The 55,201-nt window shown below is 42.7% G+C and carries 54 protein-coding genes and 1 tRNA gene; 35 read left to right on the plus strand and 20 right to left on the minus strand.

What is annotated here, in order from left to right; translation table 11 throughout:
- Positions 1-91: 91 nt before the first annotated feature.
- The 5 genes from R7Z77_RS16175 to arcA form a co-directional block, all read right to left on the minus strand.
- On the minus strand, positions 92-481 hold the full coding sequence (locus tag R7Z77_RS16175; protein WP_005381087.1) for a RidA family protein: 390 nt from the start codon (positions 479-481) through the stop codon (positions 92-94).
- Positions 482-610: 129 nt separating this feature from the next.
- The gene (pyrI, locus tag R7Z77_RS16180; protein ID WP_005381086.1) at positions 611-1,072 is read right to left on the minus strand and encodes an aspartate carbamoyltransferase regulatory subunit; all 462 of its coding nucleotides are present in this window, start codon (positions 1,070-1,072) and stop codon (positions 611-613) included.
- A gap of 15 nt (positions 1,073-1,087) precedes the next feature.
- Positions 1,088-2,017: an aspartate carbamoyltransferase gene (pyrB, locus tag R7Z77_RS16185; protein WP_005381085.1), complete on the minus strand. Its 930-nt coding sequence runs from the start codon at positions 2,015-2,017 to the stop codon at positions 1,088-1,090.
- 281 nt (positions 2,018-2,298) lie between these two features.
- Entirely contained in the window at positions 2,299-3,303 is a 1,005-nt protein-coding gene (locus tag R7Z77_RS16190) for an ornithine carbamoyltransferase (protein WP_033906207.1), read from the minus strand.
- A 156-nt stretch (positions 3,304-3,459) separates the two neighbouring features.
- Positions 3,460-4,680 (minus strand): arginine deiminase, encoded by a 1,221-nt coding sequence (gene arcA / locus R7Z77_RS16195; RefSeq protein WP_005381082.1) that lies wholly within the window; start codon positions 4,678-4,680, stop codon positions 3,460-3,462.
- 583 nt (positions 4,681-5,263) lie between these two features.
- On the opposite strand from arcA, the gene rraB reads away from it, so the two are divergent.
- Together rraB and R7Z77_RS16205 are read left to right on the plus strand one after the other, a co-directional pair.
- Positions 5,264-5,677, plus strand: coding sequence for a ribonuclease E inhibitor RraB (gene rraB, locus R7Z77_RS16200; protein ID WP_005381081.1), 414 nt, complete (start codon positions 5,264-5,266; stop codon positions 5,675-5,677).
- A 154-nt stretch (positions 5,678-5,831) separates the two neighbouring features.
- Positions 5,832-6,632 carry a glycosyl hydrolase 2 galactose-binding domain-containing protein gene (locus R7Z77_RS16205; protein WP_033906208.1) on the plus strand — a complete coding sequence of 267 codons (801 nt, stop codon included), beginning with the start codon at positions 5,832-5,834 and terminating at the stop codon, positions 6,630-6,632.
- A 19-nt stretch (positions 6,633-6,651) separates the two neighbouring features.
- Here the strand turns inward: R7Z77_RS16205 and R7Z77_RS16210 are convergent, their stop codons facing one another.
- The 5 genes from R7Z77_RS16210 to pepA all read right to left on the minus strand — a co-directional run bounded on the left by R7Z77_RS16210 (position 6,652) and on the right by pepA (position 13,307).
- The gene (locus R7Z77_RS16210; protein WP_080996865.1) at positions 6,652-7,557 is read right to left on the minus strand and encodes a bifunctional helix-turn-helix transcriptional regulator/GNAT family N-acetyltransferase; all 906 of its coding nucleotides are present in this window, start codon (positions 7,555-7,557) and stop codon (positions 6,652-6,654) included.
- A gap of 115 nt (positions 7,558-7,672) precedes the next feature.
- Positions 7,673-8,077, minus strand: coding sequence for a DUF2061 domain-containing protein (locus tag R7Z77_RS16215; protein ID WP_005381078.1), 405 nt, complete (start codon positions 8,075-8,077; stop codon positions 7,673-7,675).
- Between the two features lie 201 nt (positions 8,078-8,278).
- Complete coding sequence (locus tag R7Z77_RS16220) at positions 8,279-11,137, minus strand: valine--tRNA ligase (RefSeq protein WP_064377290.1); 2,859 nt, start codon at positions 11,135-11,137, stop codon at positions 8,279-8,281.
- Positions 11,138-11,233: 96 nt separating this feature from the next.
- On the minus strand, positions 11,234-11,683 hold the full coding sequence (locus tag R7Z77_RS16225; RefSeq protein WP_031777270.1) for a DNA polymerase III subunit chi: 450 nt from the start codon (positions 11,681-11,683) through the stop codon (positions 11,234-11,236).
- Positions 11,684-11,798: 115 nt separating this feature from the next.
- Complete coding sequence (pepA, locus tag R7Z77_RS16230) at positions 11,799-13,307, minus strand: leucyl aminopeptidase (protein ID WP_005381073.1); 1,509 nt, start codon at positions 13,305-13,307, stop codon at positions 11,799-11,801.
- Between the two features lie 200 nt (positions 13,308-13,507).
- Between pepA and lptF the strand changes: the two genes are divergently transcribed.
- Both lptF and lptG read left to right on the plus strand, forming a co-directional pair.
- On the plus strand, positions 13,508-14,608 hold the full coding sequence (gene lptF / locus R7Z77_RS16235) for an LPS export ABC transporter permease LptF (protein WP_005381072.1): 1,101 nt from the start codon (positions 13,508-13,510) through the stop codon (positions 14,606-14,608).
- 3 nt (positions 14,609-14,611) lie between these two features.
- Complete coding sequence (gene lptG / locus R7Z77_RS16240) at positions 14,612-15,682, plus strand: LPS export ABC transporter permease LptG (RefSeq protein WP_033906211.1); 1,071 nt, start codon at positions 14,612-14,614, stop codon at positions 15,680-15,682.
- A gap of 87 nt (positions 15,683-15,769) precedes the next feature.
- Here lptG and R7Z77_RS16245 read toward each other — a convergent pair whose 3' ends face one another.
- Together R7Z77_RS16245 and R7Z77_RS16250 are read right to left on the minus strand one after the other, a co-directional pair.
- Positions 15,770-16,249, minus strand: a complete 480-nt coding sequence (locus R7Z77_RS16245) for an RDD family protein (RefSeq protein WP_033906212.1) — start codon at positions 16,247-16,249, stop codon at positions 15,770-15,772.
- 184 nt (positions 16,250-16,433) lie between these two features.
- The gene (locus R7Z77_RS16250; protein WP_017636178.1) at positions 16,434-17,702 is read right to left on the minus strand and encodes a DUF2254 domain-containing protein; all 1,269 of its coding nucleotides are present in this window, start codon (positions 17,700-17,702) and stop codon (positions 16,434-16,436) included.
- A gap of 227 nt (positions 17,703-17,929) precedes the next feature.
- On the opposite strand from R7Z77_RS16250, the gene R7Z77_RS16255 reads away from it, so the two are divergent.
- The 3 genes from R7Z77_RS16255 (at position 17,930) to R7Z77_RS16265 (ending at position 19,951) form a co-directional block, all read left to right on the plus strand.
- Entirely contained in the window at positions 17,930-18,595 is a 666-nt protein-coding gene (locus R7Z77_RS16255; RefSeq protein ID WP_033906213.1) for an SDR family NAD(P)-dependent oxidoreductase, read from the plus strand.
- Between the two features lie 190 nt (positions 18,596-18,785).
- Positions 18,786-18,870: transfer RNA gene (locus R7Z77_RS16260), tRNA-Leu, on the plus strand.
- Between the two features lie 520 nt (positions 18,871-19,390).
- The gene (locus tag R7Z77_RS16265; RefSeq protein ID WP_318136743.1) at positions 19,391-19,951 is read left to right on the plus strand and encodes a hypothetical protein; all 561 of its coding nucleotides are present in this window, start codon (positions 19,391-19,393) and stop codon (positions 19,949-19,951) included.
- 513 nt (positions 19,952-20,464) lie between these two features.
- On the opposite strand, the gene R7Z77_RS16270 is transcribed toward R7Z77_RS16265, so the two are convergent.
- Positions 20,465-22,024: a helix-turn-helix domain-containing protein gene (locus tag R7Z77_RS16270; protein WP_318136744.1), complete on the minus strand. Its 1,560-nt coding sequence runs from the start codon at positions 22,022-22,024 to the stop codon at positions 20,465-20,467.
- A gap of 422 nt (positions 22,025-22,446) precedes the next feature.
- On the opposite strand from R7Z77_RS16270, the gene R7Z77_RS16275 reads away from it, so the two are divergent.
- The 4 genes from R7Z77_RS16275 to R7Z77_RS16290 all read left to right on the plus strand — a co-directional run bounded on the left by R7Z77_RS16275 (position 22,447) and on the right by R7Z77_RS16290 (position 25,309).
- A complete protein-coding gene (locus tag R7Z77_RS16275) occupies positions 22,447-23,688 on the plus strand; it encodes an integrase family protein (protein WP_318136745.1) in 1,242 nt (413 codons plus the stop codon).
- A 160-nt stretch (positions 23,689-23,848) separates the two neighbouring features.
- Positions 23,849-24,232 (plus strand): hypothetical protein, encoded by a 384-nt coding sequence (locus R7Z77_RS16280; protein ID WP_053809382.1) that lies wholly within the window; start codon positions 23,849-23,851, stop codon positions 24,230-24,232.
- Between the two features lie 44 nt (positions 24,233-24,276).
- Entirely contained in the window at positions 24,277-24,777 is a 501-nt protein-coding gene (locus R7Z77_RS16285; protein ID WP_053300897.1) for a hypothetical protein, read from the plus strand.
- 100 nt (positions 24,778-24,877) lie between these two features.
- Positions 24,878-25,309: a DUF2787 domain-containing protein gene (locus tag R7Z77_RS16290; RefSeq protein WP_061894857.1), complete on the plus strand. Its 432-nt coding sequence runs from the start codon at positions 24,878-24,880 to the stop codon at positions 25,307-25,309.
- A 528-nt stretch (positions 25,310-25,837) separates the two neighbouring features.
- Here the strand turns inward: R7Z77_RS16290 and R7Z77_RS16295 are convergent.
- The 3 genes from R7Z77_RS16295 to R7Z77_RS16305 all read right to left on the minus strand — a co-directional run bounded on the left by R7Z77_RS16295 (position 25,838) and on the right by R7Z77_RS16305 (position 27,852).
- Positions 25,838-26,296, minus strand: coding sequence for a hypothetical protein (locus R7Z77_RS16295; RefSeq protein WP_318136746.1), 459 nt, complete (start codon positions 26,294-26,296; stop codon positions 25,838-25,840).
- Between the two features lie 229 nt (positions 26,297-26,525).
- The gene (locus tag R7Z77_RS16300) at positions 26,526-26,651 is read right to left on the minus strand and encodes a hypothetical protein (protein WP_005484867.1); all 126 of its coding nucleotides are present in this window, start codon (positions 26,649-26,651) and stop codon (positions 26,526-26,528) included.
- Positions 26,652-26,946: 295 nt separating this feature from the next.
- Positions 26,947-27,852: a helix-turn-helix transcriptional regulator gene (locus R7Z77_RS16305; protein WP_318136747.1), complete on the minus strand. Its 906-nt coding sequence runs from the start codon at positions 27,850-27,852 to the stop codon at positions 26,947-26,949.
- 177 nt (positions 27,853-28,029) lie between these two features.
- Between R7Z77_RS16305 and R7Z77_RS16310 the strand changes: the two genes are divergently transcribed.
- The 4 genes from R7Z77_RS16310 (at position 28,030) to R7Z77_RS16325 (ending at position 30,277) form a co-directional block, all read left to right on the plus strand.
- A complete protein-coding gene (locus R7Z77_RS16310) occupies positions 28,030-28,152 on the plus strand; it encodes a hypothetical protein (protein ID WP_256913817.1) in 123 nt (40 codons plus the stop codon).
- A gap of 15 nt (positions 28,153-28,167) precedes the next feature.
- Positions 28,168-28,305, plus strand: coding sequence for a hypothetical protein (locus R7Z77_RS16315; protein ID WP_023585706.1), 138 nt, complete (start codon positions 28,168-28,170; stop codon positions 28,303-28,305).
- An 87-nt stretch (positions 28,306-28,392) separates the two neighbouring features.
- Positions 28,393-28,587, plus strand: a complete 195-nt coding sequence (locus tag R7Z77_RS16320; RefSeq protein ID WP_136977353.1) for a hypothetical protein — start codon at positions 28,393-28,395, stop codon at positions 28,585-28,587.
- A 121-nt stretch (positions 28,588-28,708) separates the two neighbouring features.
- On the plus strand, positions 28,709-30,277 hold the full coding sequence (locus R7Z77_RS16325) for a sensor domain-containing diguanylate cyclase (protein WP_318136748.1): 1,569 nt from the start codon (positions 28,709-28,711) through the stop codon (positions 30,275-30,277).
- A gap of 161 nt (positions 30,278-30,438) precedes the next feature.
- On the opposite strand, the gene R7Z77_RS16330 is transcribed toward R7Z77_RS16325, so the two are convergent.
- Positions 30,439-31,746 carry a hypothetical protein gene (locus tag R7Z77_RS16330; protein WP_318136749.1) on the minus strand — a complete coding sequence of 436 codons (1,308 nt, stop codon included), beginning with the start codon at positions 31,744-31,746 and terminating at the stop codon, positions 30,439-30,441.
- A gap of 183 nt (positions 31,747-31,929) precedes the next feature.
- On the opposite strand from R7Z77_RS16330, the gene R7Z77_RS16335 reads away from it, so the two are divergent.
- The 11 genes from R7Z77_RS16335 (at position 31,930) to R7Z77_RS16385 (ending at position 41,667) form a co-directional block, all read left to right on the plus strand.
- A complete protein-coding gene (locus tag R7Z77_RS16335; RefSeq protein ID WP_318136750.1) occupies positions 31,930-33,087 on the plus strand; it encodes a tyrosine-type recombinase/integrase in 1,158 nt (385 codons plus the stop codon).
- A 10-nt stretch (positions 33,088-33,097) separates the two neighbouring features.
- The gene (locus R7Z77_RS16340) at positions 33,098-33,277 is read left to right on the plus strand and encodes a helix-turn-helix domain-containing protein (RefSeq protein ID WP_005484891.1); all 180 of its coding nucleotides are present in this window, start codon (positions 33,098-33,100) and stop codon (positions 33,275-33,277) included.
- Between the two features lie 374 nt (positions 33,278-33,651).
- The gene (locus tag R7Z77_RS16345; protein ID WP_318136751.1) at positions 33,652-34,080 is read left to right on the plus strand and encodes a hypothetical protein; all 429 of its coding nucleotides are present in this window, start codon (positions 33,652-33,654) and stop codon (positions 34,078-34,080) included.
- Between the two features lie 66 nt (positions 34,081-34,146).
- On the plus strand, positions 34,147-36,840 hold the full coding sequence (locus tag R7Z77_RS16350; RefSeq protein WP_318136752.1) for a hypothetical protein: 2,694 nt from the start codon (positions 34,147-34,149) through the stop codon (positions 36,838-36,840).
- 170 nt (positions 36,841-37,010) lie between these two features.
- Complete coding sequence (locus R7Z77_RS16355; protein WP_318136753.1) at positions 37,011-37,679, plus strand: hypothetical protein; 669 nt, start codon at positions 37,011-37,013, stop codon at positions 37,677-37,679.
- A 96-nt stretch (positions 37,680-37,775) separates the two neighbouring features.
- Entirely contained in the window at positions 37,776-38,396 is a 621-nt protein-coding gene (locus tag R7Z77_RS16360) for a hypothetical protein (RefSeq protein ID WP_318136754.1), read from the plus strand.
- 329 nt (positions 38,397-38,725) lie between these two features.
- Complete coding sequence (locus R7Z77_RS16365) at positions 38,726-40,033, plus strand: hypothetical protein (RefSeq protein WP_049884468.1); 1,308 nt, start codon at positions 38,726-38,728, stop codon at positions 40,031-40,033.
- A complete protein-coding gene (locus tag R7Z77_RS16370) occupies positions 40,030-40,428 on the plus strand; it encodes a hypothetical protein (RefSeq protein WP_029838635.1) in 399 nt (132 codons plus the stop codon). Before R7Z77_RS16365 ends, R7Z77_RS16370 begins: the two co-directional genes overlap by 4 nt.
- Before the next feature lie 482 nt (positions 40,429-40,910).
- Complete coding sequence (locus tag R7Z77_RS16375) at positions 40,911-41,123, plus strand: cold-shock protein (RefSeq protein WP_005380667.1); 213 nt, start codon at positions 40,911-40,913, stop codon at positions 41,121-41,123.
- 119 nt (positions 41,124-41,242) lie between these two features.
- The gene (locus R7Z77_RS16380) at positions 41,243-41,443 is read left to right on the plus strand and encodes a hypothetical protein (protein ID WP_020196715.1); all 201 of its coding nucleotides are present in this window, start codon (positions 41,243-41,245) and stop codon (positions 41,441-41,443) included.
- Positions 41,444-41,508: 65 nt separating this feature from the next.
- Positions 41,509-41,667: a hypothetical protein gene (locus R7Z77_RS16385; RefSeq protein ID WP_180760439.1), complete on the plus strand. Its 159-nt coding sequence runs from the start codon at positions 41,509-41,511 to the stop codon at positions 41,665-41,667.
- An 807-nt stretch (positions 41,668-42,474) separates the two neighbouring features.
- Here the strand turns inward: R7Z77_RS16385 and R7Z77_RS16390 are convergent.
- Positions 42,475-42,630 carry a hypothetical protein gene (locus R7Z77_RS16390; RefSeq protein ID WP_318136755.1) on the minus strand — a complete coding sequence of 52 codons (156 nt, stop codon included), beginning with the start codon at positions 42,628-42,630 and terminating at the stop codon, positions 42,475-42,477.
- Positions 42,631-42,832: 202 nt separating this feature from the next.
- Entirely contained in the window at positions 42,833-43,042 is a 210-nt protein-coding gene (locus R7Z77_RS16395) for a cold-shock protein (protein WP_005380677.1), read from the minus strand.
- 857 nt (positions 43,043-43,899) lie between these two features.
- Here R7Z77_RS16395 and R7Z77_RS16400 point away from each other — a divergent pair.
- Positions 43,900-44,904, plus strand: coding sequence for a retron St85 family effector protein (locus R7Z77_RS16400; RefSeq protein WP_248487034.1), 1,005 nt, complete (start codon positions 43,900-43,902; stop codon positions 44,902-44,904).
- Complete coding sequence (locus R7Z77_RS16405) at positions 44,897-45,838, plus strand: retron St85 family RNA-directed DNA polymerase (protein ID WP_248487026.1); 942 nt, start codon at positions 44,897-44,899, stop codon at positions 45,836-45,838. The genes R7Z77_RS16400 and R7Z77_RS16405 overlap by 8 nt, the downstream gene beginning before the upstream one ends.
- A gap of 573 nt (positions 45,839-46,411) precedes the next feature.
- On the opposite strand, the gene R7Z77_RS16410 is transcribed toward R7Z77_RS16405, so the two are convergent.
- Positions 46,412-47,695 carry a carbohydrate-binding protein gene (locus tag R7Z77_RS16410; protein ID WP_033906214.1) on the minus strand — a complete coding sequence of 428 codons (1,284 nt, stop codon included), beginning with the start codon at positions 47,693-47,695 and terminating at the stop codon, positions 46,412-46,414.
- Between the two features lie 247 nt (positions 47,696-47,942).
- On the opposite strand from R7Z77_RS16410, the gene R7Z77_RS16415 reads away from it, so the two are divergent.
- The 7 genes from R7Z77_RS16415 (at position 47,943) to R7Z77_RS16445 (ending at position 54,630) form a co-directional block, all read left to right on the plus strand.
- A complete protein-coding gene (locus R7Z77_RS16415; RefSeq protein WP_025767645.1) occupies positions 47,943-48,248 on the plus strand; it encodes a PTS sugar transporter subunit IIB in 306 nt (101 codons plus the stop codon).
- An 87-nt stretch (positions 48,249-48,335) separates the two neighbouring features.
- Positions 48,336-49,670: a PTS sugar transporter subunit IIC gene (locus tag R7Z77_RS16420; protein WP_005381064.1), complete on the plus strand. Its 1,335-nt coding sequence runs from the start codon at positions 48,336-48,338 to the stop codon at positions 49,668-49,670.
- Between the two features lie 51 nt (positions 49,671-49,721).
- A complete protein-coding gene (locus R7Z77_RS16425) occupies positions 49,722-50,033 on the plus strand; it encodes a PTS lactose/cellobiose transporter subunit IIA (protein ID WP_031777269.1) in 312 nt (103 codons plus the stop codon).
- A 12-nt stretch (positions 50,034-50,045) separates the two neighbouring features.
- On the plus strand, positions 50,046-51,368 hold the full coding sequence (locus R7Z77_RS16430) for a 6-phospho-beta-glucosidase (protein WP_033906216.1): 1,323 nt from the start codon (positions 50,046-50,048) through the stop codon (positions 51,366-51,368).
- A gap of 18 nt (positions 51,369-51,386) precedes the next feature.
- Complete coding sequence (gene chbG, locus R7Z77_RS16435) at positions 51,387-52,142, plus strand: chitin disaccharide deacetylase (RefSeq protein WP_033906217.1); 756 nt, start codon at positions 51,387-51,389, stop codon at positions 52,140-52,142.
- A gap of 105 nt (positions 52,143-52,247) precedes the next feature.
- Complete coding sequence (locus R7Z77_RS16440; RefSeq protein ID WP_033906218.1) at positions 52,248-53,246, plus strand: LacI family DNA-binding transcriptional regulator; 999 nt, start codon at positions 52,248-52,250, stop codon at positions 53,244-53,246.
- 130 nt (positions 53,247-53,376) lie between these two features.
- Positions 53,377-54,630 carry an HD-GYP domain-containing protein gene (locus tag R7Z77_RS16445; RefSeq protein WP_005381029.1) on the plus strand — a complete coding sequence of 418 codons (1,254 nt, stop codon included), beginning with the start codon at positions 53,377-53,379 and terminating at the stop codon, positions 54,628-54,630.
- Positions 54,631-55,201 lie beyond the last annotated feature (571 nt).

Below are 55,201 nucleotides of genomic sequence, written 5' to 3' on the forward strand. Positions count from 1 at the left end.
CTTTAAAATACAAAACGCCCGATGAAGTACATCGAGCGTTTTAGTTAAAAAGTGTCAACCCATATCAGGACGGGTCAGTCAGCAAGTGCAATTATTTGCGAACAGCGATTGCTTCAATCTCGATGCCAACATCTTTTGGTAGGCGAGCCACTTCTACACAAGAGCGTGCAGGGTAGTTTGCTACGCCGTGCTCATCAAAGAACTTGCCGTAAACTTCGTTCACTGTGCCAAAGTCATTTAGGTCTTTAACAAAAACCGTTAGCTTTACAATATCAGATACTTTAAGACCTGAAGATTCAACTACAGCCTTTACGTTTTCTAGAGACTGACGAGCTTGTTCTGCGATATCAGCAGACACTTCACCTGTCGCTGGGTTTACTGGGATTTGGCCTGAAGTAAGAACCATGTTACCTAGATCTACGCCTTGAACGTAAGGACCGATTGCTGCTGGTGCAGACTCAGTGTGAAGTACTTTCGTCATTTGATTTTTCCATCAGTTGTAGGGAATAAAGATTCTCAGTTTGCCTCTAAACCCTCGGTAGGTAAAGAGCAAAATACCCTGACATTGCAGGGTATTTTAAACGTATCACAGCCTAGTCGTGCGGCGTGTTTATCGCTCGGTTACGATCTCGCGTGAGAACACTTTCTCGCAGTATTTACACTTTAGGCGGATTTCTTGTTTCTTCTCGAACACGCTAAAGCTGCTTTCTACTGGTTCATTATGAGAAATACAGTTTGAATTCGGGCATTCAAATACATCATTGATGCGCTCAGGAAGCTCTAACGCGAGCTTTTTCACCACTTCATAATTCTCGATTTGATTCACGGTCGCGTGAGGAGCATACAACGCTAGCTTGCTCGCTTGCTCTTCATTGATAAACACATTTTCGATTTTGAGTAGATCTTTATGACCGAGTGCTGATGATGGCAAGTTCAGTCCAATCGTTACGCGTTGTGATGAATTGTGCATATCGAACAGTCTTAATACTTTGATGCCGATTTGCGCAGGGATGTGGTCGATGACCGTACCATTTTTGATTGCTTCTACCTGCAATTGAGTTTCTTTAGCCATGATTTTTCCCCTCGATTACAGTGTTTCGTTTAGAACAAGCGCCAGCAGTGCTTGGCGAGCATACACGCCATTTTGAGCTTGCTGGAAGAAGTAAGCATGAGGCGTTTTATCAACATCAGTTGTGATTTCATCCACACGTGGTAGTGGGTGCAGTACTTTCAAGTTCTCACGCGCGCCTTCTAGTAGTGCCGCCGTTAGGATGTAAGCCGACTTAATATGAGCGTATTCCGATTCGTCAAAGCGTTCTTTCTGTACGCGTGTCATGTACAGAATATCCAGTTCAGGAATCACACTTTCCATGTCTGTGTGTAGGCTATATTGAATGCCAGCTTCGTCTAGTTCTTCGCAGATGTAATCTGGCATTGCCAGCGCATCTGGTGCAACAAAGAAGAAGCGGATGTTGTTAAACTTTGCTAAGGCTTGAGTCAGTGAGTGCACTGTGCGGCCATATTTTAGGTCACCTACGAATGCGACGTTCAGGTTGTCTAGACGCCCTTGTGTTTCCGCGATGGTGTATAGGTCGAGTAGCGTTTGAGTTGGGTGTTGGTTTGCACCGTCGCCCGCGTTGATCACTGGCACGCCATTTGAAAATTCAGAGGCCAAGCGAGCGGCGCCTTCTTGTGGATGACGCATCACAAAGGCATCGACGTAAGAAGAGATGACTTGTACTGAATCTGCGAGTGTTTCGCCTTTTTTCGCCAGAGAGGTATTACCATCATTATCAAAGCCAATCACGTCACCACCAATGCGCTGAATCGCTGTTTCAAACGATAAACGTGTACGTGTTGATGGTTCAAAGAAACAACTTGCAACGACTTTGTTTTTAATCAGTTCTGGTCGAGGTGCTTTTTTAAGGCTACCTGCTGTTTCTACGATAAGTTCCAGTTCTTCGCGTGAAAGCTCTGGAATAGAGATGATGTGCTTCTGGTAAAGCGAGTTCGCCATGATCTTCTTCCCTATAACATTGATGACTACATCCAAATAACCGAAAGGAATTTTGGACATAAAAAAACCTCCCCAATGGGGAGGTTTTAAAATTCAATAGAATTAACGAAAATAACACCACGTAAGCGTAGTCGCTTAGCGAGAGCAAATCGCGTTTTTACGTCAGCAATCAGCGTGGTCATTTCTTAATCCTCAGACAAATTGCCGAGCATTATACGCTTAACTTTCGTGAGCGCAAGCGATTACATCATGGTTTTTATCGGCTGTTTTTGCGCACTGGTTTAGCTTCCTAGCGTCGCAACCATCACGGCTTTGATGGTATGCATACGGTTTTCAGCTTCGTCGAATACGATGGAGTATTCCGATTCAAATACCTCTTCTGTTACTTCAAGGCCTTTCATACCGTATTTTTCAGCGACTTCTTTGCCGACGGTGGTTTCATCATTGTGGAAAGCTGGAAGGCAGTGCATGAATTTCACATGTGGATTACCCGTTTGCTTAATCACGTCCATATTGATTTGATAAGGTGTCATTAACGCTACACGTTCATCCCATGCCTCGGCAGACTCACCCATAGACACCCAAACGTCGGTGTATAGGAAGTCACAACCTTTCACACCTTCCTCAACGCTTTCTGTTAACGTGATTTTTGCACCGGTTTGTTGCGCGATAGTTTGACTAGTTGCCACGAGCTCTTCTTCAGGCCAGAACGCTTTTGGCGCGACAAGGCGAATATCCATGCCCATTTTCGCTGCGCCCACCATAAGTGAGTTACCCATGTTGTTGCGCGCATCACCTAGGTAAGCGAAGGTTATTTCATGTAGCTGTTTACCACGGCCGTGCTCTTGCATGGTCAGGAAGTCAGCAAGGATCTGGGTTGGGTGGAACTCATCCGTTAAACCATTCCACACTGGAACACCAGCATAAGTACCAAGCTCTTCAACAATGGATTGGCCAAAGCCTCGGTATTCAATCCCGTCGTACATACGACCAAGAACACGAGCAGTGTCTTTCATCGATTCCTTATGACCGATTTGCGAGCCAGAAGGGCCGATGTAAGAGACTTGAGCACCTTGGTCAAAGGCAGCGACTTCAAACGCACATCGGGTACGAGTCGAAGATTTCTCAAAGATTAGTGCGATGTTTTTACCTTGAAGTTTCTTCTGCTCTGTTCCTGCATATTTAGCTTTTTTTAGCTCTGCAGACAGTTCGAGCAAAAACTGGATTTCTTTGGTTGAGAAGTCCAATAGCTTCAAAAAGTTGCGGTTACGTAAATTGAAAGCCATAGCTCGTCCCTTAGTACATGTGATTAGATTAATAGAACTCATTAAAACATATAAATGCTTTTATTGTGAATAATTATTTTTAATTAAAGCTAAAAAAGGTTGATGTATTCACATCAACCTTAGTTTTGATTCACCTAATGTAAAGGGACGAGTAAGTTATATATCGTCTCGTTCTATTGGACAGCTCATACAGCGAGCGCCACCGCGACCACGACCAAGCTCGTTACCAGGTACTGTCAGTACTTTGATGCCAGCTTTATCGTATTTTTCGTTGGTGTATACATTGCGTTCGTAACCAATTACTACGCCCGGTTTTACAGTTAGAACGTTATTGGCATCATTCCATTGTTCGCGTTCCGCTTCATAGCTGTCACCACCCGTGGTGATGATTTTCAGCTGATCTAAGCCAAGAGCGGACTCAATCGCGTGCAGATAGTTATGTGAGGCTTCAACATGCATTTCACCGTTGCCTTTTGGTGTTAAGCGCCATGTGTCGAGATCTTTGCGCATGATCTCTGGGTAGACAGAGAAAGTATCTACATCCATATGGGTCATCACAGTGTCTAAATGCATACATGAACGGTGTTTAGGCAGATCAATTGCAATAACTTCGGTAGCTTGGCCTGCTTTAAATAGGCTCGCTGCAAGGTTCTCTACGCCTTGCGCGGTCGTACGCTCAGACATACCGATCAGAACTGCACCTTTACCAATAACCAACACATCACCGCCTTCGACATTAGCATTATCATAATGCAGATCATCGTCACCGAAGTATTTGATAAAATCTTGGCCAGCAAAAATTGGGTGCCAACGATAAATCGCACGTAGGTGGTTTGTTTCACGTTGGCGTGCAGGCATCATCATCGGGTTAAGAGAAACGCCGCCATAAACCCAACATGAGGTATCACGAGTAAAGAGGTGATTAGGCAGTGGCTCAATAACAAAGTCGAGAGGACGCTTCATTTTTGGCAGCATAGAAGATGAGGAGATCGGTAGCTCTGAGTATGCTAAGCCACCTAAAAAGATGCAGGCAAGATGTTCATCATCCATTTCTGAAAAGTATTGGCGTAGGTCTCGCGCAAATGTTGGCCCGTAGCGAAAGTCAGAAATCTGAGTGTTCAGCAGCCATTGTTTTGCTTCTGGAACAGCGAGGGTTTCGACCAGTAAATCGTGGAGGAGAAGCACTTCAACGTCTTGCTCGCGCAGCGTACGTGCGAATGCATCGTGCTCTTCACCTGCCGCTTCTACAGCAAGAACGTCATCAAATAGCAACTCATGACAGTTTGACGGAGTTAAGTGGGTTAGGGCGCGTTCAGGGCGATTTAATAGAACTCGTCGAAGTTGACCAACTTCTGATCCAACGTACAGCTTGCTCATTTTGTATCCTTACAAATTTTCCAGCCATTAGTTATGACAAGCTTCCTAGAAAGATGCAAGTTATCAAGCTTTGTTTATATTCTGGTGTTTCTGGTTTTGTGAGTTTTTTATTTTTATTTTGATTCTTATGAAATTTATTATTAGATATAAATGCTATTTTACTAAAATTAGAGTGCGTGCGTTTTTATTCTAATTTTCCCGTTGAGAAAGAATACACGCACAGTGCATAAAATGTGCATTTTTATTCTAAATTATGCATTATTAAAGTGAATTTATTCGTTATGCTTCTTCGTTTTACACGTGAGTGTATTCAAGAAAGCATCATAAACACGCATAGAAAGAGAAAATAACCACATTAAGTGTCAATTAGGATGTTCTGAATATTAAAAAATGCCATTCTTTGTTAATTTTTTGTTTCTTTGTGTGGTCGGTTTAATATTTAGATTCAAATAACCGATAAGAATCGCAGTGGTATGATGTTTGTTTGTGGCTTTTCATCGCAATCCATGCCATATTTCACCGGATCAGCATACTCAGTATCGGGTATTGTGTTTCCATCAAGTAACTAATCTGGAGCCAAAACATGTCTCACGAAGATGAATATCTATCAGTAGAAGAATTAATTGAGATTCAAAAGGAAGAGACTCGCGATATCATTGCAGCATTGCTAGAAGATGGCAGCGATCCAGATTCGCTATACGAAATTGAGCACCACCTGTTTGCAGAAGATTTTGACACGCTAGAAAAAGCGGTAGTTGAAGCATTCAAGATGGGCTTTGAAGTTCTTGAAGCAGAAGAAACTGAAGATGAAGATGGTAACAAGTTGCTTTGCTGTGATGCGACTATGGAGTCCGCACTAGACGCAGAAGCGATTGATGCGCAAGTTGAAAAATTGATTCACTTGGCAGAAAAATACGACATCATCTATGACGGTTGGGGTACGTACTACGAAGGCGAAGATGCGCTTTACCCTGAAGAAGATGAAGACGACGAGTAATCAAAGCTCACTACTTTTGGAAAAACCAGCGTTTAACGCTGGTTTTTTTATTCCTTGAAAAACTGACGAATGTGGAGGCGATAAATAATTCACATTGAGTTTATAGGGGATTTCTCCCTATAATGCGTGAAAATTGATCTAGCTCAAGGTGTATATGCAACTCTCACTCGCCGGTTTATGGCAAGTCTCTCCACTGACGGACCTTTCTATCCCACAGGATGACATTACTTTCCCTGCTCCTTTGAGTCAGGTATTGCCAGCTGAACTGACAGAAGAAGCAATTCGTCAGCAAGAGTGGCACCTGATGCATGACATTGAAGTGGACGAATCCATGATGGCATTCCCAGCGGTAGAAATGGTGTTGGGTGGTGTGGATTACCATGCAGAAGTGCGTTTGAACGGAGTAGCATTGTTCGACTGTGACGGTTCTCAAAATGTCTACAAGAAAGACATTCGTCCGTTCATGCAAATGGGGCGTAACCGCTTTGAAATCTTGTTCTTAGAGGAAGAAGAGGATCTTCTGTTTGATGAAGATAAACCTGAGCTGTGCTCTCTGTCCGATCATGAATATAAAAAAAGTGATGAGCGCTTAGGGGTATGGCAAGAACCGTATCTGCAGTTCATTCGCAATGTACGTTTAGACCGCGTGGCAACCGAGCAGATTTGGCACCACGGTGGTGGTTGCGAGTTTAAAGTAGACTTGTACTATCAAACTTTTGCGCCGGGTCTGGTCTCTGCATCGGTTAAGTTTAATGGTATGACTTACCATATTCCTATTGATGTCCGAGCGGAGCATGCGAGCGCTTTATTCCAGATCGAAGCGCCAAAGTATGCCGATCTTACTGATCCTGATCCAAGTGATCTCTACCAATTGTCTGTTGAGTTGGATGGGCAGCACCAAAACTTCACTGTTGCCTTGAGCCAGGAGCTTTGTGTTACCCATGTTGTGCTTTAACTTCTAATAATATTATCTATTACAGCATCTTAAGCATTACGACTTCACATGCATCATGCCCTGTTTGTCCAAGCGGGGCATCGAGATGCTCAAAGCCTAGCTTTTCATACAAGCTTACCGCTTCTCTCAGACATTCAGTTGTCTCTAAATAGCACTGCTGATACCCAAATTGTTCCGCCAATTGTAAGCTCAATGCGACGATGCGTTTGGCTAAACCGTGTCCTCGTGTTTGAGGTAAGAAGTACATCTTTTGTAGTTCACACACATTTGGCTCGCCAGCTAAAGGGGCAAAGCCACCGCCACCAACGATCTCTCCGCGATGTTCAATGACCCAATAGGCGGCCCCGCATTGATTGTAAACCGAATACATATCATCAAGCGTTGGATCGGCCACACCATAACCTTTGTCTGCGGTTAAGCCGTATTCTGCAGAGACTTTACGAATCACATCTGCGACTTGCGGGTTGTCTGCTTTAGTAAGAGGCCGAAGAACGTATTCCTCAGACTGACACACTTTTGTTAGCCCTTTTAGGTAAGTCTCTAGACCAAGTTTGAGTTGCTCTTGCTCGCTGTCATCGAGTTGGGTAAGCAGTTGTTCAAAGAAGTGGTTTTGCTGTTGGTCCAGTTGTGATAACGCCTGTTGGCCTTGCTCTGTAATCGCTACGAGTTGACTACGTTTGTCTTTTGGGTTTTCGATGCTCTCGACCAAACCTAATTTAATCAAACCAGTAACGGTTCGGCTCGCGTTGGACTTGTCGACATTAAGCTGCTGTGCCAGCTGATTGATGGTCAATGGCTGCAATTGGATTTCACCCAATGCGTGCGCTTGCACTGGAGTGAGAGCGACATCGCCGCATTGTTTATCAAGCATACCAAGCAATCGGACGGCTTGACGGGAGTAGTGTCGAAGTTGACGAGCGTTCATTATCACTTACCTCTAAAAATAAAGTTGCGCACCGCAATTAAATTAATTGCGGTGCGCAACCTTGTCAATGGTAAATGTCATTTTTCTCGTTAGGAGACGTAGTGAGCCTCCATGTTTAAGCGTGGTGATGTAAACAAAACTGCGGTGCTGGAGCTTTTTCTGATGATTTACGCATCCATACTTTCTCGTGGAAGTAGTAAGCCACCGTGTTCAAACTCGGCTCTAGCATCGCCATTACGCCGCCGACAAATGCATCACCTGTTAGTAAGTAAACCACGGTAAAAGCGACGCTGAAGTGCACGGTCGCAAAGCTTGCGGTTTTTAATTTGGTCATCCACTGACGAGCTTTAAGTGCTGGGACTTTTGCCCATGCCTTTTCATGAAAGTAGAAGGCTACGGTGTTCACTGAAGGCTCAATCATGGCAATTAAACTACCAATTAGAATGTCGCCTGTGAGTACGTAAGCGACACTAAATGCGATAGTAAAATGCAGTGCTGCGAAAGTTAGTGTCTTTTTCATGATAATTACTCAATCGTGTTTGTTTCGATGAGTTCATTATCGATAATAATTCTCATTAATGCTAATGGGTAATGAGTATTGTTGTGATAGGGGGAAGCTATTGATGATGGTTTTGGTGAAATGTATACAAAAAAGGTTGGCCATGATGACCAACCTTTGAACCAAAAGTGAGAAGTGTTAATTCTTCTCTTTCACTGAGGCTTAAAGCGCAGCGATCGTTGTCTTCTGCTCTTCTAGCTTAGCTAGTGTCTCTTTGTAGCCTTCAAGCTTCTCACGCTCTTTAGCAACAACTGCTTCAGGTGCTTTCGCTACGAAGCCTTCGTTACCTAGTTTGCCTTCGATACGCTTGATTTCGCCGTGAGTCTTCTTGATTTCGCCATCTAGACGAGCAAGCTCAGCATCTTTGTCGATCAGACCTGCCATTGGGATCATCAACTCAGACTTACCAACCAGTGCTGTCGCACATGCAGGAGTTTGTTCGCCAGTTTCAAGCACGCGTACTGCTTCTAGCTTCGCTAGTGACATCAGTACTTGCTTGCTTGCTTCTAGACGAGAGGCATCTTCTGCATTTGCTGCTTTCAGCATAACGTCAAGCGGCTTACCAGGGTTGATGTCGTATTCAGCACGTAGGTTACGGATGCTGGTAATGAACGCCTTCACCCATTCGATATCATCTAGCGCTTCTTGGTTGAAGTTTGCTTCGTCGAATTGAGGAAGTGTTTGTAGCATGATTGTCTCGCCTTCTACACCTTCAACTAATGGCTTGATGCTTTGCCAGATAGTTTCAGTGATGTAAGGAATCACTGGGTGAGCTAGACGTAGAGTCTTCTCAAGAACCGTGATTAATGTACGACGAGTACCACGCTGTTGTGCTTCAGTACCTTTCCATAGAACTGGCTTAGTAAGCTCTAGGTACCAGTCACAGAATTGGTTCCAGATGAATTCGTAAAGCGTGTTCGCAGCCATATCTAGACGGAAGTTGTCGATATGGTTGTTGAACGCTTTCGCTGCTAGTTCAAACTGAGACTCGATCCACTTGTCTGCTAGTGAGTATTCAATCTCACCACCGTTGAAGCCACAATCTTGCTCTTCTGTGTTCATCATTACGTAACGGCTTGCGTTCCATAGCTTGTTACAGAAGTTACGGTAACCCTCAAGACGCTTCATATCCCAGTTGATATCACGACCTGTCGATGCCATTGCTGCAAGAGTGAAACGCAGTGCGTCTGTACCGTATGCTTCGATACCGTTTTCAAACGTCTTACGAGTGTTCTTCTCGATCTTCTTCGCTAGTTGAGGCTGCATCATGTTGCCACAACGCTTCTCTACGAGAGACTCTAGGTCGATACCATCGATCATGTCGATTGGATCAAGGACGTTACCTTTCGACTTAGACATCTTGTCGCCGTTTTCGTCACGGATTAGACCAGTAACGTAAACTGTCTTAAATGGTACTTGTGGTTTGCCGTTTTCGTCTTTCACGAAGTGCATGGTCATCATGATCATGCGCGCAACCCAGAAGAAGATAATGTCGAAACCAGTTACTAGTACGTCTGAAGGGTGGAATACTTTCAGATCGTCAGTTTGCTCTGGCCAACCTTGAGTACCGAACGTCCATAGTGCAGAAGAGAACCATGTATCCAGTACGTCTTCGTCTTGGTGCAGTTCAATGACTGACTCTAGGTTGTTGTTCTTACGAACTTCTTCTTCAGTGCGACCTACGTAAACATTACCTTGGTTGTCGTACCAAGCTGGGATGCGGTGACCCCACCATAGCTGACGAGAGATACACCAGTCTTGAACGTCACGCATCCAAGAGAAGTACATGTTTTCGTATTGCTTAGGAACGAATTGGATGTCGCCGTTTTCTACTGCTTCAACTGCAGTTTTCGCTAGAGGCGCAGTACGCACGTACCATTGGTCAGTTAGCATTGGTTCGATAACCACGCCACCACGGTCGCCGTAAGGAACTTGTAGATCGTGATCTTTCACTTCTTCAAGTAGACCTAGCTCGTCGAATTCAGCAACGATAGCTTTACGAGCGGCAAAACGCTCCATACCGTGGTATTTAGCTGGTAGTTCAGTGCTGTAAGCTTCGCTTGCTTCGCCGTTAGTGTTGAATACTTCTGCTGAGTCGCGGATGTTCGCGTCGAAAGTCAGAATGTTGATCATTGGTAGCTGGTGGCGCTTACCTACTTCGTAGTCGTTGAAGTCGTGCGCAGGTGTGATTTTCACACAGCCAGTACCTTTTTCCATATCTGCGTGCTCATCGCCCACGATTGGGATGCGACGATCAACGATAGGAAGGATGATTTCTTTACCGATAAGATCTTTGTAACGTGGATCTTCTGGGTTAACTGCAACACCTGTATCGCCTAGCACGGTCTCTGGACGAGTCGTTGCAACAACGATGTAGTCTTTGCCATCCGCTGTTTTTGCGCCATCTGCTAGTGGGTAGCGGAAGTGCCACATGTTGCCTTTAGTGTCTTTGTTCTCTACTTCTAGATCTGAAATCGCGGTGTGTAGCTTTGGATCCCAGTTAACTAGACGCTTACCGCGGTAGATTAGATCGTCTTCGTATAGACGTACGAACACTTCTTGAACGGCGTTAGATAGACCATCGTCCATCGTGAAGCGTTCACGATCCCAGTCTACAGATGCGCCAAGACGACGAAGCTGCTTAGTGATAGTGCCGCCAGATTCGCCTTTCCATTCCCAGATTTTGTCGATGAAAGCTTCACGACCGTAATCGTGTTTTGTTTTGCCTTCTTCTGCAGCGATCTTACGCTCAACAACCATCTGAGTTGCGATACCAGCGTGGTCAGTACCTACTTGCCAAAGGGTGTTTTTACCCTTCATACGTTCACAACGGATAAGCGTATCCATGATCGTATCTTGGAACGCGTGGCCCATGTGTAGGCTACCAGTGACGTTCGGTGGCGGGATCATGATGCTGTATGATTCTTTAGTAGTGTCACCGTGTGGCTTAAAGTAGCCTTTCTCTTCCCAAGTCTGATACAGAGCTTGTTCGATTGAAGTTGGGTTGTATGTCTTTTCCATAGCGCTCTTTTAATGGATACGTTGATGGTTGAATCTTAGTCAATCTTTATAAGTGAGGGATCTTAACAAGATCGCCTTAACTATAAGGATTGACCGTTAAGGATATTGAATTTCGATCGTTTGCAGCTGGTAACCTGCTTGACGGTAAATTTTATATCTTTCTCTTGCGAGTTGTTTAGCTTTTTCTTCGCAGGGCACGAAGTCTACCACTTGAGCAAACTTGTTCGCAAAGGTTGTCTCATTTTCCGCCAAATTAATTACCAGCTGACGGTTCCAATTAGGTTTTACACCTTCATGGCCGATTTCAATGTTGGTGGCGTATTTCGGTCCCTCGCCTACGAGGTTATGTGCCATGAACTTGTCTGCATCAACTTGCCAAAAGGCTTCAGCGAGCTGCTCGGCGTGTGGTTTGTCTTGGCAGTTTAAATACACTTTAGCGCCTTGGCGAGCAAAGTGCTGAGCCAAAAACACGATGTATTCTTCAAAGCCAGCCACCGTTGCTTGCGGGCTCTCTTCGTTAATGATGTAGAAGGTTGCAGTTTGCATCATTCTCTCACTTGCCTTGGGTCTCTTCCTAAGACCATCTTAAGTCCCACTTTCATTTTAGAAAATTAGGATAATAAAAAAGGGCCTTGCGGCCCTTTTAGATGTTGTTCAGAAATTACTCTTCTGTCTCTTGGCCGCTGCGGTTCAAAAGGAATTGGACAAGCATTGAGACAGGACGGCCCGTTGAGCCTTTCGCTGCGCCTGATTTCCACGCGGTACCTGCGATATCGACGTGTGCCCAGTTGTACTTCTTCGCGAACTTAGATAAGAAGCAACCCGCAGTAATTGTGCCACCAGGGCGACCACCAATGTTTGCCATATCCGCAAACGGGCTTTTCAACTGTTCGTGGTACTCGTCTGCCATTGGTAGACGCCATGCACGGTCACTCGCTTGCTCAGAAGCGTTTACTAGCTCATGAGAAAGAGGGTTGTGGTTAGAGATTACGCCGCTGATATGGTGGCCTAGTGCGATAACACAAGCACCAGTTAGCGTTGCAACGTCAACCACGCAGTCTGGTTCGAAACGCTCTACGTAAGTCAGTGCGTCACAAAGAACAAGACGGCCTTCAGCATCCGTGTTCAGAACTTCTACAGTTTGACCAGACATGGTCGTTAGGATGTCACCTGGACGGTAAGCGTTGCTGCCAGGCATGTTTTCACAACCCGCTAGAACACCAATAACGTTGATTGGTAGGTTTAGCTTCGCCAGCGCTTTCATTGTACCGAATACCGATGCCGCACCACACATGTCGTACTTCATCTCATCCATACCTTCGCCCGGCTTTAGAGAGATACCGCCTGAGTCGAAGGTTAGACCTTTACCTACGAGCACAATCGGTTTTGCATCTGAGTCAGGGTTACCTTTGTACTCGATGATAGACATCATAGATTCGTTTTTAGAACCACGGCCTACTGCTAGGTAAGAGGTCATACCCAGTTTTTCCATCTCTTGCTCACCAATAATTTTGGTGGTTACGGTTTCGTAGTCGTCCGCTAGACGACGAGCTTGAGAAGCAAGGTAAGCTGGATTAGCTACGTTTGGCGGCATGTTGCCAAGGTCTTTTGAGGCTTTGACACCTGATGCGATAGCAAGACCATGAGTGATTGCTTTTTCACCCAAGTTCAATTCACGACGCGTTGGTACGTTGAAAACAAGCTTGCGCAGTGGGCGGCGAGTCTCAGGTTTCACGCTCTTGAATTGATTAAATGTGTATAGACCATCTTTAGTCGCTTCTACAGCCTGGCGCACTTTCCAGTATGTATCACGACCCTTAACATGCAGTTCAGTTAGGAAACATACCGCTTCCATTGAGCCTGTCTCGTTAAGTGTGCTGATCGTCTTTTGAATGATTTCCTTGTACTGGCGCTCGCCAAGTTCACGCTCTTTGCCGCAACCGACAAGTAAAACGCGCTCTGACAAAACACCTGGTACTTGATGCAGTAGCAGCATCTGACCAGGTTTACCCTCTAGATCACCACGGCGAAGTAGTGAACTGATGTAACCGTCACTGATTTTATCAAGTTGTTCGGCTACTGGAGAAAGGCGACGTGGTTCAAACACACCAACAACGATACATGCGCTACGTTGTTTCTCTGGACTGCCACTTTTTACACTGAACTCCATGCGTACTCCTACATCCTGAAGACAAATTGCTCTAAATGTTAGATAATGATCGCTTACTTGTTGAATTTTAGCTCCAGGCTTACATGCAGAGCTGATTAAGCGACTAACATCTAGTTTATAATTTTTAAAAAAATAAATGGTTCAACGGGAAACTATAGTGATTCGACCAAAAAAACAAGTTTTGTATAGGTAATTTCAGCGTGATTATTGTTAGATATTTGATCCGCGAAACACTCAAGAGCCAATTTGCGATTTTTTTCGTACTTTTTTTGGTGTTTGTAAGCCAGAAATTCATAAGTGTTCTTGCTGATGCTTCTGATGGGGATATTCCTGCTGGATTGATTTTCTCGATTGTTGGTTTGAACATGCCAGCAATGGGTCTGTTAATGCTGCCTTTAAGTCTGTATATCGGCATATTGATCACATTTGGTCGTCTGTATGCAGAGAGCGAAATTGTCGTAATGAACGCGACAGGTATTGGTAATAAATTCTTGGTTCAAGCGGCCTTATACCTAGCGTTGATTACTTCAGCGGTGGCGGCTTTCAATGCGTTGTGGCTATCGCCGTGGTCTCAAGACCGCGTTGAGCAGCTTTATGAGCAGGTAGCGTCAGAAAACAGCGTTGACCTACTTAAAAAAGGTCAGTTCCAAGGTACACCAGACGGTTCATCGGTTGTGTTCATCGATGACATTAAAGACAATACCTTGAGCAACGTTTTTGTTGCGCAGATGCGCCCTCGAGATTCAGTGTTACCGAGTGTGATGTTCTCATCTTCTGGTGAAGTAAAAGAGCTTTCGGACGGTCGTCAGATCATCACTATGAAAGAAGGTACGCGTTATGAAGGTGTGCCTACTCGCGTTGAATATATGATCACGAAATTCGATGAATACGAAGGTGTTATCGGCCAACGTGAGGTCAAAAAGAAAGGGCGAGACTGGGAAGCATACCCAACGGTTGACTTGATAGGTCACCCAGATCCAGAGGCGCAAGCGGAGCTACAATGGCGAATTTCGTTATTTGTGTGTATTCCACTCTTAACAATGCTCGTTATTCCTTTGTCTGCGGTGAATCCGCGTCAGGGACGGTTTGCCAAAATGGGGCCTGCGATTCTGATCTATCTAGCGTATTTCTTGGCGATCAGTGCAACCAAATCTGCATTAGAAGATGGTGACATCCCGGCTGCTATTGGTATGTGGCCAATCAATGCGATGTTGCTGATTGTTGCTATCATGGCGAATATGATGGACAGCGTTGCTGCTAGACGAATAAAAGACAAATTCCGCAAGAAGAGGCTCGCGTAAGCTGTGTTCAAAATCTTAGACCTTTACATCGGTAGAACCATCATCTCTACCACTGCCTTGGTTTTAGCGACGTTTGTTGGCTTATCGGGCATCATCAAATATGTAGAACAGCTACGTAAAGTAGGGCGAGGTGTGTACGACCTCACTCATGCGTTGTACTTTGTGTTACTCAGTGTGCCGCGTGATATCGAAATGTTCTTTCCAATGGCGGCATTACTCGGTGCCCTGATCGGCTTAGGTATGTTGGCTTCAAGCTCTGAGCTGGTGGTGATGCAAGCTGCTGGTTTCTCTAAGCTGGATATCGGGTTATCGGTACTAAAAACGGCCGTCCCGCTCATGATTGTCGTTATGGCGTTAGGTCAATGGGGCGCTCCTGAGGCCCAGAAGATGGCCCGTGACTTACGTGCGTTTGCGATATCAGGTGGTAGCATTGTGTCTGTGCGCTCAGGTGTGTGGGCTCGTGACGCAAACGACTTTATCTTTATAGGTAAAGTCGAAGACGACAAGCTTCATGCTTTAAATATGTGGCGTTTTGATGATGATAAGAATCTACAAAAAGTTATTTTCGCCGAAGAAGTCGACTACCAACAAGATAACAACTGGCTGATGCGCTACGTACAAATTACGGACATGGAAAATGAAAACGTAATTTCAAAGCAAGACATCGAACAGATGGAGTGGCACACCTCTTTGGCACCAGATAAGTTAGCTGTGGTGACCGTGAAGCCAGAAGAACTGTCGCTGAGCGGTTTGTATGATTATGTGACTTACCTAAAAGCATCGGAACAAGATGCATCCCGCTATGAGTTGGCGTTTTGGCGTAAGTTGACTCAGCCGCTTTCAATTGCTGTGATGATGTTAATGGCGCTATCTTTTGTTTTCGGTCCACTCAGAAGCGTGACCATGGGGGCAAGGGTATTGTCGGGCGTGGTTGCCGGGTTTACTTTTTACATATCCAGTGAGTTCTTTGGCCCATTAAGCTTGGTGTATGGCATATCCCCAGTGTTTGGTGCTTTGGCCCCGAGTTTGGTGTTCTTAGCTATTGCGATTGCATTGCTACGAAGAAAGCTATGACTGAAGCATCATCGAATAAACCAAGTTTTACCGAACCAAATGTAAAAGGAAGGCATTACGCCTTCCTTTTTTGTGTTCCTAGACAAGTTAGTTTGCCTTGGGTAATACAACTACCTCTGTTTTGGCCCAAATGTCGTGGAAACCACGTTTCTTCGGATCAATCGGTACAGTCAGATTTGCCAAGCCAAAGCCAGATGTCGAAATACGAATCAGAGCTTGAGTTACCGTAATTGGTGCACCGTCTTTGGCATTGCGAACTCGAAGCTTCCAAGCGCGCATCCCAAGAGTTTGTCCTGCTCGCGTCCAGAAGAACACAAAGAAATATATCCACACACCCGCAAGGTAAAGTGTAAATAGAGGGCTCAATACAGGGTGCTTTCCGAGCATATCTGCGGCATCTGCGTACTCGCCATAGCTCAACAATCCTGCTGCATTTAGTGCAAACACAACGGCCATAACAATACCAGCGGCCATCATTTCAATTGCGATAATAATCAATGTGTCGTAAATCAACGCTGCAAGTCGACGAAAGAGACCAGCAGGTGGAAGAGTTGTAGACGTTGCCATTATTCCATCACTTACCTTAAAAATTGTGCGTCAGAATATAGATTCCCTCACCAAGAGAAAAGAGACCTAACGCACAGAGTCTTTAATTGTGTATAAACTAAGTGACTTTTCTGCCCTACGTTATCAGCACATGTCATGATACACGAGGCCGTGCAGCAATATGTTTCAACTGAATTCGACTCTCTTAACCATTGGCTCTTTGGTCTGTGACCAGATTAGATAGCTGAGAGAGTTGGTGTTTCTCATCTTCGGTATAATGTTGGCTTAACGAAAGCTCTAAAGCTTTTTCTGACAGCTTGATTGCTGGTGACAAAAATAACTTAGGGTGCATACTAGAGAGAGCTAGCAAGGCCTTTTGTAGGCGAATCTGTATTTGGAGTTGCGCTGCACCATCGTGTGCTATCGGCAAAAAGACATCATCAAACAAATCCTGGCAGCTCAATGCGGGCACAAATAGTCTAGGATATCGAGTTTTGGTAGGAGGCTCACTGAGTAGGTCTCCCCATAATGAAAGTGCTCGTACAGAACGCCCAAGAACGTCAATTGCGGTGCCATTATCATTTACAGCCGGAGATAGTGCTCGTGAGGCGATTTCCGCCATAACGACTAAACCAAAGCGAGGGTCCTGATCATATGAACGCTCCGTTCGAATCGTGAAGGCTGCCGTTACTTCGCTTTCGTCTGGCAATTCTCCACAAACCCAAGCCAATGGTTGACCTACGTACACAAAACTTCCCGGTTGTCGCTCAAGGTAGATGGTGCATTGGTTTGCTTCAGCAATACTATCGAGATGATGCATATCAACATGCTGTAAGTAGCCAATTTCTTGGCTCAAAATAGGTTTACTTCCTCTGGGTTTATGTTCTGGGTGGCTCCACGGGTGAGCACCTAGCCAACGCTCTTTGCCCCGTTTTCTTATCGCATCTAACAAGGCTTGCTCCACGTATGAAGTGGTTTCACTGACCCTTCCTAGTACGGAAAGGTGCTGAATCCAACGTAGCAGAGTGAGTATGATCATCACGATTACGGCGATAGTTACGATGAACAGATAAATTTGTGCTTGTTGATGATAGGCCCCAATACCTAGCGCGATAATTCCTACCAAACTAAATAGAAAAGAGCCAAGAAAGGTTGCTAAGGCATTTTGTGTTGTGCTGTCTTCCATCAACAGTTTTGTCGCTCGTGGCGTTACCCCCGCACTAGCGGCACTGTATGCTGAGACCATAATATTGAGAGAGAATGTAGTCACTGCAAGCATGGAGGTTGCGAGGATATTTAATATGTTGTTCAACAAATCCTTGCTGACGTTGATGGCAGGGGGCAGAGTAATGAACTGGTTTAAAACAATCGACATTAAGGCGGTAGCAACAGCTAGTAATGCGTAGAGTGACGTCCGGACCCACAGTTTTCGTGTCATCTGTTTCAGTAACCACTGCCATTTTGACCCAGTCATTCTTTGCTCCTATTCAGTTCTCACTAGAAAGTCGATAGAAAATTCAGAAAGTTATTCTTGCTTAAGCATAGGTTAAATGCCCGTCGTTCTGCTTGATATTTCATGCATCACGAAAGTAAGAAAGCTGCTTGCTTCAAAGAATGGTGCTCTTGAGGTGTGAATTACCACGATTCTGTTACCTTAATTGATAGATGAATTAAAAGTATGTGATTGAAAAGAGGTAGCGCATGATTGTAATTACAGGTGCAAGTAGCGGCTTAGGGGCGGAACTAGCAAAGCGTTATGATGCGGAAGGCAAAGAGACGTATGTAATAGGAAGAAATACAGAAAAACTATCCGCACTAGCAAAACAACTCTCTCATAACGTCGGCTATCAAGCTTGCAACCTCTCATTACATCAAGGTGTGAAACAGCTCTTTGATGGGATGAAACAGCCTCCTGAAATGGTCATTCATAGTGCAGGAAGTGGTTATTTTGGCTTACTGGAAGAGCAGGAGCCGGAAGAGATTCAAAAGTTGATTGATAACAACCTGAATTCTGCGATTCATGTGTTAAGAGAGTTAGTAAAGCGTTACAAAGATCATCCAATAAAAGTGGTCATGATCATGTCCACAGCCGCGCAACAACCTAAAGCGCAAGAGTCTACGTATTGTGCAGTGAAATGGGCCGTCAAAGGATTAATTGAGTCGGTTCGTTTGGAGCTAAAAGGAAAACCTATGAAAATTATCGCGGTTTATCCTGGTGGAATGGATACGGAATTCTGGAAAACAAGCGGCAATACGATGGACACGAGTCACTTCATGCAAGCAGAAGATGCCGCAGAGATGCTCCATAATGCGTTGTCGAGCATTGGGAATGGTTATGTTTCTGATATTACAGTGAATAGAATTTAAAAAGAGTTTCGTATACTCACTTTCATCTGGAAGAGTAGTAGAAAATGGAGCGTACGTTTCTTATGAGTACAGCTTTGTCACACTTTGTGGCGAAATTATCAGCAAACGATAGTTATTTAAGGTATTTCTGCTTGCGCAGGTCAAAAGCTTACGTATAATGCCAACCATCAAAGGGCAATAGCCCAAAGATGCCGGTGTGGTGAAATTGGTATACACGACGGATTCAAAATCCGTTGCCTTCGGGCGTGGCGGTTCAAGTCCGCCCACCGGTACCATACATAGAAAGGTCGCTTTTATAGCGGCCTTTCGTCGTTTTAGGTGCTTGAAAATGTTCTACTTTTCAGTTGCTTACCTCAGTTTTCCTTTCTTGTTATCGACGCTTTTCTCGCACCATTGAGCTCCCTTTATCTGCCTTAAAATTTCTCCCATGGTCCATATATGGTTCATCGCATGACGATTCTGTGCGCAACGGAATCCCAGTAAATCCAACAAATGCTAAAAGCAGCCGTCGCGCAAGCCATTATCTTCAAGAGCTTCGAGCGAGAAGAACCATGGTACGACCATGGTGACTTTACGGTGCTATGCGGTTTTGGTTTAGTTTCTATGGGGTAACTGATCGTTTTGATGGATAGTCGAAAAGTCGGTTTGAGATAGGCGGTTTTGCAGTGTGTGTTGTAAGCGCGTTGGGGTAATACACCTACAATCAATCACACAAATGAATTAACCTCAATTTGCTATCGATATGCAACTGTGTAATCTTCTTTATAGTGGTGAACAAATGGAGCTTGACCAACTATGAAGATGATTTTCGTCGATGCTGAAAATGTAGGACTGAAGGAGCTAGAAAAAATTAATGCTTCGGTCGTTGATAAAGTCTTTGTTTTTTCTAAGTCAGATTCAGTCAAGCTTGTTTGTGAAAAGTCGTTGTATCTGTTCTTATCTGACTATCCGACAGGTCAGAACCAAGCCGATTTCTATATCATTGCATATCTGTCTAGGGTGCTACTTGCTTTAGATAAAAAGCAACTGGGCTCTGTTCACTTTGAGCTATACAGTAACGATGAAAGTTTGATTTCAGCATTTGAGTTTCAGTGCAAGCAATTAGGCGCACCTTGTCAAAGCATCAGAACTAGAGAGAACACCGTTGTTCCAATTGTTAAGCCACAACAGACACCCCAAAAATCTCCTGAAGACAAGCTTCTTCATGCTTTGAACTCTCCTCGTGCTTTAGATCCTAGCTTTCAAAAGCAACTAGGGCTGTCAAAGTCTGACTTTTCTAGAGCTATTCATGAGCTATCAAAGAATAATCAAATCAAGCGCAGTCCTCAGTCCAAGAAAAAATGGGTTAGGTGTTAGTAGGCTGACTTACCGACCTCATTAAAGTGTAATAAATGGCAGTATTCTCCATCGCTACTACTAATCATCAGGGTGTGAATATCGCTGTTCTAAGCTCGTTCATTGACTACTAGAGTACCTTCTGGCGGTAATTGTACGAGATTAGTGTTCGGCTCTCGGTGTGCTCTGAACTATATGATTGCGGTTGAGTTTCTATGCGAGAGATAGGGACTCGCTTTGCTTCGGGGGTCTGTGATTTGGTGATTGTGCGAATGTTGCGAAATGAACTGAGAGCTAGGGTTTGGATAGGATCTTGATATTAAATATATAATAACCAGTACAACAGCTTGCCGTAGGCCGCTGTTGTACTGGTTATTATTAATGGTATGTTCTTGAGTCTGGCTGTGAATTTCAAAACATCATTGATGTGAAAAGTGCTTGTTCAGTATGGATTTTTACACGGATATCCAACTCCATGAATCTGTTCCCAGAGTGATAAGCACGCGTGAAGTTGCGTGCTTATAGCTTTCGCCTCTACCCTAGAACCTCGACGTCGCTGAACATGTAGCCATGTTCTAGCAGGGATTGTTTAACTGAATCTCTTATATCGACATCAATATGAGTGAGTAATTCTTCTGCTGCTAGTTTGGGTTGTATTGTTAAGATTTGTTGGTTGCAGATGCTAGCTTCTTGTAGAAGAACCAGATCATTATTATTTAACGAATATATCAAAGTCTTTCCTTTGGTTTCTCTTTCTTTAGAGAAGACTAATTGACCACCGATTTGAACGGGATGGATGATTGGCTCTGGCGTTAGATCATTGAGCATTTCTTGGAGTCCGTTTAATAGCTCTAATTCATGTTTTTCCCCATTTAAAGCTATTGGTAGTTTGTCACATTTCAAAATGCTGTCTGCAAATACCGCTAGGTTGCTCAGACGAGCGTCTTGTACACCAAGTTCTTTACCAAATGCTAGAGCCTCACAGTCCTTTTGGCGGAATACTTTGCCGCTATCCAGCTTGGAACAGAGTTCCAGTTCTTTCTCTTTGAGTTTGAAAAGAGCGGAGTAGCGTTCTTGCTGTTCTTCGATGAACTTTTCAAAATTACCCTGAAGCTTTTTAGCAGAATCAATTGCGAACTCGATATCTTCAAATTCGATAAAACCTTCTGGTTTTTTAATCGAGTCAGAGTAATACATATTCTGACCATCTAGTCGCATTGTGCCGTACTTAGGTCCAAATTGACTGTCATCGAGAAACTGGGCAACTCTCTCCATAGTACGAACAAGCTCAGACAGCGGATGGGAGAAATATGAACCTGAATATTGAAAGTGAAAGTCCTCTAGTGCTTTATGTATATGAGTAAGAAGCTCTTTCTGTACATTTTCAAGGTTTATTTCAGCGTTGGTATGAAGTGCAAAACTTCTCTGTAGAGTGTTTGAAATCGAATGTTCAACGGTGCTTCTGAAGAATTTTTGATTTTCTTGTTCTCGATGTTGTTTCTTTGCTATCTGTTCTTCTGCCTCTTGAATCGCTTTTTTAAGCTGTTCGAGTACTGAGTGCATGGTATTTTGGTAACTTGATGGTAATACGCCAAATGGTTTTACGTATGGCGCCATTTGGTTAACTACATGTTCTTGTCTTTTAGTGAAATAGAGGTCGGAATCAACCTCCTTGCAAACATACAAGTGATACTGAGTCGCGATAACCTCATTTAATGATTCTAATGACTCTGCACTGTCGAATTTCTCACGCAACTCGAAGGGAAGTGAAGGAAGCTCTCCTATAAAGGCTTTCATTTGCTTCACTAGAAATAGGTCTAGATCTTCTTTAGCTAAAGCTAAACGCACGCATTTGGAAACCTGGAATGTTTCCGCTTTAAGGTTTGGTAAGCGGAGGTTTAACAATGCTCTTAGTTTTTGAAGATTTTCACTACCCGCTTTTTCTCCATTTTCCCATCCATTAATTCTGGACTGATTGACCCCACATCTGCGGGCTATTTCTGACCTAGGGATATTTAAAGATACTAGTTGTTCGACAATGCTTTTAGCGCAGTCCTTATCAAGCTTTTGATTGTGGGTTATTGATTCTGACATAGACACCTCTTTTTGGGTTAAGTTTGAAATGACTATAAATGCATATAAGAATGAAATAAAAGGAAAATTTACGGAAGTGTGATTTTGTAATTAATTGAAATTAAAAGGTAATTATTCTTTTTAAAGAAATTAATAAAGAAATTTTGGATGTTTTTAAGGTGTTTTTGGCTGAAAGACACCTTGCCATTCGTTACTTTTGGGAGATTTTTTTGCATGAGAGGAGAGTTATTGAGCTTAAATGCCATTCTGCGTAAATTTTACATAAATAAATCTCTCTGTTTTCTTTGTATGTTTTGGTTCTAGTTTGTTTTTACGGAAGTTTTGAGTAACTTTGTGATATCTCTAACCGTATCGCGTCGCCGTAACAAACAACTATTCAAACAGATATTAACTAATTGAATATCTAGTTAATGGAGGTTTGAATGAGCAAATCACAACGACTCACCACCACTTTCCTCAACAATCTCAAGCCCAATCCTGCCAACGCTAAATCCACCGATTACGAAGTTAATCTATCTGCTATGAAAGACTCTGGTCTGCCTGTAGGAGTTCGTTGCTTAGTGGGAAAACGACAGGGTTCAGTTCGCTATCTTCTTCGATACACTAGTCCAGTGACAGGTCGCAAAGCCTCTATCGGTCTAGGGCGACTCAATGACACTGACCTAATCACCTTACGCAAGAAAGCTAAAGAGTATCGCCAGCAGATTCTTGAGGGTATTGATCCGAAGATTGAACGTGATACTGAAAAAGCTGACTCTTCTATGACTCTTGAGCGATTTTTCGAAACTGTTTACCTTCCGCTTCAAAAACAACGCCGCACATGGAAAGATGATGTCGCTCGGTTTCGCCATGCTAAGTCGATACATCATGTTCCAATCAATCAGATCACTGCTGCTCATATCGTTAAAGTTCAGATGGAAATGCAGGGAGCGATCAGTAAGACCACTGGAAAGCCTTATGCGACAGCCACTATTTGCAGAGTGTTGGCACTGTTAAAGTCTTTAAATCGACACGCATACCGTCTCATGGATTGTCCGTTGGTGGCGGATAAAGTTAGCTTACCAAAAGTGGACAATGTTAAAACTGCGTACTTATCCGAATCACAGCTAAAGGAGTTCATCGGTCATGCCCTGAACCATGAAGACAAAAGTATTGGCGCATACCTAGCTTTGTTGTTTTTGACTGGTGCAAGGGATAAGGAACTGCGTTTGCGCTTGAAATCCGATGTGAATTGGGAGGAGAAATCTCTCACTATCCCGCATACGAAAAACGGTAGTAGCCACGTTATTTACTTGAGTGATTACATGCTTGATATTTTGAGGTCGGTGCCACATGTGTCGAATAATCCGTATCTCTTTCCTGGACGCAAAAAGGGTAAACCAGTAGGGCAACCTAGACATGCTTTCAAGGCTATCAAAGCCAAGATGGGATTGCCCGACATACCCGGAGATAAAGCGAATCTAACCCTGCATTCAGCTCGTCATACAGTTGGGAGTTTGTTAGCTAGCCAAGGAGTCTCGTTACACGACATAGCCAAACAGCTGAATCACGCTGACCTGTCATCAACAAGGCGCTACTCAAAATTGACTGTAGGGCGTCGGAGGGAGATTGGCTCTCGTTTATCCGATATAGTGACTGCGAATCCAGAGGTACGTTGGGAATGAAGAAGTTAGGTTTAACCAATTAATTTAGAAATGACATTAGAAAAGCCCCTGTTTAGCGATGAGCTAAACAGGGGCTTTTTCATTATTAGAAGGAAAATCATCTGACACGTCTCGATAGAGAGTGGAAAGTTGGTTTTCGTTAGTTATAAGGAAATTCACGATGAAAACAGTAAACAAGTTTGAAGACATTCAATCACTGCCAATGCCTGATGGTGTGAAAGCAAAACTGCTCGAACACTTGATTGAGCCATTCGGTGATGAAGAAAACACAAAAGCATTCTGGGATGAGGTCGGTACGACCTTGTACTTGATTGAGGAGTCCGATACCGACGAAACCTTGAGTGAAGAGTCTGAGGAAGACCAGCATTTTCTAAGGTTCCTTAGTAACTTTAGCGAGTGGGTGCTAATTCTTAACTCTCCTGACTGTCCTTGGCTTATAGCGGTCGCCATAGTGACCATGGAAGGTGGTGGTGTGTACTGTTGCGCTCCTATGAACAGTCCAACGTTCCCTGTCGCCAAGTTAGCTGATCAAGCTGAATCTTAAAACCAAATTAAACCTGAATTATTCCATCTTAAAGGAGGTGTCCTATGGCACGTAAACCAAGCAATAAACAAGAAACTGTTCAACCTGAAATCGTAGAGGGTAATGAACAAGTAACAGTCGTGGAAGAGTTACCAGTTGACCATTTCACTCATATCGTGCTCGAAGGCAAAGCGAAAAAGCTATCGCCGAAAACGGAAAATCATTTGTTCTATGAAATTGCTATTCATCAAGGGGAGAAGGAACTTTATATCCGTATATCGGGTAATCAAGGAGGTGGTCTTTATTGTCGAAGTTGGATCCCACTTAAAGATATCACCGCTGTACTAGATGTGCAGGGTGATAAGCCGTTCAAGAGTTCTGTGATGAAGTGTGTCTTTTCCGGGCAGTCAGCGAATAACGCTGGTTTTATGGCTGCTTGTTGCAGGGGGCTTGGTCTTATCATCCAGTCGGAGAAATCAGTGTTTCTTCACGTTCTAGCGCCAGACTACGAGCAACGTCGTGATGAGTTGCTGTCTCTCGTGGACGCTGAAGCCAAAGCTGAATAACCCCAAAACCAAATCAATCCTTACCCACTAAGCCAATTCAGGCTTTCATACCGAGCACTTAACAAGAGTGCTTTCCTGACAAACTAAAAGAGATTTTATTATGAACTTAACTTTTGACGTTGAGCGATTACTGCTGCCTGTTAGTGTCGATCTTCAAGATGCTTTAAACCGAGTGATCAGCGAATCAGGCAAATGGACACCCATGATCCAATCGGTTGTGTTTAACTTCCGAGATTCATCCTACAGTTCGGAAAACGGCGGTTGGCACCCAGTTGAAATCAGGCTTGTTCGCCTCTACGACCAGTGGATCTTTGATTACATCACTGACTTTGCGTATTGCGGTGGTCCTTATCCCGAACTGGTTAAAGAGGTGGACTTTAACTTCTCATCTGGAACAGCGAGTTTTTCCTATGTTCCGGAGTTGCCGATAACAAGTAGTGAGGTAATGGAGTTCTACTCGATGTGGGAATCCAACTTTCTCAGCTACGTCGAAATGGGCGTGTTCGATGAGATAAAAGTCACTGTGGATTAGTCCATCGGCAACAAACCAAGTAGAAAGCACCATGTATGTACCATAAAATAGTTGACTCACTTCCTAGTGACACTAAGGCTTCCTATTGCTCCATGTTAATCATGGCGTGATGGGAAGCCTTTTTCATTGGGGCAAGTTTTAGCAACGTTTACCCAATCCGTTGCCTTAGGGATTCAGAGGGGATGAAGTTGCTGGATTGCAATGGACGGTGGAAAAACCAAGGAAGGGAGTCTTAATTTTAACGACTTTGGTTGGTTTACACTGGTGTTTTGTTATTAAAAGCTCCCATTGCTATGTCGAAGCAATGGGAGCAGTAAGGGACGGGAAGCCTATAGAAAATACCGAGAGAATGATTTGTCTGATGCTATCTCTGCAACTAGGGATAAAGGCTTCCCTTAATATCAGCGCCAAGAGCGCACCTTAATCTTATGTTCGTAGTTTGGCTCGAAAACTTGGTCATTTTCAACGTTGCCATACGAAATGACAACTTATCCAATTTACCCCAGTACAAACAGAATTAGATATAACTTACTGGCTTAGTTCGTCCAGTAGAGACAACCCTAGCTGATACTTGTCATCTAGTGCAGATGGGTGAACATGTCTCTTTATATTTGGTAGAGAGTTCAGGTAGCTGAAGAATCCGGAAGTGGTCATAGGGTATCCAGGCTCAAAATATTCTTCCTCATCATCCTCAAATGAAAACCAATGACAAAGCATTACGAGGTCTTCTTTCTCGTAAACAACCGCAGATGTGCGTGACTTTTCATGGTCGCTGTAAGCTAGAAAGTCAATGAAGATAACTTCTTGGCTTTCTGGGTTTTCCAAATGCTCTTCTGCCATCTGAATCGAGTAGTGATCCGACTCTGCGAAAAACATTTGAGTTCCCATTGTTGCTTCATGTCCCCAAGCTGCTGCCGCACACTTGGCAATTTTCTCACTTTGACAGTCGTTAAGTAGATGCTCTGTTTTATTGAATGAAATAGACATGTTTTTGTACCTATTTTGTTTTGGTTTCGATACGCGGATTAAACATGCTTCACTTATAAAACACTAGTCTAACTGATAGATTTATAACGATATTCGTGAATGGATTGACACAAATGAACTTTTACTCAAATTTTTCACCTATTTTCAGAAGCTAGTTAAAACAGGCTAGGTGTAACAAAAGGAACTTGTCACCGGAATCTATAGTGACAAGTTCAATTTATGGCTCTGTTTATCCAGTCATCATACCCAGTAGATAGCCAACGGCGGTGAAGCTCAACAAGTTAGCGATATCAACTAGGTAAAGATACGGACTGGACTGAGTGATTTGGAGCAGAGTTCGTGCATCAGACATCATGGTTATACCCCTATTAAATTACTTCTCCTAGCGGAGTTATTTATTAGTTAGTCTCAACCCGACCAAAAACGGCATCATTTCGAGCTTTCCCTTGCGCGGTATCGGTTTGAGATTTCGCTAAATCGTTTCTTTCGCTTATCTCACATAGGTAAGCTTAAAATCGGTACATAGTGGCAAGTTGATGGTTAGGGCGGTCGGTCGCGGCGTAGTGAAACGACATTATGTCTTGGTTCTTTGTTGTCTTGGAGCTGTGCTTCTAGATAGCGCGGTGGGACGTCATTTATTAACGTGGCAACTACTTGTAACGATCCAATGTGGCGTGGAGATCGCGTATAAGTTCAAGCTTAAGGCTGACAGGGGAAAGCACCTCGACTTGAGGTATCCAAGACTTCAACAAGGGCAAGATATCGCTCAATCTTGATACACGACTGCTAACCAACAAACTACCGTCGCTCAGTTCTTTCAATAGTTGCTGGTGGGGAAGAATCATACCTTCAAGAAAGCGTGGAGCTACTTCCCTATCAACCTGTACAAGCACCTCAGCATCATCCGGAGTTAGCCACTCCATCCCTTGTTTATGTATCTCCTCGTGGACCTTTTGATTCGGTTTGTATTTATCTTCCCGGCGGTGAATCCGTGAAATATTCGGTAATCGGTACGAATGTAGCTGGTCACAGTAGGTCGCAGCGAGGAACCAGATACCACGGTCGTTCACCAAACGATAGGGATGGACAGATTCAAACGTTTTGCCATTGTAAATAAGGTCAATAACAGAGTGAGTGGTAATAACTTCGGTCAACTGCCTAAACTGCGCATCGAACTTCTCAATGGGTTCGGAGCGTGGATTCTTAAACAGAACGGGAGTGTGACCGTTGAACTTGTAGTGATTCGGTAGTAGCGCAGACAAACCCGTATCGTGCAGTACCTTGTTGGTATTCGCATTACCATTATTTCGAGTTACTGGATCTAACCGATAACCCTCATTGGTGCGGATAATCGGAGCGTTGACTAGCCTTTCATTGAAATCGCGTCTCAGGGTTTTCTCGCTTACCTGATAATCCGCGACCAACTGCTCAGGGGAGAGCACTTCTCCCATAAACAATCTCGTCAATATGTCACCTAGCCTTAAAGCTAGCTTTTCACTCTTATCGCTCATGCTACTAGCGTACGGTTTCCCTTGGACAGGTTGAGGGCAAAACATTTTTAAATGTTTCTAACCGTCACGCACTTAGATTTGGCATAGCTTTCATTGGATAAGGCAGGGCAATGACGATGACTATTTTCACACTCATTCTGCGGTCTTGGACATACCCTGTCCGAGCGCAGTGGGATACTACACAACGTAGATTTACTACAACGTTAATTAAAGGAAACTATAATGAAAGTGACATTCATTAAGCCACTTATGGCATCAGGTTACTCATGCCGTTCTTTGGGTTGTCCCGGTTGGGTCACCAAGGGTGGGTCATGCGATACGTGTGGCGCAATGGATTACAGTTAAGAAGGAGTATTCGTTATGGGCGGTTGGACAGAAGACCAAGGTGACTATGATGATGGCACAGAAGATTCTGGCTTCAGTCAGGACTTCGATATGGAGCCGGGCGACGATGGTTGGCTCGGCGGCGACTTCATGGCTGATGATGACGATGATTAAGTCCCATCACTAATATTAGGCTTATCAACAAGGGCGGTATCGAAAGGTATCGCCCTTTTCTGTATCTATAGGAAAGGAAAAAACATTATGGCGAAGACACATTTTCACTCTAACCATCAACAGCGCTGGTTTAAGCCTAGCGCGTCAACAGGCGTTCGATTCGCGAAGTACGGTGCCACACTCGGTACCCGCTATGGTCCACAGGGCGTCGTTCTCGGTGGAGCCATAGGGTTTGTTGCAGGTGCTCTTGTGGGAGGTGTTCTAGACGAGCTTGAACTGTAATTAAAAAAGAAGTAGGGAGACCTACTTCTTTTTCTTGATTTTGCTTCCATTGTCAGGATTATAAGTAGCAATAATTTATAAACTATAACAATGGATTCTCACATAGGAGATCTCCAAATTCATGCTTGGAATCAATAAAGAAACACTGAACCTCAGAAAGCTCATTCTTGTCATTTGTATTTTTAGTGTTTCCATAACATTAATTAATGCTTTTTTCTCAATTTATCAGGTTCAACGCGATCATATTATCCGTGACACTTTAGAGACAAACCATACTTATGCCAAGAAGATGGCAGAAGTTACGGATGTTTTTTCGGAGTCTGCTATGCGACAAGTTGAGTTCTCTGCTGAGCTTTTGGGAAGACATTTCACGAGCAAAGACTATATAGAGCGTGAACTGAATCGCTTACAACAACAGGCGAACTTATTTAACTCTACAGTGCTTGTAGATAATGAAGGATTCATCGTTTCAACCTCAAAAAACATAACAAAAGCAGAGGGGATACAAATTAAAGATGAAGCTATCTTACACTCCATTAACAAAGTGCAACCTTTTATTACCAAACCATTCCTTTCACCTAAAGGAAACTACTTGTTATGCATTTCCTATCCTATTTTCTCTCCTAATAAAGAATATCTTGGGTACTTAGGGGGGACGATCTACCTTAAAGATAACAATGTCTTAAAATCTCTCCTTGATGATCATAGCCATAGCGATGGTTTGTATTTGTACGTAGTTGATAATAGCAAAACGATAATCTACCACCCAGACAGTACCTTGATAGGCAAGGTTGTTGAAGACAATGAAGGAGTTAACTCGGCTCTTGAAGGTAAAGACGGTGGTCTTGAAGTGGTTGACTATTTCGGTGAAAAAGTGCTTGCCGGGTATGCACCTGTACAAACAACAGGATGGGGTGTTGTCGTCGAGAAATCAAAGTCTCTTAGCTTTGACTTATTAGAGTCTCAAATCCATTCTGTTTTTGCACGTACGATACCTTTGAGCCTTTTTACTTTTATCCTTATTTGGGTAACGTCTGCCACTATATCTAAACCTTTATGGCAGCTTGCTCGTTCTATAAATAGAACAAACGTGGAAGACTCTGAGCCTATTGATTTCAAAAAGATAAAACCTTGGTTTTTTGAAGCGTTTTTATTGAAGTCAGCAGTACTTAAGACACTAACGGATGTTTCTAACACGATAGAAAAACTTCATTGCAATAGTTTGACTGATGTCATGACGGGACTCACTAATCGTAGAGGTTTTGAAGAAGCACTTGAGAGGTTTAAAGAAAGTAAGAAACCTCTTTCTATTATGGCTATTGATATTGATTTCTTTAAAAAAGTGAATGATACCTATGGACACAGTGTTGGAGATGAGGTTCTAAAAGAGCTTTCTAACCTGATTAAATCTCAATCGCGCAAGACAGATGTTTTATGTCGAACTGGTGGGGAAGAGTTCATGACTTTTCTTGCTGAAATGAATGTAGAAAATGCATTTGAGAAGGCTGAAAGATTAAGAAAGCATGTTGAACAGCACCAGTTTGCAAGCATAGGTAATTTAACTGTTTCAATTGGCGTGTCACATTGGACTGGAAGTGGAGAAACACTTCATATGGCTATCCAAAAAGCAGATACAGCACTGTATCAAGCGAAAAGGAAAGGTAGAAACCGAACTGAAGTCAATGTCTAAGACTAATGAGTTTAACGGGTCACTGAGTTTTTCGGTACTAGGAGTACCTAGAGATGGTGACATGAACAAGTTGAGGTGCAATCGCCTCTACTTTTTTCTTTATCGTAACTGATGGGAAGTGGTTTCCCTTTATCTCGTCGGGCTTTTTCCTCTGTGTTCATTTAGTCCGTTGGGGAATTAATACCATTCTTAATTTCACACGGCCACGTGAGCAAGATAGGTTTTGTTTTATATGCTTGAGGTCTTTCAATGAACATTTTGGGTGTAACGATATCGTGAAACTCTGTCAGTGAGAGCGATTGGTGCATACGTTGTAAGATATACCTTATGCCGCGTTTGCCGATATGTCCCTCCGATGTTGAGAGCTTTACGTTACATGTGTGAATTTTTCTTTGTCTAACAATTGTGTGTTTTTTGTCAGGTAACGATGGCTCCCAAAAGTTGAACTTATTGAATAATATCTGACCAGTAAACGGGTTAGGTACGTCTTGCTGAAAGTCTTGCTCGATGGTGGCTTTATATTTTATTCGACTTTTGTCACTAATAACGAGTTCGAGCGTTAATTGATTACGGTTTTTAATTGCATACACTGAGTAAGTGCTGTCTCTACTACCAAGATATTTGTAGAGCGGATTTAGGTTTGTAATTTTGAACGGGATGTATTTGATACTTTTGCTTGGTTTAACCAAGAGATAGATAAGGTACGTGCTCTGTTCGTCGTCTTTCTCGTCAGTTTCGCCACGCGTATCGTCATAATAATCTAAGTAATTATGAGTGGTTGTCTCAATCTCTTTGCTTTCTTTGGTATCAGCTTTACGAGCTTTGTTATCAACCTCGTCGTTAATGGTGTTAAAGATAACGAGTTTGGCATCTAAGAGCTGTTTGTTAGCTACTTTATTGGTACTTGGTTGACCAATATGTTTTTTGTAGAACTTGAGATTCGTTTCTATTAGGTGCTTTTCTGCTGGTGGTGATGCTCTGCGTACGGCTTCAAGAAGCAGCTGATGGCTTTCTTCTTCGTACTTTCGCTCGGTTGAAATGAAGTTTCCCAAGAGCTGGATAAATTCTCGGTTTTGTTTATACCAGGGTGGGAAGTCTAGAATATCTACCGTGATTGGCATCTCTATATCTTGGTATGCCTCGTCTTTACTGCTGTCCAATTCTACAATGCTGCTCTCGATTAAAGTGAGCGCAATTCTTTTCTTGTTTGACAATTCTTTCAATGGCTTGAGCGTTTTAATGTGCTTAGTTTTATAAGTGGAATGTGCGGAACGCTTTGGGAACGACTGGTGTAACCCTGCTTTTTTAAAGGCACTTTCCAATGCTGCGGTAGCTTTATCAGGACTGAAGCCAAATAGCCGCTGTAGGGTAATGATGAGCAAGTGCTTGTTATGAATTGATAAGGGTTTAGCTTTTGGCGTGAAAAGGTAAACCGTTTTTTCATAGAGTACGGGTTTTCTTCTAGGCATATTAAATCAAACAAAATGGTTCCTTAATCTGTGCATACTAACGAGTTAATCTCTTTGTATGAACTCTTTTTTCTTACGGTGCATCATATTTTATGGTCTGTAGAGGGAGTCGTGTGGTCGGCACTCTTCAGTCAGTGTCACCTTAATCTTTGCTCACGATTTACTTATACGGAGTGAGATATTGTGAGCACTACACCGATAGAAATGAACCAGAAGGTACTCAATGCGTTGCCTCGTCCTGCTAAGGGCGAGCAAGGTGTTGAGTATCCTTGGAAGAAAAACCCCCGATTGCGCGTACTTGTGACCGCGAAGAGTATGCGCTGGATAGTTCGCCTTGGCTGGAAAGGAAAGCGTTACTACGAGTCGTTTGGGACTTACCCCGAAATGAAGTTTGCTGAATTCAATCAGTTGGCTTACCAATTTATCGCTGATGTTCAGTCTGGGGCATACCAGAAGGGGTCGCGTTTGACTGTACAACAGTTCTTTGATGACGTTGTACTTCCATACAGTCGTAATCATCACCGCGATTCTAAGACCTTTTTATCCCGCTCTAAGCGCGTAATGGCTGCGTTTGGTAAAGAGCGTGTTACGGACGTGACTCGCCGTGATGTTGAACGGTTTCTCAATTCACTTACTGACTTAAGCAATTCCTCTATTAACCGTTATCAAGCCTTCTTATCGAAATTTTTCTCGATGGCGGTTGACCATGAAATTATCGACAAAAGTCCAGTAAAGGGTGTGAAAAAGCGGGTGGAGAACAATGCGAAAGACCGAGTGTTGTCCTCTAAAGAGATGGAAAGCTTTTGTCGTCATGCTTGTGCTGAACCCAACTTCATTCATGCCTATGCGTTGATGCTTAGCCTGCTTACAGGTATGCGTATTGGTAACGTGATTAGTCTTTCTCGTTCCATGTTAGCTGACGATCTATCGTCTGCTTTATTGCCTATGACTAAGTCGGGTAAATCGCAGCGCGTCTATTTCTCCGAGCCAGCAAAACGCCTGATCCGTAAATGCCTCAAAGTGTCGTTCAACGATTGGGTGTTCCCCTCGTTAAAGAACCAAGGAGAGCACATTGCATATCCACGCGCTTGTATGGAGCGCATTCAACTTGCCATGAAGCAAGAAGGCTGTCTGGACGCACCTTTTACTATCCACGATCTTCGCCGCACTTACGCAACCCAAATGTTGCTTGCGACGAACGATATTCGTCTCGCGCAGCAAAGTCTTGGTCACTCCAATGTGAATGTGACCGAGCGTTACGCCTACTATCAAAATACCCATCTAGCGCAAGCCTCTCAGCAGACCGTTGACGCCATGCTACCTAACTTACAAATCGATTAAGGAGTTCGACATGTCCAGAGTACTAACTATTGAAGAATTTGCGGAAATGTACGGCTTAAACCCAGCAACCGTACGAACCAATGTAACTCGCAACCCTAAAAGTTTACCGCCAGTGATGCGCATAGGTCGCAGTGTGCGCTTTTTGCGTAGTGAGGTTGAGCGTTGGGAAAAAGAGATGACAATGCATTAACACAGTAATATTTCTCAATACAGATAAAAGCCCAAAGGCGTCCGTTAGGACGTCTTTGGGCTTTTTAGTATCTGCCTATAAAAATCAAACAAAAGTGTACCTAACCTTGATCTTTTTACTATCACAGCCTTGACGATTGATATTTCTTCTAGCGCCTTTCGTGACTTAGGTTCTGCGCTAAATCTTCGCTGGACTTTGAGCGACGAGTTAATTGTTTTGTGGCTTGTCGACTCGATTCTCTTCTTAGTTGAGTGCTTTCTTTCATCCCTAATATGAACCTCAGCAACGCAGCGATTCTCTCGCTTAGTTGTTTTCGAGGGGGCAGCGAGCTTCTTCGCTGCTCTTTAACAATTTAAATGATTTGAGGTATCAAAATGAGTAACTCTATTTTTGTGCGTACTAACTCTGGTGTAGCGAATGTGTTTGGTGGCAAAACGGTTCTTCCGTCTGAAGATCTGCTGCTTATTCTGGGTGCAAGAGGCAATCTAATCGTTGCTGAAACTGGTGAAGAGGCTGAGTCATTGTTTAAACAGGTATCGAAGAAGATGAAACCTGAGAAGAATAAATGCTTCATGTTAGAAAGCGGTGGCTGGATTCATGCAGATACGGTTGGCGGTGCTTTCATCTCTCCAAAGTCGGGTGCATTGTTGATGACGGTGGTAAACAGTGACAACTTGCTTGCTATGTTTACGCCTGAAGAATTCACTGACCTCGAAGGTTTGCGTGACGCGATTACTGAAGCCTTGCTGACGTACAGCGAGGGTAATGACCTACCTATGATTACTTGGTCAGATTTTAAGTAATTATCATTGTAAACCTTGCAAAAAGACGCCTTAGAGCGTCTTTTTGCGTTTCTGGAGAGTAGTTATATGAACGAAACATATGATTGGTTAGAGCAGGCTTCTGACTTAAGCATGGACAACCTAGCAACATCCGGTTGGACCGAGGAAGAAGCGGTAAGTGCTTGGGGTGAAGCTCAACCGAGTGAGCCTGCTTCTTTTGATGGCGTTAAGCGTAAAGCTAAGCCAATATTGCTTCGTAAACCTAAAAAGAAGAAGCAAACCAAGCGTAAAAAGCGAAAGGCAACACCGTTCTTTGAACGTCCCGTGATAGCCATGGATACTGAGTATGTAGAATCTAAATGCGGAGGCTACAACCGTATCTTGAGCTACCAATTCGCGGTTCTGTTCCAGGACAAGTTATCAACGGTTATCTTGTTTCCTGAGTCGACCAAAAAATCGGGACGGCTAGCACTGGACAAATGCTTGGTTCAGGCTATCGAAAAAGCGATGGAAGATGAAGTACTTGATAAGTGGCCGACTGACATCATTTTGTGTGCTCATTGGCTATCGGCTGATTTGTTTAACTTCAGCCAAGCTTTTGACCAACTGAAGACACATGTCAAAGGTTTACGTAAGACGGTGGCGAGTCTTGATGACGTATACGGACTGGAACTCGATAAAGTCATGTCTCGACGTATCGATAAAGAGCCTCTCAATGTTCACGACAAATCCCGCAACCGACACACCTTGTATATCACGTTCTACGACACCATGCTGCTTTCGCCCAATGGATCGTCACTAGCCTCTGTCGGAGAGCTATTGAAGATTCCAAAGGTAGAAATTCCAGAGCCGTACTCTATCTCTCGAATGGATGAGTTTCTGGAAGCACAACCGGAGAAATTCGCTGAGTATGCAATTACTGATTCAATTATCAGTGCTCGTCATTTCGAGCGGGTTTCTTCCTTCTGTCAAAATACACTCGGTCTAAATTCGGTTCCGTTCACCATCGGTGGTATCGCCGTTAAAGCCTTTGTGAATAGCTTAGAGGATAAACGCGGTTATCGTGGTTTGTTTGGCTTTGAGAAGGTGACTAAAGAAGTGTGGCCGTCTGATCGAACTAAGCCCCTAACGATAACTCGTGATGTACCTGTAACAGCTCGTATGACGTTGGAAAACTTTGCGACTCAGTGCTATCACGGTGGTCGCAATGAGTCATTCATCGCTGGCCCCACGGGTATAGATACATGGCGTGATTACGATGTTCCATCATGTTATTCGGCGATTACGCTAGGTCTGCGCGAGTTAGATTACGACCAGATGTACATGACCAAAGATCTTAATGAGTTATTGGGTGATAAATGTGCTTTGGCTTGGGTTGAGTTTAAGTTCCCTGAACATACTCGCTTCCCAAGTTTAGCCGTTCGATCTGAGTATGGATTGATATTTCCGCTATCGGGTGAAACGCACTGCACTGGTCATGAGCTTGAAGTTGCTTACAACCAAGGTGCGGAAATTACCATTAAGCAAGCGTTTGTAGTGCCTTGGAAGAATGACGTTCGTATTTTCGAGCCGTTTATGAAATGGGGGCGAGAACGCCGTAAGTCATTCGTTAAAAATAGCTTTGATGAAAAATTGACCAAGGAGATGTTAAATAGTTGTTATGGGAAGCTAGCTCAATCGTTACGCCCAAAGAGGTCGTTCGATATCCAAGCTGGTTACTCTACGCAACTACCACCATCGACTTTGACCAACCCATTTTTCGCCGCTTACACGACTGGCTTAGCTAGAGCCTTGTTGGGGGAAATGCTTCATAGCATCCCCGATGACAAGGTTGTTGTTTCAGTGACGACAGATGGCTTCCTGACTAATGCTGATCTGAATGAAATAGACTTAAAAGGTCCTATTTGTCAGCGGTTCCGAGAGCTCTACCACCGTATAGACCCAACTGGCGGTGAAGTACTAGAACTCAAGCATCAAGCGAAGCAACTTATCGGTGCTAAGACTCGTGCTCAGTACACCGTTATCGAAAGTGAAGGCTATGAGCCGATACTGGCTAAAGGTGGCGTTAAAGTCGATCCAACCATCAATTACCAAAGTGCTTATATGGTGGATAAATATTTAACCCGTAAACCAGGAGACAAAGTTGATGGTAGCTACCTGACACCGAACCGGATGCGCTTTTTAGAGCATAAGGATCTGATGTTGGAAAAGCGGTCTATCTTCCTGAACATGGAGTTCGACCAGAAGCGAGAACTATTGAATCCGGTGATGATTGATGTGCAAGGACGTAAGCATATCGCGCTTGAAACCAAACCACACAAGTCGTTGGATGAGATGCTGTTTACAAGATTGCGCTTTGATCGCTGGCGCAAGTCCCATGTTCTAAAAGATGTTGATGATTGGTGCTCATGGCAAGACCGTTTGGTAATGGCAGAAAGCACGAGTCACAAGGACCTGCGTTTAAAGGCTGATGAGACTTCGGACAGCTTAATGGCGCGCTTATTCTTGCGTTTCTACGCGCAAGAGCAAGGTGGTATGAGCAAGAAGCAGATTAGCGCTAAAGCATTAGCTGAGTGGATGACCGATATTGGCTATCCAACCAAAGCGACCGCAGTACGTAGTGCTAAGAATACCAAACTGATTGAAGGCGCTGTACCGATGACAGAGCTGACCATCAACTTAGCTCGCTTAATAGTCTCGAAGTTTCCTGACTTCGAAGTTGAAATCCTCTTCAACCCTGAATCTCGTTCCTCACTGCGAGAAGCTCTCAACGCCCGTTGAGATCGTAAATATTGACCTATCGAAAGCCCTTATCTCAAAGGGCTTTTTTACCAATCAATCATTGCACCGTTGGGGATATAAGAAACCCAACCTCACACGCAATGACATTTATTCAAATTCACAGCCGTCATTCCGGCGGCAAACTCAATAAAATTTTAAGGAGCATTATTATGGCTAATAAAAAATTTAACTTTTACGCATCGGTAAACAACAACATAGCTCGTATCGTAAAAACATGGTCTGAATGCGAGAAAATTATTGCTAAACCTGGTGGTAAGAAGAAGGGGGCTTACACCTACAAACAAGCCGAAGAATGCTTGCAGGAGCTGGTTGCTGAACGTGATGCTCGCCTTGCACGTAGTAAGCCTAAGAGAAATCGATACAGTAATTCTCGACCAAAAGAAGATTTAAGCTTTTTGAGTACTTTCACAGCAAGACCTACGAAAAAGACCATTACCTGTAAGCTTGGTGTTGGCGGTAAGGGTTCGACTGTTTCGGTTGTAGGTGGTGACACGCAAGTATTTGAAGTTAAGAAACCTACAGTTTCGGCAATGCGCTACCAGCTCTGTATGCACACATTAAACATCGCTAAAAGTTTGCTAGATCAGGAGGTGAGTTCTATCGAGATTAAAGGGATGGATGCCGCGACGATAAAAACCCTCACTGAATGGGCACCGAAGTGGAAGCAGCAGAACTGGGTGAAACCTAACGGAGAGCCTAGACCGAATGCTGAACTCGTGCGCGACATGCTGGCGTTATATGAGCAGATTAAATCTAAGGTCAGCTTCGGCGAGGGTATAGCTCAAAAAGCTCCTGTAGACGATGATGCGCCGTTTTAAGACCTATTTTGAGTAGTAACCATGCAGAGGTCGTCTGGCTTGTCCAGGCGGCCTCTGTATGGTTTTATGCTTAGCAAATTGAAAAGAGATAACAATATGAAAAATATCTATGAAATTGAGGGTGTTGAGTTCCCTTCTCGCACTGCTGCTGCGCGTCACTATGGCTTGAACCCCAAGCTGGTTAATGAGCGCGTTACTAAGTTCGGCTGGACACTAGAGCAAGCCCTTGAGCTAGAAGCACGACCTAAAGGCGACTACCGCAAGAAAGTTGTTATAGATGGCACTGAGTACTCAAGTATGCGCCAAGCAGCTAGAGAGCTAGGTGTGGCGCAAAGTACGCTGATGAACCGCATAAAGGCTGGCATACCTGTAGAGGCTGCGCTTTCGGCTTACCACGCCAACCGAGAGAAACTAAAAGGTCAGTCCAAACCTATGTTCTACGGTAACAAACTTTACCCGTCTGCGCGCCATTTGTTGCTTGCTCATCCTGCACTGGTTGCTGGTGGTGATTTGGGTAAGGCCGTTACCTCGCTGAATGACAAGGCTCGTCGAGCTAAGAATCAGGGCGGGGTTCGTAACCTATCGTTGGATCAAGTTGCCGCTGAGTTTGGTCTTCCGAAAATTGGGTTTGCTGATGAGTTTGATGGTTTTGTTGAACGGTTAGTGGAACAAGTTGGTGAAGCTGTTTTGACCGAATTGTTCTATGAGCTGAAGTAGTCCGAATTGGTGTTTTGAAGGGAGTAGTTGCGTTGAGTGGCTGCTCCCTTTTTTGTTGCCTGTGTTTTGAGTTGGTGAGCCTGTTGCCGGAAGAACTGCGCAGTAACTATTGCCGTCTCTATTTATAGTTGTGGGGTGAATATGGCTTAAGGCTTAGCGCTGAGTGGTTGCTGAGATGCTTCTATATGTTTAGTTTGCGTACAGGTGGTGGTGTGGTTACCAAGATTTCAGAAGAAAGACTCTAATTTAGTGACCTAGCTTTCAGTATGTTGATACTATTATATATGACAATGGTTGATCATTGCTGATTAATTGAAAGCAGGAATAAGATGAGTTTTTTAGATAAAGTTCCAGTGGTTAGCTCATATCGACAAAGTAGTGAGGCTGATGAGATTGTTGAGAGAGCTAAATCCCGTGCTAGAAGAGCAGAGCGAAGACTTGCTGATGCTCAAAGTGAGTCAAAACGAATTGTAGATGAGTTGGTGGATGATAAACTTGAATACACAGATAAGCTAATACCCACAGCTCTAGAAACCTTGAGAAAATGTCAGAAGATCAATGAACTAGATAGTCATGTTGGGAAGCAGGCCTATATCCAATTCGATAAAACAGAAGCTCCTCGACTAAAAGCACAAGCTATAGAGTTTAAAGATGTCGCTAAGACAGGTGTAAAAGGAACCACTACAGGTGCCGCATTAGCCTTAGGTTCTATGAGCGCTGTATCAACACTCGGTACTGCCTCGACAGGTACTGCTATTGCTACTTTATCTGGAGCCGCTGCACAAAATGCTACATTAGCTTGGTTTGGCGGTGGTGCCATTTCTGCTGGTGGAGCTGGGATGGCGGGCGGAACCTTAGTTCTTGGTGGGATTGCTCTAGCTCCATTAGCTGTGTTTGGTGCTGTAAAATATGCAAAGCATGCTGAAAAGAAAATGACCGCAGCTGTAGAATACAGAAATGAAGTTAAAACATATGTTGAGAAAACTGATGTTTTAGTAGAAGTTGCATTTGCAATGAACTCTCACGTTCAATCATATCAGAAAACACTTAGAAAAATTGCTGATAGGCTGAAGGGGCGAGAGAAGCTATTGACAGATGCTCTTCAGAACCAAGAGTCAGCAAACACTATTAATAGGTATAAACTTGAGGTCATTTTACTTCTTAAAACACTAAAACGCTTGATGGCTATAGACCTTGTTGACAAGCAGCAGCAACCTACCCAGAAGTCGTTACACGCCATTAATAAGGCAACCGCATTAACAGATGAGTGCATAGCATCTTTTGTTGATGATATGGTTAGTGGTCAGAAAAGCCTTAATGAAATGAAAGGGCAACAAAGCGTAGCGACTTATTTCTGGTTTTCCAAAGAGAATAAACAACGTACAAGCATTTATTCTAAAGAAGATAAAGACACCTTACTCGGTTCCTTACTCGTGATACCTGTATTCGGGTGGCTTTGCTCTTACTTGTTGGATATTCACTGGGATTTTTTTGGTACAGCAAGTGGCTTTATCGCTGTAGTAATGTTTCTTGTAGCCTTTGATACCCTCACAAAAGGGATCTTTAGTAAGATCATCGAAGTCTTGATCGTTGGCTGTCTGGGTTTTGCCATTTACTTTTATGGTTGGGTACTATGAAGAATTTAATGAAAAAGTTTGCCGGGAAAAGTAATCCTTTAATGTTGGCTGAAGCTGGTAGCGAGCTTTATAACGCATTTAACGATTACACCAAAGTCGTTGAAGAGGAAAAGACAAAGCGTCTCGCTTCCGACAATATTACTAAAGTCAATATCGAGGGGATTAGGGCTCAGAAGGATATTTTATTAAATGCTATTAATCTACACCATGAAACTAACAAGCAGGCCTTGGATAAAATGTTTGATGTAGTTGATAGTGCTTTAGAGTCCGGAGATAACCAAAAACTCGAGCTAGCCTTAAGCGCTATGGTACATATAACGCAAAATGGAAATCTCCAACAAATATCACAACTGATGCGTGATGTACAAAATCCGAACCAGGTAATTGATATCTGAACAATATCGAATCATCATCACTCCCTTCATTAGGACTTATATTGCGGTGTGAACATGTCGCGCCGCACAACCCATTTTTGCCCCATTTAGCGTTACAAATCCATCACGCAGGCTGGGTCACGCAACTTGCGTGATAACTTACCTTTGCCCCATTCAAAGTTAGAATTAGGGATCATGCTTGTATCGAATATCTGTTTTGCAATAATTATTTTTAATGATGCTGTTGATTTCAATTCAGCCTTTCACTTTTTATGTCATTGATTTTATGGACAATAAAAATCAATCAAGAAATAGATATCTATTATGTTCATATAGTGTATAGTGTCAGAAGCTCAAACGATGAGCTATTAGTAAAATATTTAGTTCAAGATCTTCTCAGTTTTTATTCGATTAAATTCGTCATATTTATCCTGCGATACCTTTTTCTTCATTCCTTATTTAGTAGCTTTCTTTTTAACTTAATCAATGTATCGAGATATATTATGTCAAATAAATCAACAGGCTTAGTAAAATGGTTTAATGAATCCAAAGGTTTTGGATTTATCACTCCTGATAACGGCGGTTCTGACCTATTTGTTCACTTCAAATCAATTGTTAGTGATGGCTTCAAAACATTATCTGAAGGCCAAAAGGTTTCTTTTGTTGTTGAACAAGGTAACAAAGGTCCTCAAGCGGATAATGTTACGTTAGTGTAAGATATTTATAAAAAGTCTCTTCTGTCGAGGAGACTTTTTTACTTTATTTTTTAATAAAGATTCTGAACGTTCGAAATACGAATAAAATAAATTTTGGGATCGATAAGATAAGAAGCAATATGAGAAAACCAGTAAGAAAATCAAGCAAGAAAACACAGAAAAACAACTTCGAAGAACGATTCGCTGCGATGGTAAAAGAATATCAAGAAGCGAAAGAAATTCTCGACTCTATGACTGAAAGTTCATCAGAATATTTAGCACAGAAAAAAGCATGCGATAAACTTTTTGCAAACGCGGAACGATACATTAATAAGAGATAATGAATTGAAATGGCTTTATTCTAATCTGAATAAAATCATCTTTCTTAGCATCAATAGGATGATATATGAGTAAGTCACCTAAAGCGACACAAAAGCAGAAGCAATTTAGTATTAATCAGAAAGGGATTAAACGAATACCAGAAGAGTTGAAAAAAATGGGTGTTCGCAAACGCATAGAAGAGATTGAAGAACAAAAAAAGTGGGATAAAGAGTGGGGACTATGAGTTCACGAAACCTCTCTGAGCTTATCAATACGACACTCCTCTTACATTCCGAAAAGCTGAGCAACTTGGACCGAGACATGCTGACAGGTTTACGAGATCAACTTAATCGTGAGCAAACCTTGTCAGACAAACGATCCAAACTGTGTCAAAGGCTACTACGAAAAACGAATCATGATTGCTAACCAACGTCAGTCTTCACAGCTATCTACCCAGCTATCATCAAGCATCAAGCGTTATTCGACTTAGCATCTGATCCATTAAATCTCTAATCTTAATTAGTATTGCACCCTCTGGCTCATGATGCTCAGCTGAGCGCTTGGCGTTCGTTAGACTTTTCATGAAGATAGTTTCGCTATCCATCACGGTGTGTTTTAGGTCGGCATGGTCCTATTCCTTTTGAGGAGACGTAGTGGTGTGATGCTTTCAATATGGCATTGTTTCACGCTTAAACGTTCGAACTGACTTGGTTTCTGCCTAAAAGCTGGACTAGGCAAGCAACTGATTATCAAGGAGTATGGACGGCAAAAAAAACCATCATAGAATGGTTATTACCTCATCTCACAAACCTGAGCACTACGAGTATGTTTCATCGCTCCTACAGTTTAAGCAACTTAACGTTCCACTTGTCATAATATGATGTGTGCCCCAGATATTTCGTGGTTGCTATTCCCAAAGCTCATCTGTTGAAGAGCATAGTCTTTCTATGAGCAACCTTGTACAAACCTTACATTCAATATAATAAAATTTTTTTAGTGTATGATTCGCACTTTTTTAACTTAAACCAGATCTTCTTTCTACCGTGATTTTTCAAAGTAGTTCCTCCAAAACAACACCAGTCTCACCATTAGCAATCCTTTGGAGAAGGCTATTCATCTTTATTTTTTTATGTATTGATGTTTCTTTATTTTGAATATATTTGTTTTTATTATTTCTATTCTCATTATTAAATATTTGATTAGACATATTATGCCCCTTTATAAAAAATTATAATTAAGGTGCACTGAACATAAGTATTTTTAGGATAGGTAATTAAGGAGATTACAGAGAGAAACTTGCTAGGGATTACGCTGGAAAACTATCTTTATATTTTATCTTGAAACAAATCTTTGTCAGAGCAACTACCTCGCCAGGCGTATGACGAGGCAGTGTAAATTCAATTGTAAGACTAAATAGTCGTTACATTTTCTGCTTGAAGGCCTTTAGGACCTTTACCTACAGTAAAGGAAACCTGCTCGCCTTCAATAAGCTTCTTAAAGCCATCGCCTAAAATGCTTCTGAAATGAACAAATAAATCATCGCCATTTTCTTGAGAAATAAAACCAAAACCTTTAGTTTCGTTAAACCACTTTACTGTACCAATTACTTGATTAGACATATTATGCCCCTTATAAAATTAAAATTAAGGTGCACTGAACATAGGTATTATTTTAGGATAGAGCATTAAGGAGATTACAGAGAGAAACTTGCTAGGGATGACGCTGGAAAACTATCTTTATATTTTATCTTGAAACAACTCTGTGTCAGAGCAAAGCCCACTATACAGATTAATTAAAAAAAATATACCTTTATTTTAAATTAATTTTTATATCATCTATTCAAACGCATTTTATCACAAAGGGTTCATCTTGATTCCGACGTTTTGCAGTTGGGAACATTAAGTAATAAATCAATACTGCCAAACGGCCTTTTTTGAGAGAGACTTGCTTGCGGCTGCCAAACTCGCCTTTGTCCAACGGCTTGCTGACGGGGTAGATCATCGTAACGCAAAACTGCCCCAAAATCATTCAGAGCTAATACTCTACACATTTTCGGGGCGTGTACTTCCCCTACCAAAACTAATTCGATGGTACGTAACTTAAACGCAAAACTCTGATTTAATTCTAACAATGAACAGTTAATTCAATACATACCAAAGTTGGTATAGCACAACTGAATTCGTTGATTCCACTCAGCATTTAGCAATGTCTATAGAATTATCTTGATACTTAGAAAGTACAAATGTATATTTTAAACACTCCTTTACGCGTTGGTTTTGTTACAAACAGAACTTGTCGGGCGCATCGCCAGACAGTAATTTATTGTGGACATTTAGGGTTGCGCTTCAGCACTTTCCGCACGATCCTTCGTTCCTCAGGAGCGCACGAAAAGTCTTCAGCGCATCCTTTAGGTAAAGGCACTTATAAGGCAACCATTGGTTGCCTTATCTTTAATTAGCAATAGCTTATGTAGAAAATGACAGAAAACACATACAGCAGCGTTACAGAAACTATCTTTAGTGATCTCAATCATTCAAACTTTTCTGTCAACTTCAGTACCCCTCCTATTATTTTTGTCTGTGGCGGACCTATGACTCAGGTTGCTGCAAGTGTGAGAGAAAGAGTTTTTACTTACTTCGCAAAAGACACTACAAGCAACATCACAGATCACCTAATTGCAGCAGAAGACTTTAAAGACTATTTTAAAGATGGTGCCTATGATGACCTTATGGAGTTTGAAGATGATATCGCTAGCATATCAACTCTTGTCGTCATATTTCTTGAGAGCGCCGGTTCACTTGTTGAGCTAGGGCTGTTTTGCAATCGAATTGAGCTCAAAGATAGATTGATAGTTTTTGTGCCAGCTGAAGAGCTTGAAGCTAAAGAAGATAATGAACCAGCATACTCTTCGTTCATTTACCTAGGTGCGATTCAGAGTCTTAAACGACGCAATGATACGTCCGTCATGATTTATCCGTGGGCAAATACCGAATCTCTAAAATATGATGAGCTTGATTTTGTAGTAAGTGATATCAAGGATAAGTTGGGAAAAGTTAAAAAGACAGATAAGTTCGACGTGAAAAACTCAGGACACATGTCTTATCTTATTCACGACATAATTCGTCTATGTGAGCCCATAAAACTAAGCGAAATAGAAATGGCTTTAATTTGCTTGGAAATCGATTACCCCACAAGAAATGTCACTAAGTGTTTATATTTGCTGGAAAAATTTAAGCTTGCTTCTCCCTATGAGTACAGTGGTTCTAAGTACTATTACGTCAATGACGAATCACTATCCAAAATAAAATTTGGTAAATCTAGAAAAGGAAAAGTACTCGATGCGCCTAACTTGAAAATGGAAATCAGGAGTTCATTTAATCCTGTTTTTATGAAAACAGAAGATGAAAAAGAAATAGAAATTGCAAAAAAAAGATTTAATGCTCTAAAACGTATAGTTCAAATAAGGAAAGCCAATGACTAATCTATTTGAAACATTACAAGAGCAACTATCCCTTTCGGATGACGAACTGTTATCTTACCTTCATACAGTGCCTCTCCGCTACAAACGCTACTACATTGACAAGCGTAATAGCACTGAAAAAAGGCTAATAGCTCAACCTTCCAGAACAGTAAAGATACTCCAAAAGTATGTTGCTTCCGAGTTGGAAGAAGTTATCCCTGTTCATCAATCAGCTATGGCCTACTGTAAAGGCAGGGGAATAAAAGAGAATGCTAAGAAGCACGCACACTCTCGCTATCTGTTAAAAATGGACTTAAAGCGCTTCTTTGACTCCATTACTCCGACTATTCTTTCTGATGTAATAATGAAGCACGGTATCGAATTGAGTGAAAAAGACTACATTCTCGTTAGTCAATTATTTTTTTGGAAACTAAGAAGAAACAGTCCTCTGCGCTTGAGTATTGGAGCACCTAGCTCTCCTTTTGTCTCAAACGCAATCATGTACTTCTTTGATGAAGAAATCTCAAAACACTGTGAAGAGCTTAATATCGTTTACACTCGTTATGCCGACGATATGACATTCAGCACCAATAAGAAAAATGTTTTATTTGAATTAGAACGCACTGTAGTCAAATTACTTAGATTGAACTTTGGAAAAGACATCAAGGTTAACAAGGAAAAAACCGTACATTCATCTAAAGCTCATAATCGACACGTTACTGGAGTCACTCTGTCAAACACGGGAAAACTATCTATAGGTAGAGAAAATAAGAGGAATATTAGGGTAAGTATCCATAGGTTCATTAACGGAAAAGCTAATGATAGGGATGTGCAAACTCTAAAAGGAAGTTTAGGGTTTGCAAAACATATTGAACCTGAATTTGTAAAGAGCCTCGAAGATAGATACGGTGTAGAAACCATCAAAAAAATCCAGACATTTGATATTTTGCCATAGGATCTCATTGAACCAGACCTATAATCGTAGACTGTTTTTGTAGTGGATAGTGGGTTTGGCTACTTAATCAGAGTTTTTGCAATACCTAAGGTAATCCGTCAAATGCTATTTTAGTGAGGTATATAACACGTTGTTGTCCAAAAGTGAGCTGGGAACATATTTCAAATCTGTACTCTACGTGTGCAACAAAGATCCAATGAAATCCTATTTCATGGTCCTTGATATCCAAAGAAATCCTCTTAAATGCAAGTAATTACAAGTGCTTAAGAGGAATTCAAAATCCGTTGCCTTCGGGCGTGGCGGTTCAAGTCCGCCCACCGGTACCATATTAGAAAGGTCGCTTTTATAGCGGCCTTTCGTCGTTTTAGGTGTTCGTAAATATCAAAAGAAAGTTAGCGTTGCCTTCGCGGTGGCGGCAGGAATGCCAGTCCAATCAACTCCGTCCACCGGTACCATATTTTAAGACAGAGCCTCGATGAAAGTCGGGGCTTTGTTGTATCTGGATCTTCAAAACAAAAAAAGCGCGAGGGGTATGCCTCGCGCAAACTACTACATGGTGATAGTAGGAACAGCCTATAGAGCTGTGAACAAGGTATTTTGAGTGTTCGGAGTCCAGTCTGCTTGGGACACGTGCGGTACATCAACTAGATAACGCAAACCTTGATAAGTCACCACATCACCTTGTTTATAGGAAACATTCTGAGTCCAGTTAGTGGCTGGGTCTGCATTTGTCCAAAGGCTAGAGGTTAGAGACGGTGCCCAATCTTGTTGCGCAGTATGGTTTGTTACAGCCTGGTATACAGTACCTAGGTGTAAGACGTAATCGCCAGCGTCGTAGTTATGACCAACTTGCCAGTTCGGTGTGTAGTTATCCATTGTGTCGAAGTCATAACCCGCTTGTTTTGCTAACTGTATAAACTTAGCGAGCTTAGGTAGGTTTTGCGTTGCCCCCATGCCACGCTTACCATCTTCAAATAGGAACTCGTGAGTTAATACGATAACTTTATCTGCGTGTAAAGGTGTACCACATGGGAACTCTTGAGCTTTGGAGTTGATCGGGTTAATCGTTGTTGGTGCACAAGTGTTTAACGCGGAATCCACATATCCAAGAAATGCTTCTGCTTCTGTAAGGCTGTTTGCTGGCATTTCAATGCCCCAATTTTCGGGTGCCCAGTCCACATCCCAACCGTGAGTTTGATAGCCGTTATTCGCTAGGATATTTTGAACCTCGATAGCTGCTTTTACACTGTTGGATGGGTTGGATGTATCGCATACATATCCTGGTTCCCAAGGTTTCAGGTCATCAGACGTGGCACATAACCCATCTGCTTTGAAGTCTTTCGTCACGCGCCAACCGTTGGTGTAGGGCAGTCTAGCAAACTCTGTTGCCTTGTAGTTCGGGTAGCTTGTAATGTTCGGCAAATACTTTGCTAACACAGATAAGTTTTCCGTAAACATTGAGGCATCGTAAACAGGGTCTTGATACGAGTTAAGCTGGTGGTCCCCGGTCGCATTACACTCCGCAGCACTGTTCGGTCCAAACTCATCCACGCAGTTGTGCACCATGTGATCGTAACTGTGGTTCGCAACAATATGACCAGTGTCTAATGCGAGCTTTAAGGCTTCTAGGGAACGGTCTTCATTTTCATCACCAATTCCATCTAAATGCCAAGCATTAAAGTAAAACGTCGCTTTGATATCTTCCTGGTTAAGTACTTGAATAACGTCAATAGATGCATTGATTGGTCCATCATCAAACGTTAGATAAATGGTGCCTTTAGAGTCGGTTTGAGCAAATGAGTGTTGTGATAGTGCGGCACTTACAAGCGTTGCAATAGCCAATTTATTAAATTTCATTCTCTATTCCTTTTAAGAAATTAATAACGACGTTGTCAGTAGTAAAATATTGATAATTTGAAACTTAATGTGATGTCTTAAATTATTTTATGACTTTTATCCTAGACCTAAATAATTACAAAAAAATAGGTGGTATTTTCTAAATTGGGATTGTGTTCACGAATAATGCAACCGGTTGCGCTTTTTTGTCTTGGTTATTTTTGCTACAGTTTTTACAGGTTGAAATTTACACAACGGGAGTAAGGCTATGAAAAAGATCCTTTTATGCTGTAGCGCAGGGATGTCCACCAGTATGCTTGTTAAGAAAATGGAGCAAGCTGCTGAAAATAAAGGAATTGAGTGCAAAATTGATGCAATGTCAGTGAATGCGTTTGAAGATGCAATTAAAGAGTACGATGTTTGTCTTCTCGGGCCTCAAGTACGTTTTCAGCTAGAAGAGCTAAGAAAAACGGCGCAAGAGCATGGTAAAAACATTGATGCTATTTCTCCTCAGCATTATGGAATGATGAAGGGAGAAGAAGTACTAGAGCAAGCATTAGAATTAATTAACTAAACTATAGTTTTAAATTAAAAAGATAACTGTACATCAAATATAAATATTTGATGCGGGATTCTTTTGCCTAAAATAAGGATGGATTCTATGAAGCTTTATGACGCAATTATAGGCGCAGTCGAAAAGCATATAGCCCCTATAGCAGCTAAAGTGGGGAATCAGCCCCATGTTCGCGCAATGAGAGACGGTTTTATTGTCGCAATGCCGTTTATTATTGTCGGTAGTTTCATTTTGATTTTTGCATTCCCCCCATTTGCCGAAGATACAACCTTTACTTTTGGTCGAATTTGGCTCGATTTCGCCACTACACATTTTGATACCATAATGATGCCCTACAACATGTCGATGGGGATCATGACCATTTTTGTTTCGCTGGGCGTTGCTTATAGTTTAGCGAAGGCTTACAAGATGGATGGGATCACGAGTGCTGTATTGTCACTAATGTCTTTTTTACTCATTGCGGCCCCAGCTAAAGATGGCGCGTTGTCTATGTCTCACATGGGCGGAACCGGGATCTTCACCGCAGTGATGTGTGCATTTTTCTCGGTGGAGCTCTACCGTTTTATGAAAAAGCACAATATTACGATTCGCATGCCAGAGCAGGTGCCACCGGCGATTGCGCGATCATTTGAAGTATTGCTACCAGTCTTAGCGATATTCATTACCTTATATCCACTTAGCCTTTTCGTACAAACCCAGTACGACATGCTGATTCCAGACGCTGTTATGGCTATCTTTAAACCGCTAATTAGTGCGTCTAACTCATTGCCTGCCATTATTGGCGCTTTATTGCTTTGCCAGCTACTTTGGTTTGCGGGTATTCATGGTGCTGCAATTGTTGTTGGACTGCTTTCTCCAATCTTTTTGACCAACATTGGTGCCAACATTGAAGCCTTTGTTGCAGGTGAACCGATTCCAAACGTATTTACTCAACCGTTCTGGGATTTTTACATCTTTATTGGCGGCTCTGGTGCAACACTTGCTCTTGTTATGCTGATGTCGTTTAGCCGTTCTGTTCACCTTAAGAGCATTGGTCGAATGAGTGCGGTGCCTGGCTTTTTCCAAATCAACGAACCTGTGATCTTCGGTAGCCCAGTTGTGATGAACCCGACCTTGTTTATCCCGTTCGTCTTCGCTCCAGTCATCAACGCTACGATTGCGTACTTTGCTGTGCATGTCGGCTTTGTGGGTATGGGTGTCGCTACAACACCTTGGACAACACCGGCACTGATAGGTGCTTCGTGGGGTAGCGGTTGGACCTTTGCGCCAGTATTGCTCGTCATTGGTTTATTAATTCTTGATCTAATCATCTACTTCCCATTCTTCAAAATGTTTGAGAAGCAAATGTTGGAGCAAGAACTACCAACGACGAAGGAAACTAAAGGTGACACGCAGCCGTCAGGCGAAGGCGTTACTGCTTAACTGTGCTTAATGGGCCGCAATTACCGCGGCCCGATTTTCGGAGAGAAAATGATGGAACAAGAATTGGTTGTAATGGAGATCATTTGCAATGCTGGTGAAGCCAGAAGTTTAAGCTACGAGGCATTGCGTTTATCTCGAGAACAAGATTTTGAAGCGGCTGATGAGAAGCTCTCTCAAGCAAGAGAGTGTATTAATAAAGCCCACTTAATACAGACTCAGCTTATTGAAGAAGATCAGGGAGAAGGGAAAGTCCCGATGACGTTAGTGATGGTGCATGCTCAAGATCACCTAATGACTACGATTTTGGCTCAAGAGATGGCTGTAGAAATCGTCGCACTGAACAAAAAAATCTCGAACAAATAAAGGGGGATGAAAATGTCTAGAGAGGCGATCAAACTTGCCATTATTGGCGGTGGTAGTAGCTATACCCCGGAATTGGTTGAAGGGGTTATTAAGCGCTTAGAATATTTACCCGTTAAGAAGATTCATTTTGTGGACATTGAGTCAGGAGCTGAGAAGCTTGAGATCATCAAAGGATTGGCTCAGCGAATGGTCGATAAAGCCGGCGCAAAAATTGAGATAAAAGCCGGTTTCGATCGCCGTGCTGCGATAAAAGATGCAGATTTTGTGATGACGCAGTTTCGTGTTGGTGGCCTTGCTGCACGCGCTAACGATGAGCGAATCCCAATCAAGTACGACGTCATCGGCCAAGAAACAACGGGCCCTGGTGGTTTTGCTAAAGCACTGCGAACCATTCCGGTCATTCTTGATATCTGTAAAGACATTGAAGAGTTGGCTCCAAACGCATGGATGCTCAATTTCACCAACCCAGCGGGTTTAGTTTCCGAAGCGGTCAGTAAGTACACCAAAGTAAAGAGTATTGGTTTATGCAATGTGCCCGTTTCAATGGAAATGATGATTGCAGAAATGATGGAGTGCGAGCCAAAAGAGCTACAACTTGAGTTTGCTGGGTTAAACCATCTCGTGTGGGTACACAAAGCATGGCTCAATGGGGAAGATATTACTCAAACGGTATTAGAGAAAGTCGGTGATGGTGCCAACTTCAGTATGAAGAATATCTGGGAAGAACCGTGGGATCCGGCATTTCTAAAAGCACTGGGGGCGATACCATGTCCTTATCATCGCTACTTCTATCAAACTGATGCCATGCTTGCTGAAGAGAAACAAAGTGCCGATGAAAAAGGCACTCGTGCTGAGCAGGTAATGGAAACAGAAAATGCGCTATTTAAGCTCTATCAAGATCCTACCCTCGATCATAAGCCGAAAGAGTTAGAGGAGCGGGGTGGTGCTTATTATTCTGATGCATCACTGAACCTAGTTGATTCAATTTATAACAATCGTAATAGTATTCATGTTGTTAACGTTTTAAATAATGGAGCGATCAACGGCCTACCTGACGATGCTGTGATTGAATGTAGTGCCGTGATTGGTAGCTGGGGGGCGAAACCTCTTGCGGTTGGCGAGTTGTCAAACAATATCAAAGGATTACTCCATCAAGTTAAAGCGTATGAGCAGCTAACAATAGAAGCTGCTGTCGAAGGTAATTATAACAAGGCGCTTATGGCATTAACCAATAACCCATTGGTGCCTGACATTGGCCGCGCCAAGTCAATCCTGGATGATATTCTGGCGGTGAACGCTCCGTATTTACCTCAATTTAAACTAACGACGTTGTAAAACTAAGGAAGGGCGCCGATGAAAGTCATTTTTAATGCTGATGATTTTGGTTTAACGAGAGGTGTAAATAGCGGCATCGTTAAAGCTCATCAGCAAGGTGTGGTTCATTCAACCACCATGATGGTGGGTATGGATGCTGAGCAACATGCCTTAGAACTAGCTCGCCATAATCCAGACTTGAAAACTGGCGTTCATCTTAGGTTTACAGCAGGTGTGCCTATAACGAAGCATCCTAACTTGACCAACGGCCGATCGCACTTTATCAACTATGACGAACTTTGGAGTAAGCAGGACTTCGAAACTCAGGTCGTTTATGATGAAGCAAAAGCTCAGGTGGAACATTTTTTATCGCTTGGGTTAGAGCTAAGCCACTTAGATAGCCATCATCACGCGCATACTCACCCTCAAATTTTGCCCGTTATTAAAGAAGTAGCGAATGAATACCGAGTGCCACTGCGGGGCACTGGCTTGTGTCAAGAATCGATGACAATCAGGTATATCTTTACTGATGAGTTTTATGACCAAAAAGTGAGCTTGGATGGTTTAATGACACATTTATTGAGCTTAAAAGCTGACTATGACTTGGTTGAGGTGATGTGCCACCCGGCAGAGGCCGATCAGGCGCTTATCTTAAAGAGTGGCTATGCGCTTCAGCGAGAGCTAGAGTTACAAGTTCTTACCTCTCCCATTTTAAAAGAACAGTTAGCTCATCATGGTATAGCTGTCACGGATTACTCTGAGCTCGTTTCTACCAATCAAATGGTCGGTGTATGATTAAAGGCTGCCAGCTTCGCCCCCTATAAGCACCTTACGAATTGCTGGCAGCCGTTCTACACAAACGGATATTTAATAACAATTGCAGTTGGACCCAATAGCATTATGGCAAGGATTAAAGATGTCGCCGAACTCGCCGGTGTAAATCGCTCTACCGTTTCTCGAATCATTAATGGGGAGGGGAAGTTTCGCGAAGAAACTCGAAAAAAAGTAGAGCAAGCTATGGCGCAACTGAATTATCGTCCCAGTGCAATTGCTCGTTCACTCGCAACCTCATCCAGTAATATGGTTGGGTTATTGGTGACTTACTATACGGGGGGCTTCTTTGGCGAGATGATGGAGCAGGTTCAAACCGAGCTGGATATTCATAAGAAGTTTTTGATTACAGCTCAAGGCCATCATTCTGCACAAGGTGAAAAAGAGGCAATTCAGCGTTTTAATGATTTACGTTGTGACGGCTATGTACTTCATAGTCGTTATTTGTCAGATGATGACTTACGTGAATTAGCTAAACAACCAACACCTTTCGTTCTCCTGGATCGCTACGTGGAAGGAATAGAAGAGCGTTGTGTTACCTTTAACCATCATCATGCAAGCCGTATTGCCGTTGAGCACCTTTTAGCTGGTGGTCATCGAAAGATTGCTTGTATTACCGGTCCATCCCAACGTCATAACAGTGTATTGAGAAAGCTTGGGTATATTGATGCAATGAAGGATGCTGGTATAGATATTGATGAAAGCTGGTGTGAAGAAGGGAATTATGGTCGGCAAAGTGGTTATGATGCAATGGCTGCAATTTTACAACGACACCCTGATGTGACGGCTGTCTTTTCGTGCAGTGAAGAAATGACGGTTGGCGCAATGCAGTACTTACACGAGCACAGTATTTCTGTACCAGAGCAAATCTCATTAACTAGCTTTGACAGTGTTGATCTTTGTGAAAGTCTTTACCCTACAGTATCAGCAGTGCACTTTCCTATCAGTGACATGGCCCGTGTAGCGGTACAAACGTTAATGGGGCTAGTCAAAGAGCAAGAAGTAATAGACAAGCCAGTGTTCGAGGCCAAGCTTAAAATACGCAAAGCAGATCGCTCCTTAAAGTAGCTTACTTCTATCTAATTAAGTGAGTCGCTTAGAAATAACGGTTTGATGTTTTGCTAGTTACTGATGAATTTATTCACAAAATTTACTAGTATTCTAACTCTCTTAAGAAATATAAATCAGTAGTGAATAAGTGGCAGCCATTAAACTAACGGTCGATCGTATTCAACCCGGATTACATATCCGTCTTCCGCTAAAGTGGAACGATCACCCCTTTCTACTCAATAGCTTTAAGATTAAAGACCAAGAGCAAGTCGAGATGATCCGCCACCTCGGCGTAAAGTTCGTTTACTTTAATCCAGAGCAAAGCGATGCCGTTCCACTCCCTGTTGATCAAAGACAAGCTGACAGAGTAACAAATGAAGCGTCGTTAGATCATGAAACTCAAAAAATGTGGCAAGAAAAACAGAACCGCATAGAAAAGTTAAGTGCATACCGTCGACGCGTGATTCAGTGTGAAAAAGAGTTTGAGCGCTCTCTGGCACGTATGCGTTCAGTCATGACTAAAATCCGTAACCGTCCGACAGCAGCAGTTGATGAAGCAAAGCTTCTTATTGAAGATATCGTCGAGAAGTTAATGTGCGATGATAATGTTACGTTACATCTGATGAACGGAAAAAATGAGTTTGAAGATATTTATTTCCACTCATTGAACGTGGCTGTTATCTCGATGATGATTGGCCGTGCTAAAGGGTACTCAGCAGCACAGTTGAAAGAGCTTTCCTTCTCCGCACTATTCCATGATATCGGGAAAATAAAAATCCCGACTGCAATATTAAGAAAGCAACTACCTCTAACAGAGCCAGAAACCAACTACTTAAAGTTGCACACTAAATATGGCGTCGATCTTGCGAGTCAAATCGAGGCTTTTCCCGAAGTCGCGAGAATTGTGATCGCGCAGCACCATGAGCTAAGAGATGGGTCTGGTTATCCTAAAGGCCTGAAAGGAGATGAGATCAACGAGTTTGCTCAAATTATTGCTGTAGCCAATGCGTTTGATAACTTGTGTCATACACCGATAGTCTCAGATCAAAAGATTCCTTATACCGCACTCTCTCATTTATATAAGAACTGTAAACACCTATATAAAGAAGAGAACCTGAACATCCTAATTAAGTTTATGGGCGTGTTTCCTCCGGGTACCGTAGTTCAGCTTTCTAATAATATGGTCGGCCTGGTTATCTCAGTGAATGCATCGCATTTATTATTCCCGAATGTCTTGGTTTACGATCCATCAGTACCAAGGACGCAAGCGCCAATCATTGATCTTGCCTCAAAAGATATAAAGATAGTTAACGCGATTCATCCGTCAAAATTACCGGATAAAGTAAAAGAGTATCTAAATCCGCGTTCGCGTATTTCTTATTTCTTTGATAGTGATGAGTAGTTATCCACAGCTTTTTGTGGGTAAATTGTATAAATCCTGAGTGTTATTTCTGGGTAATTTTAGGGTTGGATGGAAAGTATCCATTTGGCATGTTTTTTTAGAAAAAATGCATTTTTAGTATTGCCAAAGAAAATCTTCTCCCTATAATGCGCATCCATCGACACGGCAGACGCCACAAGGCTTTAGCAGGGTCGAAGAGGTAAAAAGCTTCTACAAAAAATTAGTTTAAAAAAGTGTTTGACACTAACAACTAAATCGCTAGAATGCACCTCCGCTTTGAGAGAGAAACTTCTCGCAAAGCAAGCTCTTTAACAATATAGACCTATCAATCTGTGTGGGCACTCGTTGATGATAATCCAATTAGATACCTCGGTATCAAATTAGGTTTCAATGAAACGAAGTGACCATTTGAATTGGGAAGCAGCCTTGAGCTGTTTTGTTTTACTTTTTCAAAAGTAAAAACCAATAAGAGCACAGTCAATTCAAACATTACTTTATGTAATGTTCAGTATTCATTGAGCCGAACAAAATCTTAAATTGAAGAGTTTGATCATGGCTCAGATTGAACGCT

The sequence above is a fragment of the Vibrio sp. 1401 genome (assembly GCF_033340295.1).

Bases quoted from the DNA above. Each gene is read 5' to 3' on its own strand.
- R7Z77_RS16420 (WP_005381064.1), top strand. From the start codon at position 48,336: ATGAAGCTTTATGACGCAATTATAGGCGCAGTCGAAAAGCATATAGCC.
- R7Z77_RS16205 (WP_033906208.1), top strand. From the start codon at position 5,832: ATGCAACTCTCACTCGCCGGTTTATGGCAAGTCTCTCCACTGACGGAC.
- R7Z77_RS16175 (WP_005381087.1), bottom strand. From the start codon at position 481: ATGACGAAAGTACTTCACACTGAGTCTGCACCAGCAGCAATCGGTCCT.
- R7Z77_RS16380 (WP_020196715.1), top strand. From the start codon at position 41,243: ATGAGAAAACCAGTAAGAAAATCAAGCAAGAAAACACAGAAAAACAAC.
- R7Z77_RS16350 (WP_318136752.1), top strand. From the start codon at position 34,147: ATGAACGAAACATATGATTGGTTAGAGCAGGCTTCTGACTTAAGCATG.
- R7Z77_RS16440 (WP_033906218.1), top strand. From the start codon at position 52,248: ATGGCAAGGATTAAAGATGTCGCCGAACTCGCCGGTGTAAATCGCTCT.
- R7Z77_RS16425 (WP_031777269.1), top strand. From the start codon at position 49,722: ATGGAACAAGAATTGGTTGTAATGGAGATCATTTGCAATGCTGGTGAA.
- R7Z77_RS16360 (WP_318136754.1), top strand. From the start codon at position 37,776: ATGAAAAATATCTATGAAATTGAGGGTGTTGAGTTCCCTTCTCGCACT.
- pepA (WP_005381073.1), bottom strand. From the start codon at position 13,307: ATGGAGTTCAGTGTAAAAAGTGGCAGTCCAGAGAAACAACGTAGCGCA.
- R7Z77_RS16215 (WP_005381078.1), bottom strand. From the start codon at position 8,077: ATGAAAAAGACACTAACTTTCGCAGCACTGCATTTTACTATCGCATTT.
- R7Z77_RS16370 (WP_029838635.1), top strand. From the start codon at position 40,030: ATGAAGAATTTAATGAAAAAGTTTGCCGGGAAAAGTAATCCTTTAATG.
- pyrB (WP_005381085.1), bottom strand. From the start codon at position 2,017: ATGGCGAACTCGCTTTACCAGAAGCACATCATCTCTATTCCAGAGCTT.
- R7Z77_RS16405 (WP_248487026.1), top strand. From the start codon at position 44,897: ATGACTAATCTATTTGAAACATTACAAGAGCAACTATCCCTTTCGGAT.
- R7Z77_RS16385 (WP_180760439.1), top strand. From the start codon at position 41,509: ATGAGTAAGTCACCTAAAGCGACACAAAAGCAGAAGCAATTTAGTATT.
- R7Z77_RS16345 (WP_318136751.1), top strand. From the start codon at position 33,652: ATGAGTAACTCTATTTTTGTGCGTACTAACTCTGGTGTAGCGAATGTG.
- R7Z77_RS16320 (WP_136977353.1), top strand. From the start codon at position 28,393: ATGGCGAAGACACATTTTCACTCTAACCATCAACAGCGCTGGTTTAAG.
- rraB (WP_005381081.1), top strand. From the start codon at position 5,264: ATGTCTCACGAAGATGAATATCTATCAGTAGAAGAATTAATTGAGATT.
- R7Z77_RS16355 (WP_318136753.1), top strand. From the start codon at position 37,011: ATGGCTAATAAAAAATTTAACTTTTACGCATCGGTAAACAACAACATA.
- arcA (WP_005381082.1), bottom strand. From the start codon at position 4,680: ATGAGCAAGCTGTACGTTGGATCAGAAGTTGGTCAACTTCGACGAGTT.
- R7Z77_RS16210 (WP_080996865.1), bottom strand. From the start codon at position 7,557: ATGAACGCTCGTCAACTTCGACACTACTCCCGTCAAGCCGTCCGATTG.
- R7Z77_RS16325 (WP_318136748.1), top strand. From the start codon at position 28,709: ATGCTTGGAATCAATAAAGAAACACTGAACCTCAGAAAGCTCATTCTT.
- R7Z77_RS16295 (WP_318136746.1), bottom strand. From the start codon at position 26,296: ATGTCTATTTCATTCAATAAAACAGAGCATCTACTTAACGACTGTCAA.
- R7Z77_RS16265 (WP_318136743.1), top strand. From the start codon at position 19,391: ATGAAGATGATTTTCGTCGATGCTGAAAATGTAGGACTGAAGGAGCTA.
- R7Z77_RS16340 (WP_005484891.1), top strand. From the start codon at position 33,098: ATGTCCAGAGTACTAACTATTGAAGAATTTGCGGAAATGTACGGCTTA.
- R7Z77_RS16275 (WP_318136745.1), top strand. From the start codon at position 22,447: ATGAGCAAATCACAACGACTCACCACCACTTTCCTCAACAATCTCAAG.
- R7Z77_RS16280 (WP_053809382.1), top strand. From the start codon at position 23,849: ATGAAAACAGTAAACAAGTTTGAAGACATTCAATCACTGCCAATGCCT.
- R7Z77_RS16315 (WP_023585706.1), top strand. From the start codon at position 28,168: ATGGGCGGTTGGACAGAAGACCAAGGTGACTATGATGATGGCACAGAA.
- pyrI (WP_005381086.1), bottom strand. From the start codon at position 1,072: ATGGCTAAAGAAACTCAATTGCAGGTAGAAGCAATCAAAAATGGTACG.
- chbG (WP_033906217.1), top strand. From the start codon at position 51,387: ATGAAAGTCATTTTTAATGCTGATGATTTTGGTTTAACGAGAGGTGTA.
- R7Z77_RS16255 (WP_033906213.1), top strand. From the start codon at position 17,930: ATGATTGTAATTACAGGTGCAAGTAGCGGCTTAGGGGCGGAACTAGCA.
- R7Z77_RS16390 (WP_318136755.1), bottom strand. From the start codon at position 42,630: ATGTCTAATCAAATATTTAATAATGAGAATAGAAATAATAAAAACAAA.
- R7Z77_RS16430 (WP_033906216.1), top strand. From the start codon at position 50,046: ATGTCTAGAGAGGCGATCAAACTTGCCATTATTGGCGGTGGTAGTAGC.
- R7Z77_RS16270 (WP_318136744.1), bottom strand. From the start codon at position 22,024: ATGTCAGAATCAATAACCCACAATCAAAAGCTTGATAAGGACTGCGCT.
- R7Z77_RS16310 (WP_256913817.1), top strand. From the start codon at position 28,030: ATGAAAGTGACATTCATTAAGCCACTTATGGCATCAGGTTACTCATGC.
- R7Z77_RS16245 (WP_033906212.1), bottom strand. From the start codon at position 16,249: ATGGCAACGTCTACAACTCTTCCACCTGCTGGTCTCTTTCGTCGACTT.
- R7Z77_RS16225 (WP_031777270.1), bottom strand. From the start codon at position 11,683: ATGCAAACTGCAACCTTCTACATCATTAACGAAGAGAGCCCGCAAGCA.
- R7Z77_RS16330 (WP_318136749.1), bottom strand. From the start codon at position 31,746: ATGCCTAGAAGAAAACCCGTACTCTATGAAAAAACGGTTTACCTTTTC.
- R7Z77_RS16250 (WP_017636178.1), bottom strand. From the start codon at position 17,702: ATGACTGGGTCAAAATGGCAGTGGTTACTGAAACAGATGACACGAAAA.
- R7Z77_RS16415 (WP_025767645.1), top strand. From the start codon at position 47,943: ATGAAAAAGATCCTTTTATGCTGTAGCGCAGGGATGTCCACCAGTATG.
- R7Z77_RS16220 (WP_064377290.1), bottom strand. From the start codon at position 11,137: ATGGAAAAGACATACAACCCAACTTCAATCGAACAAGCTCTGTATCAG.
- R7Z77_RS16190 (WP_033906207.1), bottom strand. From the start codon at position 3,303: ATGGCTTTCAATTTACGTAACCGCAACTTTTTGAAGCTATTGGACTTC.
- R7Z77_RS16410 (WP_033906214.1), bottom strand. From the start codon at position 47,695: ATGAAATTTAATAAATTGGCTATTGCAACGCTTGTAAGTGCCGCACTA.
- R7Z77_RS16300 (WP_005484867.1), bottom strand. From the start codon at position 26,651: ATGATGTCTGATGCACGAACTCTGCTCCAAATCACTCAGTCCAGTCCG.
- R7Z77_RS16375 (WP_005380667.1), top strand. From the start codon at position 40,911: ATGTCAAATAAATCAACAGGCTTAGTAAAATGGTTTAATGAATCCAAA.
- R7Z77_RS16395 (WP_005380677.1), bottom strand. From the start codon at position 43,042: ATGTCTAATCAAGTAATTGGTACAGTAAAGTGGTTTAACGAAACTAAA.
- R7Z77_RS16290 (WP_061894857.1), top strand. From the start codon at position 24,878: ATGAACTTAACTTTTGACGTTGAGCGATTACTGCTGCCTGTTAGTGTC.
- R7Z77_RS16365 (WP_049884468.1), top strand. From the start codon at position 38,726: ATGAGTTTTTTAGATAAAGTTCCAGTGGTTAGCTCATATCGACAAAGT.
- R7Z77_RS16305 (WP_318136747.1), bottom strand. From the start codon at position 27,852: ATGTTTTGCCCTCAACCTGTCCAAGGGAAACCGTACGCTAGTAGCATG.
- R7Z77_RS16400 (WP_248487034.1), top strand. From the start codon at position 43,900: ATGACAGAAAACACATACAGCAGCGTTACAGAAACTATCTTTAGTGAT.
- R7Z77_RS16285 (WP_053300897.1), top strand. From the start codon at position 24,277: ATGGCACGTAAACCAAGCAATAAACAAGAAACTGTTCAACCTGAAATC.